At 46.2% G+C, this 57226-nt stretch carries 59 protein-coding genes, 1 other RNA gene, 1 pseudogene and 1 other annotated feature (1 of these 62 cut by a window edge); of the genes and pseudogenes, 26 read left to right on the top strand and 35 right to left on the bottom strand.

Annotated features, from left to right (window positions below):
• The 6 genes from ugpC to rbsK all read right to left on the bottom strand — a co-directional run.
• Window positions 1-723: the 5' portion of a sn-glycerol-3-phosphate ABC transporter ATP-binding protein UgpC gene (gene ugpC / locus IMQ56_RS05025; RefSeq protein ID WP_045349524.1), read on the bottom strand. It extends 333 nt beyond the left edge of the window; only the first 723 of its 1056 coding nucleotides appear in the window; it begins with the start codon at window positions 721-723; its stop codon lies off the left edge, out of view.
• 1 nt (window position 724) lies between these two features.
• On the bottom strand, window positions 725-1936 hold the full coding sequence (locus IMQ56_RS05020; protein WP_196063574.1) for an ADP-ribosylglycohydrolase family protein: 1212 nt from the start codon (window positions 1934-1936) through the stop codon (window positions 725-727).
• Window positions 1933-3333, bottom strand: coding sequence for an extracellular solute-binding protein (locus tag IMQ56_RS05015; protein ID WP_196063573.1), 1401 nt, complete (start codon window positions 3331-3333; stop codon window positions 1933-1935). The genes IMQ56_RS05020 and IMQ56_RS05015 overlap by 4 nt, the downstream gene beginning before the upstream one ends.
• Before the next feature lie 14 nt (window positions 3334-3347).
• The gene (locus IMQ56_RS05010) at window positions 3348-4247 is read right to left on the bottom strand and encodes a carbohydrate ABC transporter permease (RefSeq protein ID WP_196063572.1); all 900 of its coding nucleotides are present in this window, start codon (window positions 4245-4247) and stop codon (window positions 3348-3350) included.
• The gene (locus tag IMQ56_RS05005) at window positions 4247-5170 is read right to left on the bottom strand and encodes an ABC transporter permease subunit (RefSeq protein WP_223230137.1); all 924 of its coding nucleotides are present in this window, start codon (window positions 5168-5170) and stop codon (window positions 4247-4249) included. The genes IMQ56_RS05010 and IMQ56_RS05005 overlap by 1 nt, the downstream gene beginning before the upstream one ends.
• A gap of 121 nt (window positions 5171-5291) precedes the next feature.
• On the bottom strand, window positions 5292-6530 hold the full coding sequence (gene rbsK / locus IMQ56_RS05000) for a ribokinase (protein ID WP_017692844.1): 1239 nt from the start codon (window positions 6528-6530) through the stop codon (window positions 5292-5294).
• A gap of 722 nt (window positions 6531-7252) precedes the next feature.
• Here rbsK and IMQ56_RS04995 point away from each other — a divergent pair.
• The 8 genes from IMQ56_RS04995 to IMQ56_RS04965 all read left to right on the top strand — a co-directional run bounded on the left by IMQ56_RS04995 (window position 7253) and on the right by IMQ56_RS04965 (window position 14494).
• On the top strand, window positions 7253-8098 hold the full coding sequence (locus IMQ56_RS04995) for a DUF6387 family protein (RefSeq protein ID WP_001067212.1): 846 nt from the start codon (window positions 7253-7255) through the stop codon (window positions 8096-8098).
• Window positions 8099-8378: 280 nt separating this feature from the next.
• The gene (locus IMQ56_RS04990; RefSeq protein WP_000795663.1) at window positions 8379-8585 is read left to right on the top strand and encodes an AlpA family transcriptional regulator; all 207 of its coding nucleotides are present in this window, start codon (window positions 8379-8381) and stop codon (window positions 8583-8585) included.
• 20 nt (window positions 8586-8605) lie between these two features.
• Window positions 8606-8905 (top strand): hypothetical protein, encoded by a 300-nt coding sequence (locus IMQ56_RS22985; protein WP_001019190.1) that lies wholly within the window; start codon window positions 8606-8608, stop codon window positions 8903-8905.
• 295 nt (window positions 8906-9200) lie between these two features.
• Window positions 9201-10403 carry a site-specific integrase gene (locus tag IMQ56_RS04985; protein WP_008322898.1) on the top strand — a complete coding sequence of 401 codons (1203 nt, stop codon included), beginning with the start codon at window positions 9201-9203 and terminating at the stop codon, window positions 10401-10403.
• Window positions 10396-11700 carry a tyrosine-type recombinase/integrase gene (locus IMQ56_RS04980; protein WP_008322896.1) on the top strand — a complete coding sequence of 435 codons (1305 nt, stop codon included), beginning with the start codon at window positions 10396-10398 and terminating at the stop codon, window positions 11698-11700. The genes IMQ56_RS04985 and IMQ56_RS04980 overlap by 8 nt, the downstream gene beginning before the upstream one ends.
• On the top strand, window positions 11697-13571 hold the full coding sequence (locus IMQ56_RS04975; RefSeq protein WP_130715456.1) for a DNA-binding protein: 1875 nt from the start codon (window positions 11697-11699) through the stop codon (window positions 13569-13571). The genes IMQ56_RS04980 and IMQ56_RS04975 overlap by 4 nt, the downstream gene beginning before the upstream one ends.
• 14 nt (window positions 13572-13585) lie before the next feature.
• Complete coding sequence (locus IMQ56_RS04970) at window positions 13586-13972, top strand: hypothetical protein (RefSeq protein WP_001062150.1); 387 nt, start codon at window positions 13586-13588, stop codon at window positions 13970-13972.
• A gap of 96 nt (window positions 13973-14068) precedes the next feature.
• A complete protein-coding gene (locus IMQ56_RS04965; RefSeq protein WP_000360018.1) occupies window positions 14069-14494 on the top strand; it encodes a hypothetical protein in 426 nt (141 codons plus the stop codon).
• A gap of 50 nt (window positions 14495-14544) precedes the next feature.
• Here the strand turns inward: IMQ56_RS04965 and IMQ56_RS22980 are convergent, their stop codons facing one another.
• The 9 genes from IMQ56_RS22980 to IMQ56_RS04930 form a co-directional block, all read right to left on the bottom strand.
• Window positions 14545-14859, bottom strand: coding sequence for a cell wall-binding protein (locus IMQ56_RS22980; protein WP_088168981.1), 315 nt, complete (start codon window positions 14857-14859; stop codon window positions 14545-14547).
• A gap of 19 nt (window positions 14860-14878) precedes the next feature.
• Window positions 14879-15265, bottom strand: a complete 387-nt coding sequence (locus IMQ56_RS04960) for a hypothetical protein (protein WP_080176811.1) — start codon at window positions 15263-15265, stop codon at window positions 14879-14881.
• Window positions 15266-15306: 41 nt separating this feature from the next.
• Window positions 15307-15579 (bottom strand): hypothetical protein, encoded by a 273-nt coding sequence (locus IMQ56_RS22975; RefSeq protein ID WP_000787429.1) that lies wholly within the window; start codon window positions 15577-15579, stop codon window positions 15307-15309.
• 223 nt (window positions 15580-15802) lie between these two features.
• A complete protein-coding gene (locus IMQ56_RS04955) occupies window positions 15803-17005 on the bottom strand; it encodes a relaxase/mobilization nuclease domain-containing protein (protein WP_196063571.1) in 1203 nt (400 codons plus the stop codon).
• Complete coding sequence (locus IMQ56_RS04950) at window positions 16974-17402, bottom strand: hypothetical protein (RefSeq protein ID WP_045783712.1); 429 nt, start codon at window positions 17400-17402, stop codon at window positions 16974-16976. The genes IMQ56_RS04955 and IMQ56_RS04950 overlap by 32 nt, the downstream gene beginning before the upstream one ends.
• Before the next feature lie 261 nt (window positions 17403-17663).
• The gene (locus IMQ56_RS04945; protein ID WP_153908493.1) at window positions 17664-18410 is read right to left on the bottom strand and encodes a DUF2157 domain-containing protein; all 747 of its coding nucleotides are present in this window, start codon (window positions 18408-18410) and stop codon (window positions 17664-17666) included.
• 501 nt (window positions 18411-18911) lie between these two features.
• Window positions 18912-19295, bottom strand: coding sequence for a hypothetical protein (locus IMQ56_RS04940; protein WP_087449616.1), 384 nt, complete (start codon window positions 19293-19295; stop codon window positions 18912-18914).
• Window positions 19296-19348: 53 nt separating this feature from the next.
• On the bottom strand, window positions 19349-19555 hold the full coding sequence (locus tag IMQ56_RS04935; protein WP_047685188.1) for a hypothetical protein: 207 nt from the start codon (window positions 19553-19555) through the stop codon (window positions 19349-19351).
• Window positions 19556-19558: 3 nt separating this feature from the next.
• On the bottom strand, window positions 19559-20461 hold the full coding sequence (locus IMQ56_RS04930; protein WP_130715458.1) for a hypothetical protein: 903 nt from the start codon (window positions 20459-20461) through the stop codon (window positions 19559-19561).
• Between the two features lie 306 nt (window positions 20462-20767).
• Here IMQ56_RS04930 and IMQ56_RS04925 point away from each other — a divergent pair, with 306 nt between their 5' ends.
• Together IMQ56_RS04925 and IMQ56_RS04920 are read left to right on the top strand one after the other, a co-directional pair.
• Window positions 20768-22918: an AAA family ATPase gene (locus tag IMQ56_RS04925; protein ID WP_226852669.1), complete on the top strand. Its 2151-nt coding sequence runs from the start codon at window positions 20768-20770 to the stop codon at window positions 22916-22918.
• Between the two features lie 3 nt (window positions 22919-22921).
• Window positions 22922-24673: an ATP-dependent helicase gene (locus tag IMQ56_RS04920; protein WP_230326201.1), complete on the top strand. Its 1752-nt coding sequence runs from the start codon at window positions 22922-22924 to the stop codon at window positions 24671-24673.
• Between the two features lie 156 nt (window positions 24674-24829).
• Here the strand turns inward: IMQ56_RS04920 and IMQ56_RS04915 are convergent.
• The 7 genes and pseudogenes from IMQ56_RS04915 to smpB all read right to left on the bottom strand — a co-directional run.
• Window positions 24830-25078, bottom strand: a pseudogene (locus IMQ56_RS04915) (integrase); the annotation flags it as partial.
• Between the two features lie 97 nt (window positions 25079-25175).
• Window positions 25176-26072 (bottom strand): plasmid partitioning protein RepB C-terminal domain-containing protein, encoded by an 897-nt coding sequence (locus tag IMQ56_RS04910; RefSeq protein WP_032303606.1) that lies wholly within the window; start codon window positions 26070-26072, stop codon window positions 25176-25178.
• Window positions 26069-26965: a ParB/RepB/Spo0J family partition protein gene (locus tag IMQ56_RS04905; RefSeq protein WP_000936491.1), complete on the bottom strand. Its 897-nt coding sequence runs from the start codon at window positions 26963-26965 to the stop codon at window positions 26069-26071. The genes IMQ56_RS04910 and IMQ56_RS04905 overlap by 4 nt, the downstream gene beginning before the upstream one ends.
• Window positions 26955-28511, bottom strand: coding sequence for a recombinase family protein (locus tag IMQ56_RS04900; RefSeq protein WP_087450301.1), 1557 nt, complete (start codon window positions 28509-28511; stop codon window positions 26955-26957). The genes IMQ56_RS04905 and IMQ56_RS04900 overlap by 11 nt, the downstream gene beginning before the upstream one ends.
• A gap of 282 nt (window positions 28512-28793) precedes the next feature.
• Window positions 28794-30023, bottom strand: a complete 1230-nt coding sequence (locus IMQ56_RS04895) for an integrase domain-containing protein (protein ID WP_087450302.1) — start codon at window positions 30021-30023, stop codon at window positions 28794-28796.
• Window positions 30024-30189: 166 nt separating this feature from the next.
• Window positions 30190-30553: a transfer-messenger RNA gene (ssrA, locus tag IMQ56_RS04890) on the bottom strand.
• 89 nt (window positions 30554-30642) lie between these two features.
• A complete protein-coding gene (gene smpB / locus IMQ56_RS04885; protein WP_003863115.1) occupies window positions 30643-31125 on the bottom strand; it encodes an SsrA-binding protein SmpB in 483 nt (160 codons plus the stop codon).
• 156 nt (window positions 31126-31281) lie between these two features.
• On the opposite strand from smpB, the gene IMQ56_RS04880 reads away from it, so the two are divergent.
• Both IMQ56_RS04880 and IMQ56_RS04875 read left to right on the top strand, forming a co-directional pair.
• On the top strand, window positions 31282-31719 hold the full coding sequence (locus tag IMQ56_RS04880) for a type II toxin-antitoxin system RatA family toxin (protein WP_003863117.1): 438 nt from the start codon (window positions 31282-31284) through the stop codon (window positions 31717-31719).
• The gene (locus IMQ56_RS04875; RefSeq protein ID WP_017383006.1) at window positions 31709-31996 is read left to right on the top strand and encodes an RnfH family protein; all 288 of its coding nucleotides are present in this window, start codon (window positions 31709-31711) and stop codon (window positions 31994-31996) included. Before IMQ56_RS04880 ends, IMQ56_RS04875 begins: the two co-directional genes overlap by 11 nt.
• Before the next feature lie 108 nt (window positions 31997-32104).
• On the opposite strand, the gene bamE is transcribed toward IMQ56_RS04875, so the two are convergent.
• The 3 genes from bamE to nadK form a co-directional block, all read right to left on the bottom strand.
• The gene (gene bamE / locus IMQ56_RS04870) at window positions 32105-32443 is read right to left on the bottom strand and encodes an outer membrane protein assembly factor BamE (protein WP_003863121.1); all 339 of its coding nucleotides are present in this window, start codon (window positions 32441-32443) and stop codon (window positions 32105-32107) included.
• Window positions 32444-32581: 138 nt separating this feature from the next.
• A complete protein-coding gene (gene recN / locus IMQ56_RS04865; protein ID WP_015571579.1) occupies window positions 32582-34243 on the bottom strand; it encodes a DNA repair protein RecN in 1662 nt (553 codons plus the stop codon).
• Window positions 34244-34328: 85 nt separating this feature from the next.
• Window positions 34329-35207, bottom strand: a complete 879-nt coding sequence (gene nadK, locus IMQ56_RS04860; protein WP_045340480.1) for an NAD(+) kinase — start codon at window positions 35205-35207, stop codon at window positions 34329-34331.
• Between the two features lie 122 nt (window positions 35208-35329).
• Here nadK and grpE point away from each other — a divergent pair, with 122 nt between their 5' ends.
• A complete protein-coding gene (gene grpE, locus IMQ56_RS04855; RefSeq protein ID WP_003863126.1) occupies window positions 35330-35923 on the top strand; it encodes a nucleotide exchange factor GrpE in 594 nt (197 codons plus the stop codon).
• A gap of 51 nt (window positions 35924-35974) precedes the next feature.
• Here grpE and IMQ56_RS04850 read toward each other — a convergent pair whose 3' ends face one another.
• Both IMQ56_RS04850 and IMQ56_RS04845 read right to left on the bottom strand, forming a co-directional pair.
• Window positions 35975-37261 (bottom strand): HlyC/CorC family transporter, encoded by a 1287-nt coding sequence (locus IMQ56_RS04850; RefSeq protein ID WP_026094274.1) that lies wholly within the window; start codon window positions 37259-37261, stop codon window positions 35975-35977.
• A gap of 19 nt (window positions 37262-37280) precedes the next feature.
• Window positions 37281-38072 (bottom strand): inner membrane protein YpjD, encoded by a 792-nt coding sequence (locus tag IMQ56_RS04845; protein WP_014832951.1) that lies wholly within the window; start codon window positions 38070-38072, stop codon window positions 37281-37283.
• A 166-nt stretch (window positions 38073-38238) separates the two neighbouring features.
• Between IMQ56_RS04845 and ffh the strand changes: the two genes are divergently transcribed.
• The 7 genes from ffh (at window position 38239) to IMQ56_RS04810 (ending at window position 43656) form a co-directional block, all read left to right on the top strand.
• Window positions 38239-39600 carry a signal recognition particle protein gene (ffh, locus tag IMQ56_RS04840; protein WP_003863132.1) on the top strand — a complete coding sequence of 454 codons (1362 nt, stop codon included), beginning with the start codon at window positions 38239-38241 and terminating at the stop codon, window positions 39598-39600.
• A 116-nt stretch (window positions 39601-39716) separates the two neighbouring features.
• Window positions 39717-39965, top strand: coding sequence for a 30S ribosomal protein S16 (gene rpsP / locus IMQ56_RS04835; protein WP_003863133.1), 249 nt, complete (start codon window positions 39717-39719; stop codon window positions 39963-39965).
• A 15-nt stretch (window positions 39966-39980) separates the two neighbouring features.
• Window positions 39981-40520, top strand: a complete 540-nt coding sequence (gene rimM, locus IMQ56_RS04830; protein WP_015571575.1) for a ribosome maturation factor RimM — start codon at window positions 39981-39983, stop codon at window positions 40518-40520.
• Between the two features lie 31 nt (window positions 40521-40551).
• On the top strand, window positions 40552-41319 hold the full coding sequence (gene trmD / locus IMQ56_RS04825; RefSeq protein ID WP_196063570.1) for a tRNA (guanosine(37)-N1)-methyltransferase TrmD: 768 nt from the start codon (window positions 40552-40554) through the stop codon (window positions 41317-41319).
• Between the two features lie 43 nt (window positions 41320-41362).
• The gene (gene rplS, locus IMQ56_RS04820) at window positions 41363-41710 is read left to right on the top strand and encodes a 50S ribosomal protein L19 (protein ID WP_002914145.1); all 348 of its coding nucleotides are present in this window, start codon (window positions 41363-41365) and stop codon (window positions 41708-41710) included.
• A gap of 132 nt (window positions 41711-41842) precedes the next feature.
• Complete coding sequence (locus IMQ56_RS04815) at window positions 41843-42247, top strand: DUF2946 domain-containing protein (RefSeq protein ID WP_023304265.1); 405 nt, start codon at window positions 41843-41845, stop codon at window positions 42245-42247.
• A gap of 38 nt (window positions 42248-42285) precedes the next feature.
• Window positions 42286-43656, top strand: a complete 1371-nt coding sequence (locus IMQ56_RS04810) for a PepSY-associated TM helix domain-containing protein (RefSeq protein ID WP_023304264.1) — start codon at window positions 42286-42288, stop codon at window positions 43654-43656.
• Between the two features lie 2 nt (window positions 43657-43658).
• Here IMQ56_RS04810 and IMQ56_RS04805 read toward each other — a convergent pair whose 3' ends face one another.
• From IMQ56_RS04805 to IMQ56_RS04790, 4 genes are all read right to left on the bottom strand, one after another.
• The gene (locus IMQ56_RS04805; protein WP_017382956.1) at window positions 43659-44144 is read right to left on the bottom strand and encodes an OmpA family protein; all 486 of its coding nucleotides are present in this window, start codon (window positions 44142-44144) and stop codon (window positions 43659-43661) included.
• 12 nt (window positions 44145-44156) lie between these two features.
• Window positions 44157-45377: a diguanylate cyclase DgcN gene (gene dgcN, locus IMQ56_RS04800; protein WP_017692859.1), complete on the bottom strand. Its 1221-nt coding sequence runs from the start codon at window positions 45375-45377 to the stop codon at window positions 44157-44159.
• Window positions 45370-45906, bottom strand: coding sequence for a YfiR family protein (locus IMQ56_RS04795; protein ID WP_032619208.1), 537 nt, complete (start codon window positions 45904-45906; stop codon window positions 45370-45372). The genes dgcN and IMQ56_RS04795 overlap by 8 nt, the downstream gene beginning before the upstream one ends.
• A 153-nt stretch (window positions 45907-46059) precedes the next feature.
• Window positions 46060-46434, bottom strand: coding sequence for a DUF2799 domain-containing protein (locus IMQ56_RS04790; RefSeq protein WP_032649145.1), 375 nt, complete (start codon window positions 46432-46434; stop codon window positions 46060-46062).
• A 212-nt stretch (window positions 46435-46646) separates the two neighbouring features.
• Here IMQ56_RS04790 and aroF point away from each other — a divergent pair, with 212 nt between their 5' ends.
• From aroF to IMQ56_RS04775, 3 genes are read left to right on the top strand one after another with little or no spacing between them, the layout of a single operon-like run.
• The gene (aroF, locus tag IMQ56_RS04785; protein WP_006811632.1) at window positions 46647-47717 is read left to right on the top strand and encodes a 3-deoxy-7-phosphoheptulonate synthase AroF; all 1071 of its coding nucleotides are present in this window, start codon (window positions 46647-46649) and stop codon (window positions 47715-47717) included.
• A gap of 10 nt (window positions 47718-47727) precedes the next feature.
• A complete protein-coding gene (gene tyrA / locus IMQ56_RS04780; RefSeq protein ID WP_023295266.1) occupies window positions 47728-48849 on the top strand; it encodes a bifunctional chorismate mutase/prephenate dehydrogenase in 1122 nt (373 codons plus the stop codon).
• 60 nt (window positions 48850-48909) lie between these two features.
• Window positions 48910-49782: an SMP-30/gluconolactonase/LRE family protein gene (locus IMQ56_RS04775; protein WP_196063569.1), complete on the top strand. Its 873-nt coding sequence runs from the start codon at window positions 48910-48912 to the stop codon at window positions 49780-49782.
• On the opposite strand, the gene pheA is transcribed toward IMQ56_RS04775, so the two are convergent.
• From pheA to bamD, 4 genes are all read right to left on the bottom strand, one after another.
• Window positions 49779-50939 (bottom strand): bifunctional chorismate mutase/prephenate dehydratase, encoded by a 1161-nt coding sequence (gene pheA, locus IMQ56_RS04770; RefSeq protein ID WP_015571567.1) that lies wholly within the window; start codon window positions 50937-50939, stop codon window positions 49779-49781. The genes IMQ56_RS04775 and pheA overlap by 4 nt on opposite strands.
• A 30-nt stretch (window positions 50940-50969) precedes the next feature.
• Window positions 50970-51095, bottom strand: a sequence feature (Phe leader region).
• Window positions 51047-51094: a pheA operon leader peptide PheL gene (pheL, locus tag IMQ56_RS04765; protein ID WP_100229775.1), complete on the bottom strand. Its 48-nt coding sequence runs from the start codon at window positions 51092-51094 to the stop codon at window positions 51047-51049. (Overlaps the previous feature by 48 nt.)
• Before the next feature lie 103 nt (window positions 51096-51198).
• A complete protein-coding gene (gene raiA / locus IMQ56_RS04760; RefSeq protein ID WP_003863162.1) occupies window positions 51199-51540 on the bottom strand; it encodes a ribosome-associated translation inhibitor RaiA in 342 nt (113 codons plus the stop codon).
• A gap of 267 nt (window positions 51541-51807) precedes the next feature.
• On the bottom strand, window positions 51808-52545 hold the full coding sequence (bamD, locus tag IMQ56_RS04755; protein WP_003863164.1) for an outer membrane protein assembly factor BamD: 738 nt from the start codon (window positions 52543-52545) through the stop codon (window positions 51808-51810).
• A 131-nt stretch (window positions 52546-52676) separates the two neighbouring features.
• Here bamD and rluD point away from each other — a divergent pair, with 131 nt between their 5' ends.
• From rluD to clpB, 3 genes are all read left to right on the top strand, one after another.
• A complete protein-coding gene (gene rluD / locus IMQ56_RS04750) occupies window positions 52677-53657 on the top strand; it encodes a 23S rRNA pseudouridine(1911/1915/1917) synthase RluD (RefSeq protein WP_017383977.1) in 981 nt (326 codons plus the stop codon).
• Window positions 53654-54385, top strand: coding sequence for a purine nucleoside phosphorylase YfiH (gene yfiH / locus IMQ56_RS04745; protein WP_023304261.1), 732 nt, complete (start codon window positions 53654-53656; stop codon window positions 54383-54385). Before rluD ends, yfiH begins: the two co-directional genes overlap by 4 nt.
• A gap of 129 nt (window positions 54386-54514) precedes the next feature.
• Window positions 54515-57088 (top strand): ATP-dependent chaperone ClpB, encoded by a 2574-nt coding sequence (gene clpB / locus IMQ56_RS04740; RefSeq protein WP_045337481.1) that lies wholly within the window; start codon window positions 54515-54517, stop codon window positions 57086-57088.
• Window positions 57089-57226: the final 138 nt, after the last annotated feature.

Raw genomic sequence — 57226 nt, 5'->3', positions numbered from 1 at the left:
GGTGTTAATTTCCGGCGTGCCGATAAAGCCCGCGACAAACAGGTTATCCGGGTTACGGTACAGCTCTTCCGGGGTGCCGACCTGCTCAATATGTCCGGCATTCAGCACCACAATCCTGTCCGCCATGGTCATCGCTTCCGTCTGATCGTGCGTCACGTAGATGGTGGTGCGACCCATCCGCTGGTGGATCTTACGAATTTCTCCGCGCATTTTATGGCGCAGTTTGGCGTCCAGGTTGGAGAGCGGTTCATCAAACAAAAAGGCCTTCGGGTCACGCACCAGCGCGCGTCCCATCGCCACGCGCTGACGCTGGCCGCCGGAAAGATCCCGCGGGAGGCGATCGAGCAGATGCGTCAGGCCGAGGATTTCCGCTGCCTCTTCCACGCGCGCCATCCGTTCCGCTTTTGAGACGCTGGCAAGCTTCAGGGCAAAACTCATGTTGTCCCGCACCTTCATGTGTGGATAGAGCGCATAGCTCTGGAACACCATGGCGATATCGCGTTTTTTGGCGGGCAGAGTGTTGACCACCTCGCCGTGCATCAGCAGTTCACCGGAGGTGATGTCTTCCAGACCCGCAATCATGCGCAGCAGGGTGGATTTCCCACACCCGGACGGGCCGACCAGCACAATAAATTCGCCTTCGTGAATGCTCAGCGAGATCCCTTTAATGATGCTGACGTTGCCGTAGGATTTACCGAGATTATTTAAAACGATTTGGCTCATGTTACTCTCCTCGGCCGGCGGTGTGGCCTGGCTGCAATAATGGCATGACGTGCTGGCGGTAAAGCGCCGCCGCAGCGAGATCCTGCTGGATAATGCTTTGTGCTGATTCGCTGAAGCGCAGCGCGGCCGTACGCAGATCCAGGCGGTTGGCGCTATCAATACCCGCCAGCACCTCAGGTTCGACAATGGCTTCCCCGTGCAGCGCGCCTAAAATTGCGCCGCTCATCACCCCGATAGAGTCGGTATCACGGCCTGAATTGATAGCGTCTTCCACCGCCCCGCGAAACTCGCCTTCGCGCAGCAGGCAGAAGGCCAGCGCCATCGGCAGTTCCTCAATCGACATCAGACGCGAGGGCTGGTAGGCCATGGTCGGAACGCCCGCTTTTTCCGGGCCGTGCATCAGGTCATCTCCCATCGGTGAGAAGGGCAAAAGCGCATCGTGCAGGGCGTCAACGACCTGTTGATAATCCCATGCGGTTCCACGGTAGCGACGCGCGACGTCAAGCGTTGCCGCGATGGCCTGGCGGGTGCCGTCTTTAGCCAGTTTCAATGCGATGTTGGTGATAGCCTCAATGGTGATGCCAGGAATAAATGCCGCTGCAACGCAGGCGGCGAAGACCCCGGCGGCCTCCAGCCCATAGCTCTGCTGATGCCCCTGGGTGAAATTAATGGCTTCCTGGTAAGCTGCCGCAGGGTTGCAGGCATTAATAGCTCCGATGGGGGCGGCATACATGGCTGCGCCGCAGTTCACCATATTGCCCACGCCGCCCTGGCGCGGATCGCAGGCGGCCAGTTGCAGACGATGGAAGATCCATTTTTCCGGATAAAACAGGCGCTCAATAACCAGCGCTTCCCGATCCAGTTCCGGCACCCAGCGCGGTTCCCAGGCAATCTTCCGCACAAAAGACTCCCCCATATCCCACGCATCAACGTGACGGCCCAGCTCGCTGTAAACCTCCATCAGGCAGAGTGTCATCAGCGTATCGTCGGTAATGATACCGTTGCCGCGTACGCGGTTGTTGCGCCGTGCGGACGGCTCGTTCATCCGGTGCCAGCGCTGGTGGATGGAGGTGACGCGGCCATATTTCTCCGCGATTTGCCGGGCGGAGAGTTTCTCAACCGGTCCGCCTAAGGCATCACCGAACGCCACGCCATACAGCATGCCCAGAATGCGGGACGTGAACGATAAATCAGCGGCTTGAGTAACGGTCATTTTAATTTTTCCTCTGCATATTCGGTCATGGCGTTTCCACCTGCGGCTTTCCAGGCGCTGACATACTGATCCCACTGATCAAATGACGCTTTGCCAGAGACAAACTGGTACGCCCACTGGTTATAAATACTGCTGGTTGAGTCGATGGCGGCGGCAAACGACGCCGGGAAGATAAAGGCGTTATCCGCCGTAAAATAACGTTGTGAATTGTCGATATAGCGCAGCATCGCGGGCGTCCGCCACTCCACCGGCGGCTTCCAGTTGGCGGCCTGGATAAACCGCGGATACCAGGCATTAATTTTTGGCGTCACGTTTATCGTGTTGCCCTTACGAACGTAGTGCGTGTTCTCGAAGCCCATCTGCTCCATCATTTGCCCTTCCGGGCTTGCCAGAAAATCGAGCAGGATCATCACTTCCTTTTTATGTTTCGAGAGCGAGGACATGGCAAAGCCGCGCGTTTCCATGGAAACATCTGTCGCCGCCAGCCCTTTACCTGCCGGGCCTTCGGGTGGGTCGAGCAGGGTGAGGGTGGCGTCAGGATGGATCTGGCGCATCTTTTCCTGGTACACGCCGACGTTGCCCGGCGATGAGACGGATACCACGCCAACCTTGCCGGTATAAAACTCATCCTCTTTTAGCTCCCAGTTGGTGGTGATGTACTGGGAGGAGAGCAGTCCTTTCTGATACAGCGAATGGTAGAACTCCAGCTTGCTCCGCTCCTGCGGGCTTATCTGGGCGTTGATCAGCTTGCCCTGATCGTCCTTGAGCCAGGTGGCGTGAATGCCAAACGCCGGGTTCATAAAACCGTCGAGATCGTGCAGGTCTTTCTCGGAGGTGATCCCCCAGCTATCCGTCTTACCGTCGCCGTTGTAGTCACCGGCGTGGATCGCATTGAACAGCGTGACGTACTCCGCCAGCGTTTTGGGTGATGCGCTGAATCCGCTCTTCTGTAACCAGTCCTCACGGATCACCGGCTGGCGCGCGCGCAGGGGAAAGACATACAGCAGGGTCGGATGGTTTTGCAGGCGAAGCTGGTTGTGCGGCCACAGCGCCTCTTTCAGATAGCGGGTTTGCGCAATCCACGGACGCCAGTCTTCAAGAATGCCCTGTTCGACCATCTTCTGGTCGCTGCCGTTGAAATAGATCAGATCAGGGATGGTGCCGGAGAGCAGCATCACGTTCAGCACGTCGGAGTAGCCGGAAGACGACAGGTTGACGATCTCAATGTGGATATCGTGTCCCTGGCGTGCCAGCGCCTGCTCGATTCGCTGAATATGCGCGACATCTTCGCGGTTGGTGGTCAGCAGATCTTTTTCCACAATCCGGATAGTGACCGGCTCGGCCCAGGCGGCCTGGCATAACAGCAGGCCGCAGGCGATTGCTGTGAATAATTTCATCGTCATCGCTCCTGTTAACCCTTCACCGCGCCGGACATGGTCCCTTTGGTGAAGAAGCGCAAAATAATCGGGTAGATGGCAATCAGCGGGGCGATGGTTAAGGTGATCATCCCGGCTTTCAGCGCCTTGATGCTGATCTGGCTGGCATCGGTGTAGTTCGACATGCTTTCGACGCCTACCATCGCCAGCTTATCGCCCTCGACGACAAACTGACGCAGCACCACCTGCAACGGCCATTTGTCCGGGTCGTTGAGGTACACCATGGCGCGGAAAAACTCGTTCCAGTGCAGCACCATGTAAAATAACGTGATCATGGCAATGGACGATTTGGCGACCGGCATAATGACGTACCACAGCGTCTGGAACGGGTTCGCGCCATCGAGTTCCGCGGCTTCCAGCAGCTCCTCCGGGATCTCTTCGAACAGGCGAACCAGAATAATCAGGTACCAGGCGAAGACGGCGCGATACAGGATGACGGACCAGTAGCTGTTCAGTAGCCCCAGCTTTTTCATCACCAGAAAATCGGGGATGATGCCCGGCTCAAAGACGATGGTGAACAGGACAAACATAAACAGCCAGCGGCGTCCCGGCAGGCGTTTTTGCGCCAGCGCCCAGGCCAGCAGCACGGTGAAAACTACGTTGATGATGGTGCCCACCACGGTAATCAGCATCGCATTGCCAAACCCGCGCAGCACGGCTTCGTTGGTCAGCAGCAGCTTCCAGACGTCCAGCGAAAAGCCCTGCGGAATAATTTCCAGGCCGCTCATGCCGGGCACGTTTGCCGGGCTGGAGAAGGATATCGCCACCAGGTTGAGGATCGGTTGTAGCGTCACGACAACCAGCAGCATCAGTACCGAGAGAATGAGCATGTATTCGATGCGCTCAAAAGGGGTGCTTCGTGATGAGATGCGCATTACCAGACTCCTTTACCCGTCAGGCGTTTTGAAACGTTATGTGCCAGCACGATAAGGACCATGCCGATCACGCCTTTGAATAACCCTGCGGCGGTCGCCAGCGAGAACTCCCCGGTGCGCAGGCCCATGCGGTAGACGTAGGTGTCGATGATGTCTATCTGACCGTTCACCACGTCGTTGGTCATGTTGAAGACCTGATCAAAACCCTGGCTCAGGAACAGCCCGACGTTGAGGATAAACAGCGTGGCGATGGTCGGGGTGATAGCGGGCAGGGTGATGTGCCAGATTTTGCGCCAGCGCCCGGCACCATCCATTTCCGCCGCTTCATACAGCTGTGGATCGATGGCGAGGATCGCCGCGATGTAAAGTAATGAATCCCAGCCCGCGCTGCGCCACATTTCAGTGAACACCAGTACCCAGCGGATAGAGCCGCTGTCGGTCATAAAGGGGATCGGATCGTAGCCCATCGATTTAATGATGTCGTTAACCGCGCCATCAACCGGCGAGAGCGTGGCAATCGCGATACTGGCGATCACCACCCAGGAAAGATAATGCGGCAGATAAATCACCGACTGGACAAATTTACGGTAACCGGATGAGCGCACTTCATTGAGCAAGAGCGCCACGATAATGGGAACCGGAAAAATAAAAATCAGCTTCATTGCGCCGATAATCACGGTGTTCTGTATCACCTGCCAGAAAACAGGGGATGACATCAGCGTGGCAAAATACTGCATCCCGACCCAGATATTCGGCGGGATAATACGGTACTGCTCAAACGCAATTTTTGTTTCCCAAATGGGTAAATAGTGCCAGATAAAAAAATAGATAACCCCAGGCAGGGCCATCACGTAGAACGGCCACCACCGGCGTAACGTCTGGCGGCAACGTGCCATGCGGGATAGTGTTTGCTGGTGAGGCATGTTATTTACCTGCGGTATCGCGCCGCCGGGTTTAGATTCTGTCAGGGCTTTCATCGGACATACTCCCATTACTGAAATGGTTGTCGTGAATATAATCTGTGTTTGCAGAAATATGCGTGCGTTAAATTTTCTCGGTGAGAATTTTTTTATCGTTATATTGCGCGAGGCGGGTCAGGACATCTTTATATTCAGGCATATTTGATGCGCCTTCTTTTTCGACGGCCAAAGAGGCGAAAGCACAGGCAAATTTTGCTGCCTGAATAATGGATTCCCCTTTCGCCATCGCGGCGGCGAATGCGCCGTTGAAGGCATCGCCAGCACCGGTGGTATCCACACATACGGCTTTCAGCGCCGGGATATGAATGAATTGCTCACCGTCATAAATAAGCGCGCCTTTCGCTCCCATGGTGATGATGACGTGACCTACCCCTTTCGCTTTAGTGGCTCTGGCGGCTTCCTTCGCGCTGGCAAGATCCACAATATGAATGCCGGACAGCAATGAGGCCTCAGTCTCGTTTGGGGTCAGAAAGTCCACGTTCTTCAGGCAGCTAACCACATCAGATGACCAGGGGGCAGGGTTCAAAACCACCTTAATCCCGTTACGGCGGGCAATTTCAATGGCCCGAAAGGTAGCGGGTAGATTATTTTCCAGCTGGGTTAAAAAAATATCTGCGTTTTTCACTTCAGGGGTAATCGCTTCAACTTCATCGGCTGTAATGGACCGATTGGCCCCAGGGCTGATGGCAATCATATTTTCACCATCACTTTGACAAACATAAATAAGCGCGGTGCCGGTTTTCTGATCTTTATCCTGATAAAGCGTGAAGCTGTCGATAGCAGAAGATGAAAGATGTTCAAAGGCCAACTGACTAAACTGATCGTTACCCACCTTACCGACAAAATGGGTTTTAACATTGCATTTGCTTACGGCCAGCGCCTGATTGGCGCCTTTGCCGCCGGGTCCAATAATGGTATTTTCGGAAAAAATAGATTCTCCGCTTTGCGGGAAACGATCGACATTAGCAATAATATCAACGTTGAATGAACCCAGAATACAGACTTTACCTTTCATCTTTCGCCCTTTATGTCGGGATTTGATCGTTTTTCTTGACTGCGCGGAGTCAAAAAAATGAATGATATTGCTATCTAAATTATTGACTGATTGGGTATGAAAAATACGGCGTTTGATAATTGCCCCACCGTGGCATCGCTCAATGCCGCCTTCCTGCGCTAATAAGTTCAGGTCGCTGCGAATCGTTTCCCTGGTGACGTTAAATACTTTCGCAAGCTGATTCACCGTCGCCCGTTCGTACCTGTTAAGCCAGGTCAAAATTGCATAATGCCGTTCTTTATTGAGCATAAGGTCACCTCTGTAGTTATATTATTGTTTCCTTGTTGTTAATGTTTTGGTGTTGTTCACAGATCGTTCGACAAAACAAAAGGAAACGGAAATAAATGAGGTGATAAATATTTAATATCAATGGTTTATGTTGATTGCGGGAAAGGGGGTGGGCTTTGATATGCAGTGCGGGGATTTCAACGATGGCACGGGCCATGACGCAACGTTAGATTTTTCTCGGGCGCTTTAGCACGCAGAACATTGGTGTAGGTCTGGGGGGCTGTGGCTGATCCGGCATGAACCGGAATACCTGAACGTATAGCGATAATTGCCGGACTAAGTCGAATGGCTCGGAGAACGACAGACACAAAAAAGCCCGCAGGGCTTGCGCCGTGCGGGCTTTCAGGACTTCATCGGATGACTCTGGTAATCACCGATGGAGAATTTTGGTGGGCTGGCGTCCCTGTAATTAGCCATTCATTCCATTGATTTTTAATGTTATTTATACTTTGAATTTTATGTGTGGTTCTAAAAAGGAACCATAAATCGTAATGGTATGGGTTATCACGATTAGCGGATTGGAGAATTGTATCAAAAGGAAACAAATTCTTCAGTTCAACTCCCTGCTAGTAGCTGAACTGCGCAAGCAGGATCTGCTTTTCACCGATTAGTGAATGCGGTAGTTTTTCAGCGAAACTGAATTCTATCCGTAGGGCAGTACCAGCATAGGTGGAGAATGGATTTTGAACAACTGGTCACCAGAGCACACAAAAGACATCAAGAGTTGGTTTAAGATTGATACATATCGCAAATTTGAAGACCTCTCATTGCTCCAGTTTTACCATGAGATATGGGCTCGTAACTTGTTCTTTAAGGAGTATCGGGAAGAGTTTGAGAGCAGAACTCTTATGGGTTACTTCTCAAAAATTTTCAGTGGCAATCCTTTTTTAATTGAAGAAGGGCAACTGGGATACATGACTCCTGCCAATAAACTTTTTCAGCCTCCCCATTTTTTTCTAACAACTCTTGATCGCCTTGCTGAAACGAGCATCATTGCTATGCAACGCGGAGGTTTTGTTTGGGATGGTGATGACAATTATTCAATAAACAGAGATCTTCGGGAAGAATCACTTTCAGATATTATGCCAGATCAGTTTTCACGAACAGTCATGTTCGAGATTGATTTGGCAAGTGGCACAGACGAAGAGATTGCAGAGTCGCTTAAAGCTGCATTACCGCAGTGGCGTAAAATCAAAGGTATCGAACCAGATCCTTTAGAATCAGTTCGCTTTGGGTATGGAACTATCAAGAAACTCATCAGTTATCGTGTGATACCTATGCTGGATATCCTGGTGTGGGCAGCCGTTAAAAAAATCCGTGTCTCTGACGACAGGTTATCCAGACTGCTATATACAGACGATGACGAAGAAAGCGAAATGAGGCAGTCTAGCCAAATCAAAGATACCGACAGGCCTTTGGCTCTTAAATCCTGCACAACTGACTTTATCCGACAATTCCATTACTTCATGAACAAAAATAGCCATTTGAAGCAAATGAAAGTCTCTGATGTAATGAAACTATCTGATTAGAATTACATTTATAACTATTTGTTTTAATTGTTAAAATTAACTAAAGGCATCATTGTGAATGGTGCTTTTTTTTGCGATTTTTACTTTAAACCGGGCATTTTGACACTTGCTATAAAACGGGGGAATTTCAGCTACTCTCAAGTTCCCCTTTTCTGTACGGCACCAACTTCGAGAAAACCATCCTGCATAGCTACGAAGAACCTCCGCTTCAGGAGCTTCGCTCTTTTCTTTTCCCAACTGTTCGTATAGTGACTTCACCGCAACGACAAGGGATAACGAAATGAAAAATCAAGCAACCCGCCTAATACGATTACCAGAAGTTCTCGAACGAACTGGCTACGGAAAAGCCTGGATATATCGTCTGATCAACGATGGTAAGTTTCCTGCTCCTGTCAAAATTGGAAGTCGTGCAGTAGCTTTCGTTGAAAGTGAGATTGATACCTGGATTCAGTCTGTTATCGAAACAAGTCGAAATAATGTTGCTTAATTGAACTTAGGAGTGATTTTATGAATATCGAAGAATTTGTAAGCGAAGAAAACCATATGTGCAATTTATGCGGAGATCTTTTTTACAAGATCTTTGACCAAGAAGTGATTTATGACTTACCTAATAACGAGTTTAATAAAGAAATCATTTACTGGCTCAGTCAGTACCTTGTAGGAAATCTGAGAGAACCTTTAGACTCGATCTCTGAGCTTAATGCTTGCAAACAGATATATGTTTACGAGACCTGGTTATCTCTAATTAAATGTCCTGATGAATTGAAACTCCTAGCGAAGCGGATAATTTTATATCTAATGGATTAAGAGCTTTTTATGAAAATGTAAAGTTTGGCTGCATAATTTATCTTAAAACTTTACAGAATAACTTACATTATTTTGGTTGCCGTTTATTAGCAAGGCAGTGAGATAGTTTTCGAAGTATTAGGTGTACATAATATTAACTAGATCTACCAGATGATAATTTGACAAGAATAATCGTCTATCTCACTGTTTTAATTTAAATAAATATCTTAATCGATCCAAATAAATTTGTAAATCTACGAAATGCTTATTATTAATATATTGGAATTATACTTTTTGTAAAGTTTAGGAGGAAAATATGTGCAGTATTTGTGTGGATTCTTTTATGTTCGAAAATGGTGAGAGATATTGTCATGTTGTAAATAAAGATACTGGTGAGCCATTGTATTATCCAAACTTGTATATAACAACACAAGTCAGGAATCGGTCAGAGTCTATATCAACAATGAAGGTTATCGCTGGGAGCATTTCATTGTTATATCGATTCTTTATGAGAAAAAATATCAATATTGATGAAAGAATTCAGAAAAGGATATTTCTGGCTCCTCATGAAATTGAAGATTTGATCGAATTCACTTCATTCAATTTTCGAGATGGCGAGAATGATAATTTTAGAAGTTCAAATGTCAAAAAACCAACTAAGTACTTTCGGATAACAACCATAGCTAACTATCTGGAATGGCTGTGCAAAATACATCTTTCTCATACAGGACAGAAGGATACTCTCAAATATATTTTAGATTTCATAAACAACATAAAACGAAAGAAACCGAGAAATAATGATAAATATAATATGGATATAGAAAAAAGTTTAAATAATGAACAATTGGATTCTTTGTTTAGCATTCTTGCACCGGGTAGCAAATTAAATCCTTTTTCAGAAAAAGTGCAAAAAAGAAACAATCTAATATTCCTGCTATTACACTGCTTTGGCCTGAGAGCAGGTGAACTTTTGAATCTGCGAATTGGTGATATAGATTTTGCAGAATCGACAATTGCAATAAGAAGAAGAGCAAATGATAAAACAGATCCGCGAGTGTATCAGCCTTTAGTTAAAACTTGTGAGAGGAAATTAATTGCTGATAAAAAGCTCATGTTTGAAATTTCAGATTATATTCTGAATGATCGAAGAAACATAAAAAATTCTAACAAACATGATTTCCTGTTTATTACTTATAAGGAAGGAAAAACTCAAGGGCAACCTATTTCATTTTCTTCATATCACAAAGTGGTGAGTGTTGTTCGTCAATCCTCCTCACTTCTAGGGGGATTGACAGGTCACAAACTCAGACATACATGGAATTATGAGTTTTCGAAAGCAATAGACAAGAATCAGGACATATCCGATGAAAAAGAGCAACAAATCCGTTCTTATCTCATGGGATGGCGACCGGGTTCAGAAACTTCAATGATTTATAATCGCAGGCATATTTATGAGCTATCGAAAAAAACTGCACTTGAACAACAAGAGCAACTATTCAAAGGAGAATTTGATGAATAATTTAATTAAAAATAAATCTGATAAAATGTCTTTGCATGAACATAAAATCGTCAGTTCGATTGAAAATAACGGAATCAATCTTACAAACTTAATATATGCTATGAACGAAAATTTGGTTTGTGGGTTTGTATATACAGTACAATATTATTTTAATAGCAACAGCTATTTGTATGTGAAAAATATTGTTAGAAATATGGAGAGTCTTATCCGTAAACTATCTCCTACTCATATTGATGATAAGGTTCTAATTGAATATCAAAATAAGAAATTATCAAAAGCCTCAGCATCATTTCGCGTTTTACGACCATTTTTGATTAAATGGTTTGAGTTAGGATATCCGGGAATAGATGAAAGTGCGGTAGAACTGTTAAAGCATTTGGACCTAAAAATAAAAAAATCTGGTCAGTCTGTGCTTCAAGATGATCCAACAGAGGGACCATTAAATAAAGAAGAACATACTTCTTTGATTAAGGCTATGAATCATGCATATAGAAAAGGTGAACTGTCACTGCCACATTATGCAATATCACTATTGATCAGTCTTACAGGTAGAAGACCTCAGCAGTTAGTTATGTTGAAATATAAAGACCTTCTTCAAAAGAACTTAGATAATGGCAAAGTAGAATATGTAATTTCAGTGCCACGAGTAAAACAACGGGGTAAAGAACTACGATATCGAGAACTTGCAATAATATCAGAGGTTGCATCAATTGTTCAATTGCAAGCTAATCAATCAGTGAAACTTGTTGAGCAAGCTCTTGGAAAAACTCTTGATGATTATTCTAAACGAGAAGTTCCTATTTTCTTAAATGAGGAAAAACTCTCAGATTTATCCATAACAGGTTCAATTCTTCTGGAATATAATAAATTATATGCGAAGCCTACAATTGCTAATGTAGCATTGAAAAGTATTGTTAATAATGGGAATGTAATATCCAACCGTACCGGTTCGATACTAAATATTACTCCTCGTAGGCTTCGTTATACAATAGCAACTATGCTGGCTAAGAATGGGCATAATGTTAATACTATAGCTGAATTATTGGATCATTCATCTACTTCAAGTGCGGGGATTTATATTAAAAATCATGCTGACAGTGTTGAAAGGATTGATTCCGCTGTTTCAGAACAATTGTCATTTGTCGCTGATATTTTTATGAACGGAATCAAATCGAAAAAGAGTAGTCATTTCAAATTTTTTTCTTCAAGTAGATGCCAGAGTCAGAATTCAGGATTTCCTTGCAATCAATGTATGTTTTTTATTCCGATTGATCGCAGTGAGGTGAATCAACTATGAATAATATTATTTTGTTCAAATCAAAAAAACATATTCTTGTAGAAGAAAATTATAATGAGTTCATAAAATTTTGTCGCTATCAACTGCCCGGACTAACCCAAACTCAGGATTGGGAGCAGTATGCCTGGAAAGGATATGTCACATTTAGAAAAATAGGGATTGGAAATAAAATCTTTGATTCCATTGATGCAATGCACGAAGATTATATCAATTTTGCGAAAGCATATATCAGATATCAACACACATTGAAACCATTAAAAAATTATGGGGTTATTATGATGGCCTTGCGATGTCTCGAACAGGCCCTTTTGCAGGTTCAGAAAACTGGTCTCATTTATAATGTTACAGCCGTTGTTTTCGATGAGGCAATGCAGATCGGGAGTAAATATTTTGAAGGTAACGTTTTGGCTAAATGTGGAATACAGCTTGAAAAAATATCAAAGTTTCTGTGTGAACATAATCTTGTGAAGTCAGGATATATCTCATGGAAAAACCATGTAAAACAGAAAGTCAAAAACAATTATCTTCCTGAGATTGAGGATTATCACCGAAGCGATAAGTTACCAGATGAAGAAGCATTGCTCGCTATTGCTGATATTTTTTCTCAAAATGATGAGTTACTGAGTCCAAGGGATATGTTCACCAGTTCAGTATTTGCACTTCTACTTTGTTGTCCGAGCAGAATTTCTGAAATTTTAGCCTTACCTGCTGATTGTGAGATTACACAAATAGATGGCAAGGGTATCGAAAGATATGGTTTGAGATTTTATTCGGTAAAAGGGTATGGCCCTAATATCAAATGGATTCCACGGGTTATGATACCAGTTGCAAAGAAAGCGATTAGAAGATTACTTTCCTTATCACAAAATGCAAGAGCACTTGCTCACTGGTGCGAAAAGTACCCGGATAAATTTTACCGACATGAGCTTTGCCCAACAGTTGATGAAAAAGCTAAATTGACCGTTGTACAAGTTTGCCATGCACTGGGGTATAATTTATTTGATCATAAATCATGTGTTTTAAAAATTAAAAGAACGAGTTTGGATGGTGGGAAAAGTTTCTTAAACCACAATGATTACAACTATTCATTGAGTAATTTGTGGGAAATTATTAGTTCTAATTTTAGCAGAGATTTTCCATGGTATGATAAAGAAAAATCCATAAAATTTAGTAATGCTTTATGCTTGCTCAATACTGATCAATTTTCTTTATCAAGAATGACTTCAATTTTCACATTTTACAAACCTACTAAAAGTTTCTTTTTCAGTGACATACAAAGAAAAAAAAGCTATGAGATGAATTATAAAAATATATTTTCCCGATATGGATATTATGATGATGAAGGTAAACCACTACTTATTCGCTCACACCAGCCACGGCACCTTTTAAACACAATAGCCCATTATGGTGAAATGTCTGAACTGGATATAGCTAAATGGTCTGGTCGTATCAATGCGAATCAGAACAGAGTTTATAACCATGTGTCGGAAGAAGATATGTTAGATAAAATCAAAGCTATTAAATTGAATAGGAGTAATTACTGTCAAAGGGAGTCAATACCCACAAATGAATTGACAATTGATTTTGATAACCTTAATCAAGGTGCAATACACTTAACTGAATTTGGTTACTGTGTACATAACTATTTAATCAAGCCTTGTGCAAAAATTAATCATCTTATTGAATGTGATAATGAAACACCGGACATTAACTCAGTAGATAGAATTAGACTGCAATCTGTCCGAGAGAAAGTAATGCAATTAAAGAGAATAACTCAGATCGCTTATGAAAATGGTGATTATGGTGCAGACAAATGGTTGCAACACCACAAAAAAAATTTGGAAAGAATTAATAAACTATTGAATAATTGAAACAGGAGATGCATATGGCAAAACATTTAAACAGGAGTGAAATAAAGGCAATTAAACACATTATACTGACTTGGGACGGTAAAATCACATGGAGCGATTTATGTGAATCAGTTTATAAGAATCTAAACAGAACTATCACAAGGCAATCTCTAAGTGCTCATGATGAAGTTGTTGAAGCATATAGAACAAAGAAAAATTTGTCTAATTTGAAAAAATCTGGCCTTAAAAAGCCAGCTAACTTAACGATTGCGGCACAACAAATAATAAATCTTAAAGCCGAAAATGAAATGTTAAAAAAACAGAACAATAGATACAAAGAGCAGTTTAGCTATTGGCAGTATAATGCTTATAGACATGGTCTCACTATGGAACAATTGAATAGACCATTTAATAAAAAATAATAGTTGATAGGTTACACCTATTGACAAGTTAAATAAATACGATAAATATAAATATATGGTCAGGATGACTATTTCAATTATGCAAGGATGCATTTTATGGACAAAAACATCATCAATTCAGAGTTTACTCTGGAAGAGCAACTTATCATTATAATTGATAAATATATCTCAAAACGGTACCAGCCCGGAGATAAAAGTTTCTCATATCAACTTTACTTAATTTTTGTGGGATACCATTTAAAATATTTTTACCCTAAAAGGATTTATTCCAAATCCAATCGTAATATTGATAACATAATGACTATGTTTAGCTCGGTATACAAAAGTCTGACAAGCAATCTTCTACAACGATTAAATAACAAAGAAGGAGTTATTAGGGAACTAAACTCGCTTGTTAATTACATAGATAACAATCAAGAAAAAGCAGAGGAAATCTATGCTACTGTCAGAGCACAATATGAAATGAAAGTAATTGAGAAAGAGTTAACCCATGAAGTTCGCGTAAGAACCGTCAGGTTATAGGCAATAAAAAGCCCCTAAGCAGGGGCTAAAAGACTTCTTGATATAGGCTACTACTGAACTTCTTTCCAGACACCATCAGATTTGATTAGTTTTACTGGTTTTGTTTGTTTCATATTACTAATAGAGACATCGACAATGCAGTTATAAACATTGTTTGCTTCTTCTGTGCAACTAACTTTCTTCACGTAATCGATTCTTAAAAGATCTTTTTCTGTAACTCTTGAATCAAGAGCTTTCATACTTGTATTTGTTCTATCTACAACACTTTTGAAAACATTGTATATATCGTCTTGCGATGGTTCATTGTTACATGCGGTTAGAAGGAAGGTGGTAATGATAACTGTGATAATTGAGTATATTTTCATTTTCTTATCCAAAAAACAATTAATTAAGAATGCCAGTTTTGGTGTTGTTATTGTCAGTGGAGAACGTCCATTTGCTGACAATTTCGCCTTTAAAATCTATTTCAAGAGTTTTAGACTGAGTCTGCGAACCGCCAGTAAACAGCCCTACAACTGGAATGAAAGTTGTTGCATTGAACTGATTGTTATACATAAAGTATCTCCACTGCTCATTTCCGTCATCGAGTGTGGTTCTTGTATCAGGCTCACCTAATTTAGTGAGTAATTCCGTCTTGGTTGTTTTGTTTTTAATGATCTTTGATTGGAGGCTTTGAGGTGTTTCGTTTTTAAGGTTCTGGTTCCCTGATGTTGAACAGCCAGAAAGCAGGAAGACAATAATAAAAAAAGATGACTTTATAAATCGGTTCATTTACTTTCTCATTTTAGGTTTGCGGTTGTGTGAAATTAATTTCACCGTATAAAAACAACTCTGTCTGCATACGTTTTTTTAATTTTATAGATAAGAATAATGATGCTTACGAAAAACGTAATGACTGATACAAGAGTGCTGCCAGTCCACGAAAATGCTAACCACGCGAGACCAAATGCAACGAATTGAAACAGGAATGCCACACTGAGCGGGCTTTCACCGTAAGCGATCTTTGCATGGCAGCCTTTACAAATCCGCACACCGTGAGGACTTTGTGTAAAGCAGAACGGGCACTTTATTGTTTCGTTTTTCATAGCAACCCCAGGGTGGAAGATTTACTGCGTGTTTGTAGGGATTCTCGATGGCTGGCTGGTTAAAGTAAAATCACTTGTACCGATCGATGTTTGAATCGTGATAAGTAAAAACTATCATAACTAGTTTATCGATCTGTAATAACGATCAATTTATTGTTGACTTATCCTAAATTAACCACTGCCCAAACGATATTGCTGTCAGGGATAAGCGGTAAGCTGTTGTCTATAAATGAATTTTCCTTTCTTTATGTAGAAGTCGGGTTGCAGAGAGTTTTGAGAATCCAGGGAGGGGCTTGTGAAGAATGCTCTTACCATAGCTTCGGAGAAGCTCTGCAAGCCTTCTAAGAAATGGAAGCCAGCCGATAAGCCTGAGATGCTTTTGCTGTTGTACTGCGTTTTTTTGAAGAATCTTTTCTACTATTTCTTTTCTTCTGTCTTCTCTGAGTCGCAGTTCGAGTTCAGCAATTTTTTCACTTATGCTTTTCCTTGGAATATCCGTTGTTGCAACATCCTTTGCAGGAGCAGGAGCAGGAGCAGGAGCAGGAGCAGGAGCAGGAGCAGGAGCAGGAGCAGGAGCAGGAGCAGGAGCAGGAGCAGGAGCAGGGATAACTTCCTTTGTCGCTCGCAGAGCTTCTATGTGGTCGGGGGTGTAGTTAAGCCGATTACTGAGATTTGCCCAAGAGTAGCTTTTACCCAATTGCGAAGCTTTGAAAGCGATTCCTGCATATTCGAATGAAAAGCCGTTCATCTTACCTGTAGAGGCAACATTGGCCTTCCAGGATACTTCTGCTTCTTCCAATCGTTTTGTGAAAGTTAGAAGGTCAGGCTTACCGACTAAACTTTTATCAATAATTTGCTGTAAAGCTTCTTTTGGTGAATGCTCCCCAGTTCGTTCAGATAGCATTTTCTCATTACGGGACACTCTCTTCCGCTTCGGTTGTGCTTGCGAGGGGGGAGATGCAGTTTTTGTCACTGTCAGGCCATGAGCGATTTCGAGTTCACTAATGATCCGTGTGCTTATAAGGTTTTCGTTCCTCCCCAAGTAGAGCTTCCCACCGGCTATGTCGATCCTGCTGGCAATGATGTGTATATGCTGGCCAACGTCGTCATGAAGCACATAGCAACGGAGATGAGTATCACTGAACCCCATCCTCTTCATGTAGTCGTCAGCTATGGTTACCCATTGGTCATTCGATACTGATTCAGTATCAGGTAAGCGAAGCGAGTTGTGCCATACCGGTTTCTGAACATCGGGCCGAAGCTGTTTAGTGCCATCAAATTCAGTGATCAGTTTAGAGGCTGAATCACCTAACATGTTCCCGCCAATGACGATTGGATTACTTTTATGATGTGAACCTGGCTTCAATGCATATTGCACGACACCAGCGAAGCTTTTACCCCTTTTGATCTTCTGCATACCCTTCATAGGGTTTGCTCCATATGTCAGCATTTAGCAGGTGCTGGCGAAGCTCTTCCAGTTGTCGTTTCACTGCGAAAAGCTCTGTATGAGTAAGCTTGCTGTCTTTGCTCTTACCATCGATATGGATCGCAATTCGATTTAGCTTTTGCGATATGTCAGTTAAAGCTATCCAGGCTTTGGTATTAATAGCTGGTATAACTGGAGGCAATTTTTGAAGGGAAGCCATACGAAGCCACTCTCCTTTCGAATAATGCTCCCTCAATGTATTAAGCTTGGCCAATTCAGCATTGTTAAGACGAACACTAACACAATGAATTCGTAATTCCTGTGGTAGTAAGTTACACTTTGAGGTTGAATGTTTTGCATCCTTAGTGTTCAAAAACTGCGATTTTTTATTTGCCATATAAACTCCTTTTATATGTCATGCTTTAAAAGTAATTAACTAACTTTATCTCTTGTTATAGTAAATAATTATTAGTTGTCAATGTTAAGCGCGATTTAATATGTTTGCTTCTCTATTGGATAAGAATAGGCGACTAATTAAAAAAGAGGTTAATTAGTAAATATGATAAATCTAAATAATAAAAATTAAGATGAATATATCAATAAGCTGTATATATTAGTTTATTCATTAAAAAACAAGGGCCAAAAGGCCCATGTAAAATTAGTTCCATTCAAAGTGGAATACATACCCATTTAATGTTAAAAAAGTTAGTGCCAAGATTAAAGTTATGACCCCACCACTACCAAGAGCTTGAATACGGAATAAATTAGTTATTTTAAGACTTATAAACCAAAATCCAGACATGTTTTTGTTAGCTAAGGAGTATGATAATTCTCTGAATGCAGCGAAGATTATCAATATTATTGATGCACCAATCAAGATACTCGAAGATATCAACGACAAAGAAAGGTTTTTGCCATATTCGTTTAATCCGTTCCAAAAACCTGAAACCGATGTGGCTCGTTTTGATAAGTCGATGATTTCTAATGGAACATTTATATTCAAATCTTCATTTAATAAAAAAACAGAACCTCCAGCTAAGACTAAGAAAAAAAATCTGACAAAATCTGTCGTTTCAACCTCTTTTCTAAGAACTAAAGCTATAATTCCAATTATCGAGAAGACAGGAGAGAATAAAGCACCAGTTTTTAAAATGGAATAAATTTCTTGATAGTGTGTGAAAAATGACCAGATGACAAATCCTATTCCTATAGTTAAAATGACCGCTCCCGCCATAAAAGCACCTGCATCGCCATCACCATTAGAATTTTGCTTTGTATAATGATTGTTGATGGTTCGATTATTTATGACCTGGGTATTTTGAACATTATAACCACCACTGTTGCTCTGACTGACATTAGTATTTTCGGTATTGTTTTTGATATTAAAATCCGCAAATTTTCCCATTTTTTATTCCATGTCAAACGAAGGAGTAACAATTTTACATCGATTAAATAGTAGATCATAGAAATTTCGTATCGGCATACAAAAGTTCTCTTTTCATGTGGCAATTAATTACATCCTAATTAAATTAGGAGTTCGAAAGTTAAGGTTCCAGGTTTAAATCATTCTTTTTCAATCAAAGAGCAGAAAAAGCAAGGCAACTTAGAGAAGCGGAGCATCTCTGAGTTAGCTCTTGCTTAATTTAATGGGGTGTTGACAATAGATTAAAATAAGCTATTTATATATAAAACACGAGAGGGTTTATGATGAAAGAAAAAATTATAGCTTTATCAGCTTCATTAATATGTATTGTCTTTTTTTTATTTTTATCATTAATGATAAAAGAACCATGGGTTAAGGACGGGTTGTATTTCCTAACTCCGATCATGGTTCTAATGATTCCTATAATTTGCGTGCTAATTCTTAAAAATTATATGAAGCTAAAAAAACGTGAAATCAATAATTTTATTCGTTAGTAAAAATCTCAAAAAGAGCTATGGATGCCTTCAACGTCGCAGCTGTGGCTAAAATCATTAGCAGTAATGTACTATTTTTTAAAGCATCTATAATTTGATTCAATACTAAGCTATCATGATTCAGTTTAGAAGCAACTAACTTAATAGCACCAAGTCCAGCAGAAGAAAAAAGCAAAAAATCATTTGCACTTTTAAGCTTCTTTAAGCTTTTTTTGAAAAACATGCATAGGGATATTGAAATGATGAAAGGAAGAAAGAAAATCAAATAATTTAAGGGGCCAATCATTTCAGAAATAACATAGCAAAACAATATAGCATATATAAAGAAAAATATACCAATTATCACTTTCAAAAAGATGTCTACTTGATTCATATTCTTTCCTTTGTAGTAACCAGTGAGTTAATATTTCCTCACTGGTTATATTATTAAGCTGCTAATCCTTCATTGGGGCGATCTGAATCTTCTCTGCTATCTTTTTCAGCAGCATAAGTAGATTCACGAGATTTCGTTGACATACCTGAACCATAGATTCGTTGAGCTTCACTATTCTCAGGTTTCCATGCCCAGTTTGAAACATCAACTTTTTGTTCCGATTCCATTTTTTCAAGAAAATTTAAACCAAATACATTCATAGTTCACCTGCTATTTGAAGTTAACCAATTTGCAATGGACCCGGAAATATCCATGCCGGATAAATCTTCGATCCACAACCATTGACCAGCAGAATTCACCTCTAAGAACCACCAGTCATTATTTTCATCAACGATGAAATCTAAAGCCCCATATCGAAGGTTTAACTTGGACATTAAAGAATTTATTTTATCCTTCACCGAAGTGGGTGCGTCAATTTTCCAGTGCGGTGTATTAGGTATATCGTATCTACGCCAGTCTACTTTTGCCTTGTTTGAATGCTGAGAGTCTATAGCACAAGCAAAATGTTCATCTTCAATTACTGTGTATCTAACTTCGAATTTTTTATTAACATATTTTTGAAGAGTAATTGGGTTTTCTGAATCGTTTGCGAAACTATCTAATTGTTCTAAAGTGATTTTGTTTACATATAGACCTAATATCTCACCTGATTCAGAGACATACATATCTTGCGACATGAATTTAACAACCGAATCAGGATAAGTAGTTAAGAAATTATTGAGGTCTTCTTTGGAGTTTGAAGTTATAAATGCTGGATTATTGAACCCAACTTCATTAGCTATTTTATGTTGAAAATACTTGTTATCAGCGAGAGTTGCATCTCTTACATGATTAAACCAGCAACTTTCAGATAATGCATTATATAGGCCAAAAAGGCTTTTATTCCATTCAGATCGCCATAATCTCAAACCATTACTTTGATCTTGCTGTTGTTCAGAATTGACTTGAACAGATACCCGCCTTGGCCAAACACATTTTACGGATGAATTTTTGATTGTTTTTCCGTTCTGGGAGATAGTCCATTCAGAGCCATCAAAGCTAATTTTGGTATCTTTAAGGGCTTCTATATCTAAATTCAAACGGAAATAGTTATCACCGAGTTTCATCGAAACTACATCTGCATGAACATCGTTACTGTCAGTAAGTATCAAGATCATTGTTAGGATGTGTCTGAAATTTTTTGTTCATTTAATATCCGATAGTTATGTTGCATCGTCAATATTAATTTTTATCCAGTGTAATCTATTGATTTAAAAGTGTTTTAACCGTTATATTGGTTTTTATAATATAATTTCAATGTGGTATTATATCTTTTCTTTTAGTCATTTTTGTAAACTACATTGCTTTTACTTGACTTAACTAGACTTTTGAACTCGATGGCTTTGTGCTTCTGGTGGCTATGGAGTAATCTAATGTGTAGTAAAACTATGCTAAGGGCCCAATCGATTACTATGTATATCAATAAATTAGCTATTAGAAACTATAAAAACTTTCGAAGCTCAAATTTCTACTTTGTTAAAGGCTCAGTGAATACAATTATCGGTGAAAATGCTTCGGGAAAAACAAATTTATTTAATGCGATGAGATTAATTCTAGATGATTCTCTCCCAATGAATTCTAGGATTCTATCTAATGAGGACTTCTACCGTGGATTATCCGAACCCTTTGGTCATTGGATCATAATTACGCTATATTTTGATGATTTAAGTGAGTCGGAGGAAGAACAGGTCCTTGCCAACTATACAGTAAATGATGGTAATGATAAGTCTATAAAGGAAGGTAATTATACTTTTATATATCGACCTAAATTTCATATTCGACAAAAGCTGTATGAGTTAACATTAGAAGATGACAATGTGGAAGCAAGATCCGCTTCTTTTACTGAATTTGTATCTAACCATATTATTTCTAAAGAAACATATGAAGCAGTAGCTTTTGTTAGAACAAAGGTTGATTTGAATAATGACGAAATTTATAAACAAGTAGTTGGGGATTTTGATAGTTACTCCTTTTCAAACCCTAATGATGATGATGCTACTGTATTAGGTGTGAAGAAGCCACCTTACTTTGCCTTAGGCAGCGAAGTCGCTTGCACTTATGTCAAAGCACTCAGGAATGTAGTTGCAGATCTTAAATATTATAAAACGAATCCATTGTATAAATTACTTACTTTAAAAAGTAAACAAATTGATGATAGAAAAGATATTGTAGAAGATGTTAAAGAGATCAATGGTAAAATCTCTGCCATACCTGAAATTGAGCGATTGAGTAATAAGATATCTGCTTCATTACTTAATACAGTAGGTTCGACTTATTCTCCTAAAATATTAGTATCCTCACAGCTTCCAGAGGATTTCACAGAATTAATTCAATCACTTGGTTTAGTGGTTGAAGATTCTCTGGATTATAATGGCTCAGGAAAGATTGATGATCTGAGTCTTGGTGGAGCAAACTTAATCTATCTTGCTTTAAAGTTATATGAATACGAAGAAATAAGGGATAGTGAAGAGCATATTACTCACTTCTTGTTAATTGAAGAGCCCGAAGCACATATTCATAACCATATCCAAAAAACCCTTTTCGATAACTTCAATTTTAAAAATACGCAAGTGTTTGTTTCTACACATTCAACACAAATTAGCTCTGTATCAAAAATATCATCAATGAATATATTATCTCGCCAAAATGGATTCACTGATGTATATCATCCATCGTTTGGTTTGACGCCGAAAGAAATTTCTTCCGTAGAGCGATATCTTGATGCAATTCGTAGTGACCTTTTGTTTGCTAAAAGTGTCATTTTGGTAGAAGGCGATGCAGAACTTATTTTAATACCAGCAATGGTAAAAGAAACTTTAGGAATTAGTTTAGATGAGTTGGGCATAAGTCTTATAAAAGTAGATGGCACTGTTTTTAAACATATTTCTAACCTTTTCCATGAAAAACGGCTGAAAAGAAAATGTGCAATTCTCACGGATCTTGATTCGGCCTATGTAAAAGTAGCTGATGATATTTTTAATGCGGATTTTGTCGAATCTCTGGTAGATGCCGAAGATGATGGGTTACGAAGAAAAGAAGAGTTAGATAAATATATTGAAGGTAATGAGTTTATTACGGTTTATTACGCAGAAAATACTTTCGAAACTGAGCTTGTTCGCTACGATGAAAACAATAACTTGTTTTTAGAGGTTATGAAAACAGAGTATAAAAAAGAAGCGTATTTTAAAAAGGCTGAATCAGATGTAAAATCATCTGATCTCAGAGTTCGATATAAAAGAGTATTAAAGTTTGCAAAGAAAATAGGGAAGGGATGGTTGGCTACTGAAATGGTAGAACATCTTAGTGTTAATAATCGTGTTCCTGATTATATTTTACAGGCCATTCAATTTGTTCTTCGGGATAGAAATGTCGAGCATATATATCAAAAAATGCTTGACTACAATATGTCTTTAATGGGGGTTAAAGCATTTGACTGTATAAATGCCGAAAAAGATTTTTCTAGTAAAATGATAGAATATAAGAAACACTTCAATGACAGTTTTGTAAGATTGTTGGAGTTATAGTTTATGCCATATAGAAATTTAACTTCTGAGCAAATGGATGCCGTTAAATTCAACGGGAATTTATTATTAACGGCATGTCCAGGGTCGGGTAAAACAAAAACATTGGTTTCTAAACTTTGTTTCATTTTAGAAAATAAAGAACTATTTTGTATAGGAAAAAAGAAGATAATTGCTCTTACATATACAAATATAGCAGCCGATACGATTCTTGAACGGATTATGTCATTCGGCATAAGTAGTGAATCGTTATGGATTGGAACAATACACAGTTTTTGTTTGAATTGGATTATAAAACCTAATGTAGATAAGATACCAAGACTTTGCCGAGGATTTAGTGTAATTGATGAACATGAAAAGGAATTTCTCATAAATGAATTAAAAGAAAAACATGGCCTATCTGCAAATGATAAAATTTTTACTAATTTAGATTTTAACCTTGGTCAATTTTATTCCCGTGGGACCAAAGAATATTTGATTGTAAAAGAATATCATAATCATTTGTATGAGAAAAAATTAATCGATTTTGATTTGATATTAAATCTGACTTGTCGAGTGTTGACAAAATACAATGCACTTTGTGAAAGATTGTCTTTACTTTTAAGGTGTATTTTAGTCGATGAGTATCAAGATACATCTCTTATACAATATGAGATACTCAGACAAATTGTATTAAAGAAAAATACAATGATTACTTTTATTGGGGATAAAGAGCAAGCTATATACACTGGTTTGGGGGCTGTCGTAAAGAATAGAGATGAATTAATTGATTGTTTCCAACTTGATAATCTAACCGAGATGAAATTAACGGGGTGTTTCCGTAGTAGCCAATCTATTGTTGATTTTTATAGTAAATACAAAGACGAAGATTATGAGATTAATTCACTTTCAGATAATAAGGATTTCAACTCAGTAATTTTTAAAGAAAGCGAGGTAGATGTTACTCAACTGCCGATTTATGTATCAGGTATTATTAGAACTCATTTGGCTCAGGGAATGCTTCCAAATGAAATTGCTATTCTGTGTCCTGGTTGGTTTGATGTGATAAAACTTTCAAATGATATTGTTACTCTTAATCCGGATATAGAAATTGATGGAGTCATGATCTCTCCTATACCTAAAAACAATGAGAATCTTTGGCTTGCTTTAGTTAAACTATTTTTAATTAGGAGAGTCCCCTCTAATTTTAATACTAGACAGAAGCTATTGCGGGATTTCCTTCAAGAGTTAAATGTTGCTGCACCCTATACTGAATCGTTGTCTCCTAAAAAAATATTGAAGATTATTAATAAAATATCATTATCTGTGGATTATAATTGTGAAATTGATGTTTGGTTGAGAGAGGTTATAACGAGATTTTGCCATTCTATTAATTTGAGCATAAGTAATGATAGCTACTATTATCAAGAAATGGAACTTTTGATTAATGCCACATTGAAAAGAATGTTAAAGTATAATATGGCTTATAAAGCAAATGAATTACATTTGTTTTTCAATTTTAGAAGCGGTGTTAAAATCACAACTTGTCATTCGACAAAAGGTGATGAGTATGAAGTGGTCATTTGCACTGGATTACTAAATGGAAAAATACCTAATTGGAATGATATTATAGATTGTAGCTCAGAGCATCAAAATTATGTTGCCCGTAGACTTTTATATGTTGTTTCTTCGCGTGCAAAGAAACATTTATATATGATATCAGAGAGAGGTTACAAGACAAAAAGGGGATATCCATATCAGACAACCCCACAGCTTTGATCTCGCATTTCTTGTATTGTTTGCCAGTTCATACAGAAAATCGCTTTTGTTCGTTACTGCCTATGTATCTTGGTTCAGAAGCAAGTGAAATAAAAATAGAAAGTTATGTCTTGGGAGGGAATAAGGGGCTGGAAAATTTAACCCCTTATAGAGTTGTTATGCCGCAATAGCTTTAAATTTTTGAGCAATGACATAATCACTCCACCACTGCATGAGAACCATTCGTTCTGCGAGATATTCGGCACGATTGTAGGCTGCAATTATTTCATCTTTCTTCTAGTGGGCAAGGGCCGCTTCTAAGACATCTGTCCTGAACTTACAAGATTCCTCTGTGGCCGTTCACGCAATAGATCTCATTTTGTTAACCATAAGTTCACCTCCTTAACCCGTTCGAATGATTACGGCTTATACTGCCTACTTATGCTAATATCTAAGAGAAACCTTTGTGATTGTGTAAGTATACTTCGGCTATATAAAACCATAACCATAACCATAACCATAACTATGACTGGCTGTTTTCAGCAAGAGTCTTATCATCTAAAGAATTTATTTTCGAAATTCTTTTTAACTCATTAAGATAATCAACCTCGTTTTCCAAGAACCAATGAAGAACTTTAGAGTTACCAAGTAATTTAATAATATATGACTGGATTATAACGAATTTCAACATATCTGAACCATACTCGGTTTGAAGCTTTTTTGTTTCTTCCGAAGTTGTTGCCATTTCCTGTTCCAAACGAAGTATGGTTTTTTTTATGTCCTTTTTATAGGGAGTGTTTTTCCCTTTATTTATTATCATCGATGCCGGTGTTGCATCCAAGATGCTCATTGCAAATTTTTTACTATAATTATCAAAATTAATCATTGTACCGACTGCTTCAATTTGACGAATTGGTTTCATTTTCCTCAAAACATCAAATGTAGCCTTAGGTATAGGTTTATCAGAAAGTTTCGCAATCACACTTGGATCTATACCGTTCATCACATTAGCTTTATCTTTTATAGCATCAATAGATATGCCCAAAGCAGCACTAAGTTTTTCAATTGAAACTTTTGCCAAGGACTTGATTATCATTCTATGTTCTTCAACTACATTTATATGATTGACTTGTTTGTTAGGAGTGAACGCATCATCTATGCTCGAAAGTATACATGGAGCTTTTTCTATGCCTAAATCTTTTAAAGCCTCAACCCTCAAATGGCCATCGAGTATCTTAATGGCATCTTTATCTTTGTCATAGAACACTATTATGGGTTCAATAATACCTAAGCTTTCAATTGAGGTAACTATTTGATGATATTTATGACTTAGCTTTACATTTTCTAACAATTCCTTAGAGGGAATTAACTTGTTAGTTTCTAAATAAATAAAATTGTCGCCAAAACGTATCTGAATCATTTTGATGCCTCTTTGTTTATTGGATTGAGGATCTGAGATGGCAGTTCTGATAGATTCTCTTGTTCAAGTATATTTTGAAAGCTTTTATTCATCATTATGATGTTAAAAATCTCATTTACTATCAGCAAATTAGTTTTAATAAATTTAGAGTTGTTATAAACAGATTTATGTTCAGCGATACTATTTTCATAAAGCTCAATTAACTCCTCAGCAGTCATTCTTTTTGATGGTTTGTGATAATAAAACCCGGCTGCTTTTGCACCTTTATTCCCAATTGTTCGCTGATTTAGAATGTGTTTTATCTTTATAATGTCTCGGCTTTTTATTAATTTTTTATCATATGCTTCGGTAAGAATATCTTGTGCTTCTTCAGTTTCACATCTTGCAAATTGCACTGCGAGATACAGAGGCAAATTCCCCCGTTCGACTGCAGAGAGAAGTTTATGCTCTCCCTTATCAAGAAGCATATTTATACTGCTCACCCAGTTCGATGAATACCCAGTAATCTCACTTATTTCGGAGTCTGAAAGTCCTCTGTTTTTCATATCTTTTATTATCTGTAATAACTCATTGGAACGTGGTCTCCTCCTTGCAATGTTTTCAACCAAACTCATAACATAAGCATCTTCTTCTGATACATCTCTTATAATTGCAGGAATAATGGTCTCACCTAATGCAACGAGAGCCTCTATTCTCCCTTGGCCACAAATTAAAGCATATTTGAAGTCGTCTTCATCAATCGCTCTTACGCTTATAGGCTTGCTTAATCCTCTTTTTTTTATACTTTCCTTAATTTCTTCATGCACTACCTTATTTCTAGTTCGCGGGTTAAGAAATTTTATTTTGGCAATTTCAATTTGGATTATTGGGAATTCATTTGATTCAGGCAGCATATAGTTCCCTCACTTTCATGCGAGTAATAATTTGTAGAAGTTTATCCAGATTATCAAATCTATACAGATCTAATCGAATGTTGTTTGTTTCCGTCATACACATTTTACTATATTCGTTTTCAATCTTTGGTATGATATAAAAATCAAGTGGTGAAATATTTTGTGAATCCATTCGTATAACAATTGTTATGTCTGCTTTCTGTGAGTTATCAAACCGGACTTTCCATCTAAGTTTACCCGATTTCATATGTGTGCATTTAGTAATAAGGACGGAAATTAAAAGCTCATCATTGATGTAAAGCATTGGTGCATATTTATATTCGTCTATATGGCAGTTGCTTTTTAAAATTTCTCCCTTAAAATCCTCAATTATGCCTGAGTAAAATGATCTTAGTGCTTCATTTATTTGGATATAGCTGTAATCATGTTCTGGCTTATAACCAATCAACGTATATGCTCTTAAAAGACCACCAAATCGGGTTCTGTAAACAGAAGATGAAGGGCCTGTATCATCTTCATCAATGATAAAGCCAGATAGTTTTCCATTAGATTCTAATTTTTGTTTTAGCTTTTCTAAAAGCTCTTCATTAGTCAAATGTACGGATCGGAGCTGAATTATTTCTTGAGCTTTATTATATTTTTTCTTTGAAATAATGGGTTTATATGCCTTGTCGCATCTAACCCATTCATTTTTGGGGTTTTTTACAAGCCTACTTTTTAGTTTAGATGAGGTTTTGTTATATATGTTATTTCCAATATATTTTTCATTTGTCAAGATTTGATGTATTTTTGCACGAGTCCATAATGTTCCATTTTCTGCAGGTATATTCTGTTCATTTAGTCTCTCAGCAATAATGAATTCTGGCATGTTATCATCTATAAAGAGATCATAGATGCTATTTACAATTTTTATCTCATTTTTTGGTCCCGGAATTAATATCACCCTATCTGTTTGAATACTCTTTCTTTTGCGAAAGCCCAATATTTCTTTAGCTATGCCATTTTCATCTACTAAAAGACGTCTCAGCCCATAACCAGCCATTCCGCCTTGATGATAACCAAGCTTTATTAAATTTACTTGGCCTATAAATACCTTTTCTGATAAATTCCTGCTGTGATATGCGGCACTAGATCTTTTTATATTCAGTATAACAGAAGACTCTAAAGGGAAATCTTTAGTGGGAATAGGTTCAGAACAGTATATAAGATCTACACCGTTTCTCTCAAATAGAAAGGAATAATATGCAGCTTCATCACTATTTTGAAAACGACCAAAACGGCTCACATCATAAAATAATACAGCCTGTATATCTATTTTCTTTTGTTCTACATCACTAAGTAACTGCTGCAAAGAATGCCGGCCTATGATACTGACTCCGCTCTTACCTGCATCATCGTAGGTATAAGCGATTTCCATATTGTTCTTTTCAGCATAATCTTTGATATATTCGGACTGATTATGTAAAGAATATTGCTGATGGTCGGTAGACATCCTCAAGTACTGTGCGACCCTAACTTTATGATTTTTATCATTTTCGCTAGCCATGCACGAAACCTCATGGATGATTCAATACAATGTAGAGGATAAAATTGATCAATTTTTAACCAAATTCAACTGTTTTATCATTGATTAGAGCGAATTTAGTAAATCTTCAAGGTGTATGATAATCGAGAAGAGATGTGAATTATTTAGCTGATATGACCGACAGCTTTCGTTATGTGGCCTCAAGGTATCGATTCGTAAATGGCTATGCTTAGTCCACATAGGTTAATAGTATGATTATTAATTCTTTAACTAAATCAAGATAGTTAACCCATCATGGAAGAGTTATGCGGCAATAATTTTGTATTTTTGAGACGAAACAAAGTCACTCCACCACTGCATGAGAACCACCCGTTCTGTGAGATACTCTGCACGATTGTAGGCTGCAATTATTTCATCTTTCTTCGAGTGGGCAAGGGCGGCTTCTAAGACATCAGTCCTAAATTTGCCAGACTCCTCCGCAGCCGTTCTGGCGATTGATCGCATACCGTGAGCTACAAGCTCACCTCCGAAACCCATACGGATTATGGCCGCATTAGCTGTTTGTTCATGCATGTGATTGAGTGGAGCTTTGATACTGGGGAAAACCCACTCTCTATGCCCACTGATGGCTTTCATTAAATCCAAAACTCGCAAAGCTTCTTTGCTCAGTGGAACTTTGTGAGGCTTCTTCATTTTCATAAACTCCGCCGGGATGTTCCACATGCCAGTATCAATATCAATATCTGACCATCTTGTGCGAACAGCTTCACCTGGGCGAACCCATGTGAGAAGTTGCCACTCAATCAGTAGCCTTGTTTCCAAACGGATAGAAGCATTGTTTAGAGCAACCAGGAAGCGAGGGAGTTCGGAAGGGGGTAATGCTGGCATATTCTGTTTTTTTGGCTTGCTGAACCGTTGCCCCAGATTGTCTGCCGGGTTGAATTCTATGAGTTCTTCTGTTGCTGCATAGCGGAAAATTTCATTCAGGCGGGATATGATGCGGCGAAGTGTTTCAAGGACACCTCGTTTTTCTATAGGTTCTAAATGCTGTTTAAGCATTTTAGGGCGAATCTCCTTAATGGGGGTATCACCCAATGTGGGAAAGATATTTCTCTCTAGGCTTCGCCAGATGTCGTTAGCATGATCTTGGGAGATGCCTGACGTTTTGACTTTCTCATCAAGCCACTTCTTGGCTACTGCTTGAAATGTATGTTCCGTGGCATCTTTCAGTGCATTGGTTTTTTGGGTGTTATGAACTTGGGGGTCTATACCATTTGCAAGCAACGACAAGTATTCATCACGTAAAGCTCGTGCCTTCGCAAGTGTAAGGTGAGGATAGGTTCCTAAGCTCACCTTAGTTCGCTTTTTGGTCACAGGCACTGCATATCTGAAATACCAATTTTTCTTCCCTCCCTTCGCCAAGGGAGCGATTCGCAACAGCAAACCATCGCCGTCAAAAAGGTTAACCTCTTTCTCGGCAGGTTTGGTGCTTTTGATTTCAGTGTCAGTGAGTTTCTTAGCGATTTTGGCCATGTTTGGGACCCTCAATTTTAGGACCCTTTTTCGTGGGTCCCATTCAGGGTGCCATAACTCGAAGTTCTCAGCAATTCTCACTAGACTACAATAGACGTAAAAAAGCCCGCAGAGCTTGTGCTGTGCGGGCTTAGTAGACTTTACTGAACTTCAGTACATCAATATTTGGTGGAGCTGGCGGGAGTTGAACCCGCGTCCGAAATTTCTACATCCTCGGTACTACATGCTTAGTTTGTCTTTACATTCGCACGCCAGCTGCGGACAAACACGCCACTGACGAACTAGCCTGATTAGTTTTAACGCTTCAACCCCAGGCAGGGTTTCCACGCGATCTCTTTTGGGTTTGACCTCTCTTTGATCCCCGTCTTAAGAGCGGAAGCTAGGGAGAGAGGGCTCTTAGCAGGTTATTAAGCTGCTAAAGCGTAGTTTTCGTCGTTTGCGACTATTTTTTTGCGGCTTTTAACGAGGCAAACCGCCCCTCGGCATGCACCTTGGGTTTCGCAAATCCCGTCGAATCCAGAATCAGCCCCAATAGTGTTGAACTCAGTATACCAGATTTTACTTCCTCGACACCAGCCCGAAACGCTAACTTATTGAATAGTACAATAAGTGCGCAGAATCAACGTCCTGCGTTTTTCATGATACGTGCTTTGTCGAGCTGCCACTCGCGTGCTTTCAGGTCAGTACGTTTGTCGTGCTGTTTCTTACCTTTCGCCACGCCGATTTTCACTTTGCACCAGGCATTTTTCCAGTACAAAGAGAGCGCCACCACGGTGAAGCCTTCGCGGTTGATGCGTCCGTAGAGGGATTCCAGTTCGCGCTTGTTCAGCAGCAGCTTACGGGTGCGGGTAGGATCGCAGACGTAATGTGAAGAGGCGACGGTCAGCGGCGTAAAGTTCGCGCCGAACAGGAAGGCCTCACCGTCTTTCAGGATCACGTAGCTGTCGCCGATATTGGCTTTCCCGGCACGCAGCGATTTTACTTCCCAGCCCTGCAACGCAAGGCCGGCCTCGAATTCTTCTTCGATGAAATACTCGTGGCGAGCACGCTTGTTAAGCGCAATGGTCGCCGAACCAGGTTTATGTGCTTTTTTCTTCGTCATAAGTGTCGTAAAGCCGTCGGTAATCTGATTTTAAAAAGTCACCTCATTGCGTCCTGTGAGGTCTAACGCGCTATCTTAGCACGAGATAAGGCTTAGCGTTTTTTTAACAGGTGATAAATGTTATTATTTGTCTGTTGTGTGACTATGGAAAATGCTATGCCTCAGATTAGCCGTACCGCGCTTGTTCCCTACAGCGCGGAACAAATGTATCAGTTAGTGAACGACGTTCAGTCGTATCCGGAATTTATTCCGGGATGCACCGGTAGCCGGGTGCTGGAATCCGGCCCGACGCAGATGACTGCGGCCGTGGATGTCTCCAAAGCGGGGATCAGCAAAACGTTCACCACGCGCAATACCCTGACGAGCAATCAGAGTATTTTGATGCATCTGGTGGATGGTCCGTTTAAAAAACTGATGGGGGGGTGGAAGTTTACGCCGCTGAGCGCTGACGCCTGCCGCATTGAGTTTCATCTGGATTTTGAATTTACCAATAAGCTGATCGAACTGGCGTTTGGCCGTATCTTTAAAGAGCTGGCCTCGAATATGGTTCAGGCGTTCACCACGCGCGCCAAAGAGGTTTACAGTGTCGCATAAGATTGCTGTTGAGGTAGTGTATGCGCTGCCAGAGAAGCAGTATTTGCAGCGCGTAATGCTTGAAGAGGGCGCCACCGTTGAGGCGGCTATCCGGGCCTCCGGCATCCTTGAACTTCGCCGTGATATTGACCTGGCGAAGAATAAAGTCGGCATTTATAGCCGTCCGGTTAAGCTTGCTGATGCGCTGAAGGATGGCGATCGGGTTGAGATTTATCGCCCGCTGATTGCTGATCCGAAAGAGCTGCGCCGTCAGCGAGCGGAGAAATCGGGTAAGTAGCGCTTTCTCCCCCGGTGGCGCTTCGCTTACCGGGGCTACGATTCTGCGTAAGAATTCAGATACAAAAAAGGTGCTCATTGAGCACCTTTTTGCGTTGCTGACGCCTGATTATTTGGTCAGGGCAGGCTTGTTGTCGATGTTGGTCAGCACGCCGGCACTGCTGAAGGTCAGCGTCAGGGTTTGCTGGGTCACATCTTCATGACCAGGCTGCTGGCGGAATACATAGAACCAGGTGTTTGTGCCGAACGGATCGGACATCATCGGGGTTCCCAGGGCATAAGCGACCTGCTGTTGTGTCATACCCACGCGGATTTTGGACACATCGTTAGGGGTAAGGTAGTTCCCCTGGTTGATGTCAGGACGGTAAACCACTTTCTCCAGAGTGGAACAGCCTGCGGTCAACATCAGAAGAACCGCTGCGGCAGCGGTCAGCGTTTTACAGCGCATAGTGATTTGATTCCTTTTCGGGCCCGAGCAGTACGCGGCTCATATGTAATATGCCGATGATAATAGACCTTGCCCCACTTTGAAACCGGTCTGGCGGCGTTTTTGTTGTTCTGTATGACCCTGAGATCCCGAAAAAGTTTATGCCGCCAGCAGTTCTTTCGCATTCGCAAGCGTATTGCGGGTGACTTCACTGCCGCCGAGCAGGCGTGCCAGCTCCTGCAAGCGTGAGCGTTTATCCAGCGGCTTCATGTGCGTTTCCGTCATTTCGCCATCGGTTTCCTTGCTGACGATAAAGTGGTGATGACCACAACCGGCGACCTGCGGCAGGTGAGTCACACACATGACCTGCGTCGATTCACCTAACTGACGCAGCAGTTTGCCGACAACGGCCGCGGTCGGGCCGCTGATACCCACATCCACTTCATCGAAAATCAACGCCGGGGTTTCCATTTTACGGGCGGTAATCACCTGAATGGCCAGGGCGATACGCGACAGTTCACCGCCGGAAGCCACTTTCGAAATCGCCTGCAAAGGCTGGCCCGGGTTGGTGGTGACGCGGAATTCTACGCGGTCTGCGCCTTCCGCCGTCAGGTGATTCTCTTCAAAGCGAACATCTATGGTGAACACCCCATGCGGCATCGCCAGCGTATGCATGCTGTCGGTAATGTGCTGGCTAAGCTCCAGCGCATAGTGTTGCCGCACGTCATGCAGCCGTTTCGCCGTTTCCAGCGCCTGCTGATGATGCAGATTGACCGCCAGAGACAAGGTTTCAAGGGAATCGGCCTGATCGTCCAGCTGCTGCTGTTCCTCCAGCAGAGACTGATAGTAATTCGGCAGCTCTTCCGGGGTTACGTGATGCTTACGCGCCAGTGAAATCTGACGGGAGATGCGTTGCTCAAGTTCGAACAGACGGTTCGGGTCGAGATCCAGACGTTCACAATAGTGGCGCAGCTCATCCCCGGCTTCTGAAATCTGAATCGCGGCCTCTTCCAGCATTTCCAGTACGCCAGAAAGCTTATTGTCCATGCCGGTCAGTTCGGTCACAAGCTGACGCACGTTATACAGCTGGCTCTGCAAATTCACGTCTTCGCCATCCGCCAGCATGTTAAGGGCAGTCTGGCTGGTGGAAAGCAGCTGACCGCTGTTGGCCAGACGCTTGTACTCTTCGTCGATTTGCTCAAATTCACCCGCCTGCGGGTTAAATTCGTTCAGCTCTTTCAGCTGATATTCCAGCAGCTCGGCGCGCGCGGTACGCTCCTGGCTTTGCTGCTGATGCTGCGCAAGTTCGCGGCAGCTTTGATGCCACTGACGATAGTGCTCCGCCATGAGTTGAGTAAGCGCGTACTCACCTGCGTAGCCATCAAGCAGGGCTTTCTGCTGTTCGGGTTTGATTAACTGCTGGTGCGCATGCTGACCATGGATCTGGATGAGCAGCTGGCCCAGCTCGCGAAGCTGGGAAAGGGGAACCGCTGTACCATTGATAAAACCGCGGGAGCGGCCATCGCTGCTGATGACGCGGCGAAGTAAACACTCACGTCCGTCTTCGAGCTGGTTCGCTTCCAGCCAGCGCAGGGCGGCAGGTGTGTCTTTCAACGAGAAGCGGGCGCAGAGATCGGCACGGGCGGCGCCTGTGCGCACCATATCCCCCTCAGCACGACCGCCGAGGCACAAGCCGAGGGCATCAATGGCAATGGATTTACCTGCACCGGTTTCTCCGGTAATCGCCGTCATTCCGCTATGGAAGTCGATCTCAAGCTCACGAACAATGGCAAAGTTGCTGATGGTCAGTTGTGCCAGCATAATTGTTTTCCTGTATGAAAAACCATAACTGTGTTTGTATACAGTATAAACTGGTTTTATATACAGTAAAGTGCTGGATGCAAAATCAGAACAATTTTTTTGACCAGCCGAGCTTGGAGCTTAATGTGTTGAAATAGCTGTAATCTTTCGGGTGAATCAGGTTCAGATGGTAATCGCAGCGGCGAATGAGGACATCTTCACCTTCCTGAATGGGGAGCGCAATCTGACTGTCGCAGCTGATCTCCAGGTCGTTACGGCGATGGGAAAAACGCAGGCGGATGGTGCTGTCGCCGTTGATCACCAGCGGACGCGCCGAGAGCGTATGCGGGAACATCGGCACCAGGGTAATGGCATCCAGCGATGGCGTCAGGATTGGGCCTCCGGCTGAAAGCGAGTAGGCAGTTGACCCCGTCGGGGTTGAAATAATCAGCCCGTCAGAACGCTGCGAGAAAGCGAAGATTTCGTCGATATAGACTTCGAACTCGATCATGTGCGCCACTTTACCGGGATGGAGAACCACCTCGTTAATGGCGGTGCTGATGCGCTTCTGGCAGTCCTGCTGACACACCTGGGCTTCCAGTAAAAACCGTTTTTCACTGATATAGTGGCCGTCCAGCACGTCCGCCAGCTGCTGCTGCGCATTGTCCGGGTCGAGGTCGGTCAGGAAACCGAGATTGCCACGGTTAATACCAATAACCTTAATATCATAGCGAGCCAGCGTTCGCGCCGCGCCCAGCATATTGCCGTCGCCACCGACCACCACGGCGAGATCCGCCTGCTGGCCAATTTCCGCCAGCGTGCCGGTTCTGACGCTTTTAAGCTGCAACTCCTGGGCGATCTGCTGCTCGACCATCACTTCATAGCCTTTACCACACAGCCAGCGATACAACATTTCATGTGTCGTCAATGCGGTAGGGTGACGCGGATGGCCGACGATCCCAATACACCTGAAATGATTATTCATTTTCTGGAGGTCCTTGTGCCTGATGAATGATGACAATCTGCCTTGTTCCCTTGAATCCAGGAAACTGATCCCCATAATAAGCGAAGTTAGCGAGATGAATGCAGAAAAACGCGGAGAAATTCATGAGTAGTAAAGAACAGAAAACGCCTGAGGGGCAAGCCCCTGAAGAAATTATCACGGAACAGCACGATGAAGTTGAGGCAGTAGAGCCAGACACGTCTGCTGAGCAGGTGGACCCGCGCGATGAAAAAATTGCCAACCTGGAAGCTCAGTTGGTAGAAGCGCAGAATCGCGAACGCGATGGCGTACTGCGTATCAAAGCGGAAATGGAAAACCTGCGCCGTCGTACCGAGCTGGACGTTGAAAAGGCGCACAAATTTGCGCTGGAGAAATTCGTCAACGAACTGCTTCCGGTGATCGACAGCCTGGATCGCGCGCTAGAAGTGGCGGATAAAGCTAACCCGGATAACGCGGCGATGATTGAAGGCATTGAGCTGACGCTGAAATCCATGCTGGATGTGGTGCGTAAGTTCGGTGTTGAAGTGATTGCCGATACGGATGTACCGCTGGATCCAAACGTTCACCAGGCCATTGCGATGGTGGAATCCGAAGACGTTGCCGCGGGTAACGTGCTGGGCGTGATGCAGAAAGGGTATACCCTGAACGGTCGTACTATTCGCGCTGCGATGGTGACCGTGGCGAAAGCGAAAGCATAACGTGCTGCCTGTAGTGCCGGGTGGCGGCGTTCGCCTTACCCGGCCTACATTTTATTCGGCGATACTTTCGCGTAAAGGTTTAACGGGCAGGACCTTCACCTGCTTAATCATGTTGTCCTGAACGTCCAGAATATCAATATCATACTGTTCAATGCGCACGCGCGTGCCTGCCGCCGGGATCTCTTCCAGCGCTTCCAGGATCATACCGTTCATCGTCCGCGCTTCGTCTTCCGGCAAATGCCAGTTGAACGCTTTATTGATTTCACGAATGTTGGCGCTGCCGTCGATAAGCACTGACCCGTCGTTTTGCGGGGTGACTTCTTCCGCAAGGGAAGGCGACATTGACGTGGTAAAGTCCCCGACAATCTCTTCCAGAATATCTTCGACCGTCACCAGCCCCTGTATATCGCCGTATTCATCCACCACCAGGCCGACTTTCTTCTTGTTTCGCTGGAACTTCACCAGTTGCGTGCTGAGTGGGGTGCCTTCCGGCACGTAGTAAATTTCGTCGGCGGCGCGCAGCATCACCTCTTTGGTGAACTCGTTTTTCTCAGTCATCAGACGATAGGCCTCGCGCACGCGCAGCATGCTGATGGCATCGTCGAGGGAATCGCGATAGAGGACGATACGCCCGTGCGGGGAGTGTGTCAGCTGGCGGACAATGGCCTTCCAGTCGTCGTTGATATCAATCCCGACGATTTCATTGCGCGGCACCATGATGTCGTCAACGCTGACCTTTTCCAGATCCAGCACCGACAGGAGCATGTCCTGATTGCGGCGGGAGATCTGCGAGCGGGATTCATTCACGATGGTACGCAGTTCGTCTTTGCTGAGCGCGCTACTAATGGTGACGTCTGCCTTTATACCGACCATGCGCATCAGCACCCGTGTCACCATATTCAGCAGCCAGACCAGCGGCATCATCAGAATAAGCAGCGGTGCTAACAGGAAGCTGCTCGGGTAGGCGACTTTTTCCGGGTAAAGCGCGGCGATGGTTTTGGGCAGCACTTCCGCAAACACCAGCACCACAAACGTGAGCACACCTGTGGCAATCGCCACGCCTGCGTTGCCGTATAGACGCATCCCGACGATGGTGCCCAGTGCAGAGGCGAGAATATTGACCAGGTTGTTACCGATAAGCACCAGGCTAATCAGCCGGTCCGGCTTACGCAGAAGCTTTTCGACACGACGCGCGGCACGGTTACCCTGCTTGGCGCGATGGCGTAACCGGTAGCGGTTCAGCGTCATCATGCCGGTTTCAGAGCCAGAGAAATAAGCGGAGATGACCACCATGATGACCAGAATGACGATCAGCGTGGTGGTAGAGATGTGTTCCAGGGGGAACTCCTTTTGTTACTTAGCCAGCAAATTGCTGTATGAAGCGGCTACCAAAATAGGCAAGCGTGAGAATGCCCGCACCCGCTACGTTGAACCAGACCACGCGACGACCGCGCCAGCCTTCATGATAATGGCCCCATAACAGGACAATATAGACAAACCACGCGATGATGGAGAGGACCGCTTTATCGATATTCTCCACGCTGAACAGGTTCTTCATATAAAACAAGCCCGTGCACAGCGTCAGCGTCAGCAGAACCACACCGACCTGGGTGATGTGGAACATCTTACGCTCAATCACCATCAGCGGCGGCATTTCGTGGTTAAACGCCAGCTTTTTATTTTTCAGCTGGTAGTCAATCCAGGCGAGTTGCATGGCGTAAAGGGCGGCGATGATCAGCGTCGCGTAGGAGAACAGCGACAGGCCAATATGCACCAGCATCCCCGGCGTGGCTTCCAGGTGAGTAATAAACTCATTGGGCATGAACGTGGCTAACGCCAGGTTGATCAGCGCAAAGGCGTAGACTATCGGCAGCAGCAGCCAGCCACGGTTTTTAGACGCGACAATGGTCATGACCGTACAGATCATCAGGCTGACCAGCGAGCCGACGTTCAGTACGCTCAGATTCTGCACGCTGCCGTCGCCGGGAATGATGCGTGATTCCAGCGCAAACGCATGGCTAATCAGTGCGATCACTGCCGAAAGAATAGCCATGCGCCGCCAGCCGCTGTTTTTTTGCAGCAGGCCAGGAATGATCAGCGCGAGGCTGACAGAGTAGGCAACAAGGGCGATCAGTGCGAAAACAGGCATATAGGCGTCGACAGTTGTCTTAATAAGAAAGAGAAGCAGTATAACGTTACGTGACGCCTGCTCCAACCGTTGCATAACAACAAAGGCGCCTTCATGTTATACTCCGGCAAAATTCTGTGTATGTGTCGCCCAGGCGACCTAACGTTTCTACCCCAGGCGAGAGACAATGTTTGATAATTTAACCGATCGTTTGTCGCGCACGCTGCGCAACATCAGCGGCCGTGGACGCCTCACCGAAGAGAACATCAAGGAAACGCTGCGCGAAGTGCGCATGGCGCTGCTGGAAGCAGACGTCGCGTTGCCGGTCGTGCGTGATTTTATCAACCGCGTGAAAGAGAAAGCGGTTGGCCATGAAGTGAACAAGAGCCTGACTCCGGGTCAGGAGTTCGTCAAAATCGTCCGTAACGAACTGGTTTCGGCGATGGGTGAAGAGAACCAGGTGCTTAACCTGGCGGCTCAGCCGCCGGCCGTCGTACTGATGGCGGGTCTGCAAGGTGCGGGTAAAACCACCAGCGTTGGTAAGCTGGGGAAATTCCTGCGCGAAAAGCACAAGAAAAAGGTGCTGGTGGTGTCGGCGGACGTGTATCGCCCAGCGGCGATCAAACAGCTGGAAACGCTGGCCGAGCAGGTTGGCGTAGACTTCTTCCCGTCCGACGTGGCGCAGAAGCCTGTCGATATCGTTAACGCGGCGCTGAAAGAGGCGAAGCTGAAATTCTACGACGTGCTGCTGGTGGATACCGCCGGTCGTCTGCACGTTGACGAAGCGATGATGGACGAAATCAAGCAGGTGCATGCCTCTATCAATCCGGTAGAGACCCTGTTTGTTGTTGACGCCATGACCGGTCAGGATGCGGCAAACACCGCGAAAGCGTTTAACGAAGCCCTGCCGTTAACCGGCGTGGTGCTGACCAAAGTCGACGGCGATGCCCGCGGCGGTGCGGCGCTCTCTATTCGTCATATCACCGGTAAGCCAATCAAGTTCCTCGGCGTGGGCGAGAAAACCGAAGCGCTGGAGCCGTTCCATCCGGATCGTATTGCCTCCCGTATCCTCGGCATGGGCGACGTGCTGTCGCTGATCGAAGATATTGAAAGCAAGGTTGACCGCGCGCAGGCGGAAAAACTCGCCAGCAAGCTGAAAAAGGGCGACGGTTTCGATCTGACCGACTTCCTTGAGCAGCTGCGTCAGATGAAAAACATGGGCGGCATGGCAAGCCTGATGGGCAAACTGCCAGGCATGGGCCAGATCCCGGACAACGTCAAATCCCAGATGGATGACAAAGTGCTGGTGCGTATGGAGGCCATCATCAACTCGATGACGCTGAAAGAGCGCGCGAAGCCAGAAATCATCAAAGGTTCCCGTAAACGCCGTATCGCAGCCGGTTGCGGCATGCAGGTGCAGGACGTTAACCGCCTTCTGAAACAGTTCGACGACATGCAGCGCATGATGAAGAAAATGAAGAAAGGCGGCATGGCGAAGATGATGCGCGGCATGAAAGGCATGATGCCTCCCGGTTTTCCTGGGCGTTAATCGCTTTTGAGATTGCTTTTTGCCCGAAAATGAGTAAAATTTTCGGGCTTTTAATATGACACCCGGGCTCCGTTCCTCGATGGGGCCCGGTTGTTTTATTCACACAAGAGGATGTTATGGTAACTATTCGTTTAGCTCGTCACGGCGCTAAAAAGCGTCCGTTCTACCAGGTTGTTGTGACTGACAGCCGTAATGCACGCAACGGTCGCTTCATCGAGCGCGTTGGTTTCTTCAACCCACTGGCCGCTGGCGCAGAAGAAGAAACCCGTCTGGATCTGGATCGTATCGCTCACTGGGTTGGCCAGGGCGCTACTGTTTCCGATCGCGTTGCTACGCTGATCAAAGCAGCAAACAAAGCAGCTTAATCTGTCACGGTGGTCATGATGAGCAATAAAGCACCTGTTGAACCGATCGTATTGGGAAAAATGGGTTCTTGCTACGGTATCCGTGGTTGGCTCAGAGTGTTTTCCTCCACTGAAGACGCTGATAGCATTTTTAATTACCAGCCCTGGTTTATCCAGAAAGCCGGTAAGTGGGAAGAGGTCGAGCTGGAAAGCTGGCGTCACCACAATCAGGACATCATCATCAAGCTGAAAGGCATTGACGATCGTGATGCCGCGAATGCGCTGACTAATTGTGAAATTGTTGTGGATTCGTCGCAGTTGCCACAGCTGGAAGAGGGTGACTACTACTGGAAAGACCTTATGGGTTGCCAGGTAGTGACCACTGAAGGCTACAGCCTGGGGAAAGTCATCGACATGATGGAAACCGGGTCAAATGACGTTCTCGTCATTAAGGCAAACCTGAAAGATGCATTTGGCATCAAGGAGCGGTTGGTTCCGTTCCTCGATGGACAGGTTATCAAGAAAGTCGATCTCACTACTCAAACCATTGAAGTAGATTGGGATCCTGGTTTTTAAATTCTCCGGATAAACGGTAAAAGACGGCGCTATGTGGATTGGCATAATTAGCCTGTTTCCTGAAATGTTCCGCGCGATTACCGATTACGGGGTAACTGGCCGGGCAGTAAAGAATGGCCTGCTGAGCATCCAGAGTTGGAGTCCTCGTGACTTCACGCACGACCGGCACCGTACCGTGGACGATCGTCCTTACGGCGGCGGACCGGGGATGTTGATGATGGTGCAACCCTTACGGGACGCCATTCACACAGCAAAAGCCGCGGCAGGTGAAGGCGCGAAGGTGATTTATCTGTCACCTCAGGGACGCAAGCTTGATCAAGCGGGCGTGAGCGAACTGGCGACGAATCAAAAGCTGATTCTGGTCTGTGGTCGCTACGAAGGGATAGATGAGCGCGTAATTCAAACCGAGATTGACGAAGAATGGTCTATCGGCGATTACGTCCTCAGCGGTGGTGAGTTACCAGCAATGACGCTGATTGACTCCGTTGCCCGGTTCATTCCGGGTGTACTGGGCCATGAAGCTTCGGCGACAGAAGATTCGTTTGCCGATGGATTGCTGGACTGTCCACACTATACTCGTCCTGAAGTGTTAGAAGGGATGGAAGTCCCGGCAGTATTACTGTCTGGAAACCATGTCGAGATACGTCGCTGGCGTTTGAAGCAGTCGCTGGGCCGAACCTGGCTTAGAAGACCTGAACTTCTGGAAAACCTGGCTCTGACTGAAGAGCAAGCAAAGTTGCTGGCCGAGTTCAAAACTGAACACGCGCACCAGCAGCATGAACATGATGGGAATGCGTAATACGCTCCCGAATATCAGTTTACCCAGGATAAGAGATTAAATTATGAGCAACATTATTAAGCAACTTGAACAAGAGCAGATGAAGCAGGACGTACCTTCCTTCCGTCCAGGTGACACCGTGGAAGTGAAAGTATGGGTTGTTGAAGGTTCCAAAAAACGTCTGCAGGCATTCGAGGGCGTGGTTATCGCTATTCGTAACCGCGGTCTGCACTCTGCATTCACTGTTCGTAAAATTTCCAACGGCGAAGGCGTTGAGCGTGTCTTCCAGACTCACTCTCCGGTAGTTGACAGCATTGCTGTTAAACGTCGTGGTGCTGTACGTAAAGCTAAACTGTACTACCTGCGTGAGCGTACTGGTAAGTCTGCTCGTATTAAAGAGCGTCTGAACTAAGATTCGCTTAAGCGACATCCTGTTAGAAAGGGCTGGCCGAAAGGCTGGCCCTTTTTTTATCCCATCGCACCTCTCGCGTTAACCCTTCCGTCATAAATCATTTACAATGTTCGCCTCTTGGGTGGAGGGTAAGTGGATAACGTACTGCATCAGCGTAACTGGAAACGCGCAGCGGCATTGACCGCGCTGTTTGCGATCCTGCTGATCGTCGTGGCGCCGCTGATCTCCGTCTCGCTGCAAAAAGATCCCATGAGCGCCATGCCGGGTATGCACCATGACATGAGCATGATGTCGATGGACGAGCATCATGGTGATATGCCGCATTCTATGCCAGTTGACCATGCGGAAGCATGCGGCTACTGCGTGCTGTTAGCGCATGTGCCGGGCGTGATGCTGGCGCTTATCGTTCTGCTCAGCGTGGTGTTGCAGCGGCTGCGCGTGAAACCGCCTCGTCAGGCGGTCAGCCACTGGCACTTTTTCCCCTGGCTTTACCCCGATACCCGCGCGCCGCCGCGTCGGTCTGCTTTCTCCCTTTAAAACAAAATCACTCACTTTTTGCCTTAAAAAGGAAAAGTATGACTACCTGCACTCCGCGCGCGGCATGGGGAAACCTGCTGCGTCGCCTCCATTTCTATATCGGGCTGTTTGTCGGTCCGTTTATCTTCTTCGCAGCGCTGACCGGAACGCTGTATGTCGCCACGCCGCAGCTTGAAAAGGCGCTGTACCATCATGCACTCCACACGGATGCCGTGGGTGAGGCGCAGCCTCTTGCTGAACAAATTGCCGTGGCGGAAAAGGCCGTGGGTTCAGCGCTGCGTTTACATGCTGTACGTCCGGGGCTGGAAGGGGGCGAAACGACCCGCGTGATGTTTGCCGACCCGGCGCTGGGTACCTCCGAGCATCGGGCTATTTTTATTGATCCCACCAGCCTTGAGATTCGAGGGGATATGACCGTGTACGGCACCAGCGGGATTTTACCGCTGCGTCAGACTATCGATTATCTGCATACCTCGCTGATGCTGGGCAACATCGGGCGGCTCTATAGCGAGTTAGCCGCCTCGTGGATGTGGGTTGCTGCCCTGGGCGGGATCGCGCTGTGGTTCTACACCCGACCGAAGCGCCGTATTAACAATCGTTTCCAGAATCGTCGTCGCCTGCATGTGATCTTAGGCTGGACGTTACTGGCGGGAATGCTGTTGTTCTCAGTCACCGGGTTAACCTGGTCACAATGGGCCGGTGGCAACGTCGATAAGCTGCGTGCAGAGATGAACTGGCTGACGCCGCAGGTAAACACCACCCTTTCCGGTGCGCCGGAAATGAGGGATGAACACGCCGAACATCGTGGTCATCACGGGGGAATGACGATGCCTGAAATGCCAGTCAAACTGTCGCTTTTTGACAACGTATTGCAGGTCGCCCGCCAGTCAGGGATTGATGCGAACAACGTTGAGATCCGTCCGGCAAGCAGGGTCGACCAGGCCTGGACGGTGACGGAAATCGATCGCCGCTGGCCTACGCAGGTTGATGCCGTTGCCGTGGATCCCCACTCACTGAAGGTGCTGGACAGCACTCGCTTCGGGGATTTCCCGCTGATGGCTAAACTCACCCGCTGGGGCGTGGATTTCCATATGGGGATCCTGTTTGGTCTGGCAAATCAGCTGCTGCTCATCGCGTTTGGCGTTGCGCTGTGTGTGTTGATTATCTGGGGATACCGGATGTGGTGGATGCGTCGCCCTGCAACGTCAGCCGCGAACCCGGTACAGACGCTCTGCCAAAGCTGGCTGGCATTGCCGCTGTGGGGAAGGGGAGTGTCGTTCCTGATAAGCCTCCTGCTGGGGCTGGCGTTGCCGGTAATGGGCGTCAGTCTGGCGGTCTTTATTGTGATTGACTGGCTGCGCTGGCGAGCGGTTTCAGGCGTGTCGCTCGCCGGAACATCCGTTAAATAGCCTTAAGGCGTGCTGATGACTACCGCAACCCGGCGGTTTTCAGCGCGCCCCTGCGCAGTGCGGTTGCTGCTGACAGGGTATTTTTTGCCTAAGCCCCGCGTAGTGAGATTGCTGCGCGGGATGTTCGCGCCCTTCGCCCAGGCATCCGCCACAACATTGGCACGTTTTAACGAAAGCGCTTCGTTGTAGCTCTCTTCGCCATAATTATCCGTATGGCCATCCATCCTGGCGTGGTTCAGACCGGTTGCCGCCAGGCGTGAGGCCATAGTCTGGATCTGCGTTTCACTTTCCGGGCGCAGCCTGGCGTCATTTTTATCAAACAGGATCTTATCCGACAGGCCCAGAGACCAGTCGCCATTCAGTTCGTTAAAGCCGTAGGATTTCATGGCCGCAATTTGCTCTGGCGTGAATTTCCCTTCAGGGGATGACTGGCATCCGGACATTACCAGTGATGCCAGTATTAACGGCGCAAAGTATCGCTTTAACATATCGTCTTCCTTTCAGGATATTGTTTTCGAACGCTGGTTTTTGACCAGATACATATTGCGATCGGCTTGCTCCAGTAATGCTTCAACGGAGGCATTTTCCCACGCCAGAGCAAAGCCAATGCTGAGGGACATTGATGCTGTGTGCCCGTTATGCAGATCAAACGGACGGATAAATTGCTGCGACAGCGCAGCGCAAATAAATTCGACCTCACGTGCGGTGTGGACGCCGTAAAGGATCATGGCAAATTCATCGCCGCCAAGACGGTAAGACTGATGACGTTTTTCGCCAAACTCGACCATCCTTTTGGCGGCTTCGATCAGTACGCAGTCACCTGCGGCATGACCCCAGGTGTCATTGATAACCTTGAAGTTATCACCGTCCAGGAAGAGCAGGGCAGAATTGGTTTTTGCTGAAGCGTCGTTCATTAATGCCGCAATGTTGTTGCGAAACGCGGCGCGGTTTGCAAGCCCCGTGAGCGGATCGTGCATGGCGGTACGCAACAGTTGAGCGTTTTTCGCCTGTAGCTTGAGCTGCCACTCTTCCATTTCATCCAGCAGGCTGTTGAAGTCTTCACCAAACTGGTGGAACTCTTCAATGCGGCCTTCCGTTACCCGGCGAGAGAAGTTGCGGTTAGTGCGAACGTCATGCACAACGTCAGTGATGTTTTGCATTTCAACAACCATGCCATGATGTAGCGAGCGGGTGATGGTCAATGCGACGGCAGAGGCAAAAAGAATGCAGCCGGTGAGGACCGCAAATGAGAGCCAGATAAAGTGGCTAATCAGGCTGTCTCGCGCGGTCAGACGAATTTCGCCAATCACATTGCCATTATGTATGATGGGCTGTGCGACAGGAACAGGGAACAACCACCGGTTGACCAGCGCGCCCAGCGTGTCGGTATTATCCGCCGGGTTCCATGACCACCAGGCAAACCGTTTATGATGTGCGTTAAGCACTTCCGCCACGGCGAACTGCCCCTGCTTGCCGAGGGTCGCCAGCGTTTCATTTGCCGCCACGGCATCGTTGAACACCAGAGAGGCTTCAAGGCTGTGGCTCATGGTGGCGCCGGTAAGTTCGAGGTTTTTTTGCGCGTATTGCTTTAATGTCACCACGGAAGCGAAACACAGCAGCAACCATATAAACGTCATCGTTATAATGACGCTTATCATGCTGATTCGTCGCAACGTTCTTTTAAACGTCGGACGCGGTGTTGGTGCGACTTCCTTATTCATGCTTCTTATTCCGTGCGAGCATTAATACATCCGGATTGACTCTTACGCCACTGCGCGCCAGCGCATCCAGATTTACGGAAAACCTGACGAGGTTGTGCTCTATTATCAGACAAAATGCGCTGCCAATAACGCATTCAGGATTTTGTTCTGACATTAATAGCAACGCCTGGCCCTGATATTGATTTATTATTTCCTGTTGTTTTGCCGGCGACTCGCTCCCGAAATAGAGGGCATCACACCTTGCTGCGAGTGCTTCCCGATCGCTATGCACAATGACAGGACTATAGGGCAACGGGTTGTGTTCATCTTCACTGCTGAGCGCCTGTCTGTAATGGGAAGAGGCATAAATACAGAGCTTAGGCTGGCCGGACAGTGCTGGCCATCGGGTGTAGCTCACAATGCCAGAAACAATCGAACGTACTGATTTATCCGTTTCCGTGAACGAGCCTGCCGTTGCAGGGGCTACTAAAATGAACAGTATTAGCGCCAGGGGGAGTCGGAGCAAAGCGATCAAGATTGCATTTCTCATCAGAATCCGCCAAACCGCCCCGGAAATAGATGTCCTTAAGAATTGTCGGCAGAATACCATTGTTTATCAAAGCCGTCATTATGTCAGAAATATCCCTGTTTTGACCTAAGCTAAATCTTACAGTGAGCTATATTCAGAGGAATTAAGGCAGGCTCAATTAAGCCTGCTGGAACGCATACTTTCATCCAATCCTTGTTGCCAGGATTCATGCAGTTTTACTGCATTTTCAGTTGCATCGCAGCTGGCAGGAAATGATTTGCCCGCTAATCCCCAGGCGTGAATAAAGCCCTCTTCGCATATTTTTTTCTGTCCGTCAGCGTAGCCACGAAGATATTCCGCTCGATCAACCTGAGGGTCATTAAAACTATCGGCCAGAGCCTGGTTATCTTTAACCGGAACACCATTCATAGCGTCTTCTTTACCGGCCGTGAACCAGTCCGGTCTGGTCCAGTCAGGCTGAAAAGTATAAGGATTGATCTGGCAACCCGACAAAATCAGCGACAACAACATAAAAGCAATTGAACGCATGGCTGGTCTCCTTTTTGTGAGCATAGCCTGGCTTACAGGCGTGCGTGTGTAATTTTAACTTTACGATTTTAGGCCATTATTTTTGCAATTAAAGGGTTGGTGTAAAGTAATGTGTACGTATTTTGGATTGAAATCTTTACTTAATGTGATATCGTTGTGTCACCTCTTCGAGGAAAACCACTATCGCAAACGAGTTTGACAGGATCGCAATCATGCAAAAAGACGCGCTGAACAACGTACATATCACTGACGAACAGGTGTTAATCACCCCGGATCAACTGAAGGCGGAATTCCCGCTGAGCGTCGCGCAGGAAGCTCAGATTGAGCACTCGCGCCAGACCATTTCTGACATTATCGCTGGCCGCGATCCGCGCCTGCTGGTGGTATGTGGTCCTTGCTCTATTCACGATCCTGAAACCGCCATTGAGTACGCTCGTCGATTTAAAGCATTAGCGGAGGAGGTCAGCGATAGCCTCTATCTGGTGATGCGCGTCTATTTTGAGAAGCCACGTACGACCGTTGGCTGGAAAGGGTTGATCAACGATCCGCACATGGATGGCTCGTTTGATGTGGAAGCAGGACTGAAAATTGCGCGTCGCCTGCTGGTGGAACTGGTGAGCATGGGGCTGCCGCTGGCTACCGAAGCGCTGGATCCGAACAGCCCGCAGTACCTGGGCGATCTCTTCAGCTGGTCTGCGATTGGGGCGCGCACCACCGAGTCACAAACCCACCGCGAGATGGCGTCTGGCCTGTCTATGCCGGTTGGTTTTAAAAACGGTACCGACGGCAGCCTGGCGACGGCAATTAACGCCATGCGCGCCGCCGCCATGCCCCATCGTTTTGTCGGGATCAACCAGGCGGGCCAGGTATGCCTGCTGCAAACGCAGGGCAACCCGGACGGGCATGTGATCCTTCGCGGTGGTAAAGCGCCAAACTACAGCCCGGCGGATGTCGCGCAGTGTGAAAAAGAGATGGAACAGGCGGGACTGCGTCCGGCGCTGATGGTAGATTGCAGTCATGGTAATTCGAATAAAGATTACCGTCGCCAGCCTGCGGTTGCAGAATCTGTGATTGCTCAGATTAAAGATGGCAACCGTTCAATTATCGGCCTGATGATTGAAAGTAATATTCATGAAGGCAATCAGTCATCGGAACAGCCGCGTAGCGCGATGAAGCCCGGCGTCTCGGTCACCGATGCCTGCATTAGCTGGGAAACCACCGATGCGCTGCTGCGTGAGATCCACAAAGATTTGAACGGCCAGCTGGCGACGCGTCTGGCATAAGAGGGTAGTTATGGTTGCTGAATTGACCGCATTACGCGATCAAATTGATGAAGTGGATAAGGCGTTGCTGGATCTTCTGGCGCGCCGCATGGCACTGGTTGCTGAGGTCGGCGAGGTTAAAAGTAAATACGGCCTGCCGATTTACGTTCCGGAGCGTGAGGCCTCTATGCTCGCCTCCCGCCGTAAAGAGGCGCAGGCCTTGGGCGTTTCACCTGATTTGATTGAGGACGTCCTGCGTCGCGTGATGCGCGAGTCCTATTCCAGCGAAAACGACAAGGGCTTCAAAAGCCTCTGTCCGTCGCTGCGCCCGGTGGTTATCGTCGGTGGTGGCGGGCAGATGGGGCGTCTGTTTGAGAAAATGCTGACGCTTTCTGGCTATCAGGTGCGTATTCTGGAGAAAGAGGACTGGTCGCACGCGCCGGAGCTGATGAAAGACGCCGGAATGGTTATCGTCAGCGTGCCGATCCATGTGACGGAGCAAATAATCGCGAAACTTCCTCCGCTGCCGGAAGATTGCATACTGGTGGACCTGGCCTCCGTTAAAAATGGTCCGCTACAGGCAATGCTGGCGGCGCACACTGGCCCCGTGCTTGGGTTACACCCGATGTTTGGCCCGGACAGCGGAAGCCTGGCGAAGCAGGTAGTGGTTTACTGTGACGGACGGCAGCCGGAAGCCTACCAGTGGTTCCTGGAACAGATCCAGGTCTGGGGAGCACGTTTGCACCGCATTAGCGCGGTAGAGCATGACCAGAACATGGCGTTTATTCAGGCGCTGCGCCACTTTGCAACCTTCGCCTATGGGCTGCACCTGGCGGAAGAGAACGTTCAGCTTGAACAATTGCTGGCGCTTTCCTCGCCAATCTATCGTCTGGAGCTGGCGATGGTCGGGCGACTGTTTGCCCAGGATCCGCAGCTTTACGCCGACATCATCATGTCGTCTGAAAATAATCTGGCGCTGATCAAGCGCTATTATCAGCGTTTTGGCGAAGCGATCACCTTGCTGGAACACGGCGATAAACAAGCCTTTATCGACAGTTTCCGTAAAGTGGAGCACTGGTTCGGTGATTACGCCACGCGATTCCAGAGTGAAAGCCGCACGCTGTTGCGCCAGGCAAATGACAGTCGCCAGTAATGCGATGATGTATATACTGAAAGCCAGCATTGCTGGCTTTTTTCATTTTGGGGAACTGTCATGGCTGAACCGCAGCTGCTGTTGAACTATACCGGGCATCTGCCCGAATGCCCGACATGGAGTGCAGACGAGAAGGCGCTCTACTGGGCGGATATCCTGGAAGGGGAGATCCATCGGTACCATCTGCCCACCGCGGAACACTCGGTGCTCTCATTCCATGAAGAAGTTGGGTGTTTTGCCCTGCGTGAACGCGGCGGATTTATCGTCGCGATGCGAAACGCCATCTGGCTGACCGATAAACACGGCCTGCTCCAGCGTAAGGTTTGCGATAACCCGTCCAACCCGCAGCTTGCACGCTTTAACGATGGCGGTACCGATCATCAGGGACGGTTTTATGCGGGCACGTTCTGGGGGCCGGAAGATTATAACGGCGCCATGCTGATGCGTATCGACAACGACCTGACGCCGCAAGTGATCCAGTGCGATATTCACGGGCATAACGGTTTAGCGTTTAGTCCTGATAAACGGTGGATGTTTACTTCTGATACGCCGAACGGCGTGATCTACCGTACGCCGCTTGATGAGCAGGGAGAACCCGGTAAGCGCGAAGAGTTTCGCCGGTTTAGCGAGGGAGAAGGTATACCCGACGGTGCGGCAATGGATGAGGAAGGCTGCTACTGGAGCGCACTGTTTGACGGCTGGCGTATCGCACGGTTTTCACCGCAAGGCGAACAGCTGGAAGAGTATCGGCTGCCGGTACGCTGCCCGACAATGGTCTGCTTTGGCGGCGACGATATGAAAACGCTGTTTATCACCACCACGCGGGAAAATATGGAGGCGGAGGAGCTGGCGAAATATCCGCTTTCCGGTGCCATCTTCACCCTGCCTGTAAATGTGGCAGGGATGAAGAAAAGCCGCTTTATCGAACGTTAAGCCGGATCGACCGGGACCACGTTTTCGCTCGGATAGCAGCCCAGCACTTTCATGGAGCGTGTGATCTCGCCCAGTTCGCGCAGGGCTTTCTGCATGGACGCAGACTCCAGGTTGGCCTGAACGTCGAGATAAAACATTTCTTCCCACGGGTTGCCATGTATTGGGCGGGATTCCAGCTTCGTCATGATCAGGTTGTGATTACGCAGCACCAGCAGCGCTTCAACCAGCGCACCCGCCTGCTGGCCGGTCGCCATCAGCAGGGTGGTTTTCGCCGGGACCTGGTCCGACACGTTGATGGCCTTGCGGGCCAGAACCACGAAACGGGTGATATTCTGCGTCTGGTTGGCCAGATTGCGTTCCAGCACCTGTAAGCCATACAGCGCGCCGCCCGCTTCGCTACCGAGAGCCGCGACGGCAGAAGAGTTTGCCTGCGCCACTTTTTCCATCGCCGCCGAGGTGCTTTCGGTGTATTCAATTTTCCAGTGCGGATAACGGTTCAGGAACTGGCTGCACTGCTGGAACGGCTGCGGGTGGCTGTACACCGTTTCGATCTGACTCAGATCGGTTGAGCCAGAGACCAGCACGCAGTGATCGATAGGGATAGTCAACTCGCCGACTAACGACAGGCTGGTGTGCTGGAGCAGATCGTAAACATCGTTGATGGCGCCGGAACTGGTGTTCTCAATAGGCACTACGGCGTAATCTGCCTGGCCGGTTTCGACCTGGTTGAAAATGTCTGCAAATTTCGCGCAGCCGCTCTCAATAAACTCTTCGAAATGGCGGGCTGCGTACTGGCGAGCTGCCAGGTGAGAATAGGACCCTTTCGGGCCGAGGAAAGCGATACGAGCAGAGTGCGGGTTGGTTTTGTTCAGATGCTGCTGGAGCAGGGCTTGTTGCGTCAGAACGGAGTCTTCGATGATGAGCTGGAACAGGCGGGTGATGTAGTGCGCATCCAGATGATGCGCTTTGCCGAGTTGAATCAACCGTTCCAGTAAATCACGTTCGCGATCGATATCGCGCACCGGCCGATGGGACTCGAGCTTGGCTTTGCCCACTTCAACGGCGAGCGCGCGGCGTTCTGCCAGCAGGGCCAGTAATTTTTCGTCGAGTGCACTGATTTTTACGCGTAAATCCAGGAGCGGGTTTTCCGGTGTCATAGTGTTGTCTGTCTCATTTTATCGTTATCAATAAAAAAGGCCTCCCGGTGTGGGAGGCCTTGTTGTTCGTCTTCGCATTCTTTATCACACGACGAAACGCCTCCCGGTCAGGGGAAGGTAAAAAAGAATGCGAAGAAAAACGGCGTCTGTTTCATAAGGTCATCCTGAAATTGATAGGTTAAAGTACCTGCACTGTTTTGATCCTGTCAATAAAAAACGCGCCCGAAGGCGCGTTGTCGGTACACTCAATTTTAGAGGATTACTCTTCTTCAACTTCTTCCGCGAAGCTGGCGTCTTTCACCGAGGTTGCGGCGCGACGTGCTTCACCTTTGTGTTGCACTTTATTGAGCTGCCGTTCCAGCTTGTTGATCAAATCGTTAATTGCGGTGTACATATCCTCGTGTTTTGCGCTGGCGACCAGATGGCCGTTTGGAGTATTGATAGTTGCATCAGCGATGAAACCCTGCGGCTCCTTGGACAGGATGATATGTGGATTAATCAAATGTGTTTGCCATTTATCCAGTTTGGCGAGACGGTCTGCGACGTGCTGGCGGATTGCCGGAGTAATTTCCATTTGTTTACTGGTAATGTTCATTGTCATAAATTTTACCTCTTGTCTTTCCGTCTTGGTGATTCCAGCATACCCGACCTAATGTCAAAATGTGTGATTTAGATCACGTTATTTTGTCGGTTTTTGTCAGGGAATCTTTTTTGTGAGGCAGGGCAGGAAGAGGTGAGATTTACCTTGTCGAAGCCAACAATTGCGGTCATAGTTGAATGGATGTGTTGAAGCTAAACCGCTTCAGCGTAAGTGTGAAAGAATAAAAAAACGGCAGCCCGCGGGCTGCCGTTATGCGTTGTAGCGGTATCAGGTGTTGCTGCTGTTCGCGGCGATGATTTTCGCCACTTTGTCAGCCTGAGCCGTCATCTGCATCTGGCGATACGCATTTTCCATCAGCTTCAGGCCATCACGCGTGGCCTGGGTATCCGGATAATCACGCAGCATGCCTTCTACACGGTTAACCACGGCAACCCATGCGCCACGGCGGGTGTAGTATTCCGCAACGGAGTACTCATATTTCGCCAGACGATCTTTCAGGAATACCAGACGCTTAGTGGCATCGGTAATGTACTGGCTGTTCGGGTAGCTACGCACCAGTTTGGAGAAGTCATTGAAAGCATCACGCGCATGTTGCGGGTCACGGTCGGAACGATCCACCCCGAAGAAGCCCTGCAATGCACTATCATCCAGCGCCATGTTAGTCAGGCCGCGCATGTACATCACGTAATCGATGTTAGGATGGGTAGGGTTCAGACGCATGAAACGATCGATGGTTGCCTGAGCCAGCGGCAGATCGGCATTTTTGTAGTAGGCGTAGATAAGATCTAACTGTACCTGCTGCGAATACGGGCCAAACGGATAGCGATTATCCAACGCTTCCAGTTGCGTTATCGCCTGTTTCCAGTTACCGTCCTGCAACTTTTGTTGTGCAGTCGCATAGATTTCATTCGGCGGATTGTCAGGGACCTGTTCATTCGAACCGGAGCAGCCCACCAAAGCCAGGCTCAACGTGGCCGCTGCCACCAGATATTTCATGCGCGTCATGACGTTTTGACTTTCCTCAAATGTTTGTCCGGGAGAAACTCAGTTCCTGCTCCCGATTAAGACCAGCTACAATAGCACACTATATTAAACGGCAAAGCCGTAAAACCCAACGTTAAACGAAGAAGCAGTTTATGGCACAACGAGTAGAACTCACCGCAACAGTCTCCGAAAATCAGCTCGGTCAACGCTTAGATCAGGCTTTGGCCGAATTGTTCCCTGATTATTCGCGTTCACGCATAAAAGAATGGATCCTTGACCAGCGCGTGCTGGTAAACGGCAAGATCTGGGACAAACCAAAAGAGAAAGTGTTTGGTGGGGAAGCTGTCGCCATCAATGCTGAAATCGAAGAGGAAGTCCGCTTCGAGCCGCAGGATATCCCGCTGGATATCGTCTACGAAGATGACGACATTCTGGTCATCAACAAGCCGCGCGACTTTGTTGTTCACCCGGGCGCGGGCAATCCTGACGGTACGGTACTTAACGCTCTCCTTCATTATTATCCGCCGATTGCCGATGTACCGCGTGCCGGTATCGTTCACCGTCTGGATAAAGACACCACGGGTCTGATGGTGGTGGCGAAGACGGTTCCCGCCCAGACTCGCCTGGTGGAATCGTTGCAACTGCGCGAAATCACCCGTGAGTATGAAGCGGTGGCGATTGGTCATATGACCTCTGGCGGCACGGTGGAAGAGCCTATCAGCCGTCACCCAACCAAGCGTACGCATATGTCCGTACACCCGATGGGCAAACCGGCGGTAACCCACTACCGCATCATGGAACATTTCCGTATTCATACGCGCCTGCGTCTGCGTCTGGAAACCGGGCGTACTCACCAGATCCGCGTGCACATGGCGCATATTACCCATCCGCTGGTGGGGGACCCTGTTTACGGCGGTCGTCCGCGTCCACCAAAGGGCGCATCGGATGAATTCATCTCCGTGCTGCGTAAATTCGATCGCCAGGCGCTGCATGCGACGATGCTACGTCTTTACCACCCAATCACCGGAATTCAGATGGAATGGCATGCGCCGATCCCACAGGATATGGTGGAACTTATCGACGCGATGCGCGCAGATTTCGAAGAACATAAGGATCACGTGGACTGGTTATGACCAAACTGATTGTCCCGGAATGGCCACTGCCTGAAGGCGTGGCCGCCTGTAGTTCAACCCGTATCGGTGGCGTGAGCCAGGGCGCGTGGGAGTCACTGAACCTCGGTGCGCACTGTGGAGATAACCTGGAGCACGTTGAAGAGAACCGTAAACGCCTCTTTGCTGCGGGAAACCTTCCTTCAAAACCGGTCTGGCTTGAGCAGGTGCATGGTAAAGCGGTGCTGAAGCTGACGGGGGAGCCCTATGCGTCTAAGCGCGCCGATGCTTCGTACAGCAATACGCCGGGAACGGTTTGCGCGGTGATGACTGCTGATTGCCTGCCGGTGTTGTTCTGCAATCAGGCAGGGACTGAAGTGGCTGCTGCCCACGCCGGATGGCGAGGCCTGTGCGAAGGCGTGCTGGAAGAGACCGTTGCCTGCTTCCATGACGATTCTGCAAATCTCATCGCCTGGCTTGGCCCGGCGATTGGCCCGCAGGCGTTTGAGGTCGGGCCCGAAGTGCGGGATGCCTTTATGGAAAAAGATCCGCAAGCGGTCGAAGCGTTTGTGGCTTCCGGAGATAAATATCTGGCCGATATTTATCAGCTTGCCCGCCAGCGCCTGAATAACGTCGGCGTGACCCAAATCTTCGGCGGAGATCGCTGTACCTTCACCGAAAAGGGTGATTTTTTCTCCTATCGCCGCGACAAGACGACAGGTCGTATGGCAAGTTTCATTTGGCTGATATAACCTAAAGAATCAAGACGATCCGGTACGCGCCGTTTTCTTTTCACATAATTCAGGTTATTAACCTTGAATAATTGAGGGATGACCTCATTTAATCTCCAGTAGCAAATTTGACCTGTTATGGGAGGAGTTATGCGTCTGGATCGTCTTACTAATAAATTCCAGCTTGCTCTCGCCGATGCCCAGTCCCTTGCACTGGGGCACGACAACCAATTTATCGAACCTCTTCATTTAATGAGCGCCTTGCTGAATCAGGAAGGGGGATCGGTACGTCCTTTATTAACGTCCGCTGGCATTAATGCCGGCCAGTTACGCACCGCCATCGATCAGGCGCTGAGCCGTTTACCGCAGGTAGAAGGTACCGGCGGCGACGTGCAGCCGTCGCAGGATCTGGTGCGCGTGCTGAACCTTTGCGACAAGCTGGCGCAAAAACGTGGGGACAACTTTATTTCGTCAGAGCTGTTTGTTCTGGCGGCGCTTGAATCACGCGGTACCTTAACCGACCTGCTGAAATCCGCCGGTGCAACCACCGCTAATGTGACCCAGGCGATTGAGAAAATGCGCGGAGGTGAAAGCGTGAACGACCAGGGAGCCGAAGACCAACGTCAGGCTTTGAAGAAATTTACGGTCGACCTGACCGAACGTGCCGAGCAGGGCAAACTTGACCCGGTGATCGGCCGTGACGAAGAAATTCGTCGGACTATCCAGGTACTGCAACGTCGTACCAAAAACAACCCGGTGCTGATTGGTGAGCCTGGCGTCGGTAAAACCGCCATCGTTGAAGGGCTGGCGCAGCGTATCGTTAATGGCGAAGTGCCCGAAGGGCTGAAAGGCCGTCGCGTACTGGCGCTGGATATGGGCGCGCTGGTGGCCGGGGCGAAATACCGCGGTGAATTTGAAGAGCGTCTGAAAGGCGTGCTGAACGATCTGGCGAAACAGGAAGGTAACGTCATCCTGTTTATCGACGAACTGCACACCATGGTGGGGGCGGGTAAAGCTGACGGCGCAATGGATGCCGGGAACATGCTGAAACCTGCGCTGGCGCGTGGTGAACTTCACTGCGTCGGCGCCACTACGCTGGACGAGTATCGTCAGTACATTGAAAAAGATGCCGCGCTGGAGCGTCGCTTCCAGAAGGTGTTTGTCGCTGAACCAAGCGTTGAAGATACCATCGCTATTTTGCGTGGTCTGAAAGAGCGTTATGAGCTGCACCATCACGTGCAGATCACTGACCCGGCCATCGTTGCGGCGGCGACGCTTTCGCATCGTTACATTGCCGACCGTCAGTTGCCGGATAAAGCCATCGACCTTATCGATGAAGCGGCGTCCAGCATCCGTATGCAGATTGACTCGAAACCGGAAGAGCTGGACCGACTCGATCGCCGCATTATCCAGCTCAAGCTGGAACAGCAGGCGCTGAACAAAGAGTCTGACGAAGCGAGTAAGAAACGCCTCGATATGCTTAACGAAGAACTGGACGAGAAAGAGCGTCAGTATTCTGAGCTGGAAGAAGAGTGGAAAGCTGAGAAAGCCTCCCTCTCTGGCACCCAGACAATCAAGGCGGAGCTGGAGCAGGCGAAAATTGCCATTGAGCAGGCCCGTCGCGTAGGAGATCTGGCGCGGATGTCCGAGCTACAGTACGGCAAGATCCCTGAGCTGGAAAAACAGCTTGAGATCGCCACGCAGTCGGAAGGCAAAACCATGCGTCTGTTGCGTAATAAAGTGACGGATGCCGAGATTGCCGAAGTGCTGGCGCGCTGGACGGGTATTCCTGTGGCTCGCATGATGGAAAGCGAACGTGAGAAACTGCTGCGTATGGAGCAGGATCTGCATCAGCGCGTCATTGGACAGAACGAAGCGGTCGAAGCGGTATCTAACGCCATTCGTCGTAGCCGTGCGGGGCTGTCCGATCCGAATCGTCCAATCGGCTCGTTCCTTTTCCTGGGGCCAACCGGTGTCGGTAAAACCGAGCTGTGTAAAGCGCTGGCTAACTTTATGTTCGACAGCGATGACGCGATGGTGCGTATCGATATGTCCGAGTTTATGGAGAAACACGCCGTCTCGCGTCTGGTCGGTGCGCCTCCGGGATATGTCGGTTATGAAGAGGGCGGTTACCTGACGGAAGCGGTTCGTCGTCGTCCTTATTCCGTCATCCTGCTGGATGAAGTGGAAAAGGCTCATCCTGACGTGTTTAACATTCTGTTGCAGGTGCTGGATGATGGGCGTCTGACTGACGGGCAGGGAAGAACGGTCGACTTCCGTAACACGGTGGTGATCATGACCTCGAACCTGGGTTCCGATTTGATTCAGGAACGCTTCGGTGAGCTGGATTACAGCCATATGAAAGATCTGGTGCTGGGTGTGGTCAGCCAAAACTTCCGTCCGGAGTTCATCAACCGTATTGATGAAGTGGTCGTGTTCCATCCGCTGGGTGAGAAACACATCGCGTCGATTGCGCAGATCCAGTTGCAGCGTCTGTACAAACGTCTGGAAGAGCGTGGGTATGAAATCCACATTTCCGACGATGCGCTGAAACTGCTGAGCGAGAATGGTTACGATCCTGTTTATGGTGCGCGTCCGTTAAAACGCGCTATCCAGCAGCAGATCGAAAACCCGCTGGCACAGCAAATCCTCTCTGGGGAGCTGGTTCCGGGCAAAGTTATCCGTCTGGAAGCCAACGACGATCGCATTGTAGCAGTGCAGTAAGTCACAAAACGCAAAAACGAGCCGCTTGCGGCTCATTTTTGTTTAAAAACCAGGCGAGAATTGTGGTCTGGGATGTGATTTGCCTGGAAAATGAGCGGTCGGTAAATAATTTGCACTTTATTCTTGCAGGTTCGGAAT

The sequence above is a fragment of the Enterobacter sp. Res13-Sevr-PEC09-46 genome, from assembly GCF_015672585.1.
Taxonomy (GTDB): Bacteria; Pseudomonadota; Gammaproteobacteria; order Enterobacterales; family Enterobacteriaceae; genus Enterobacter; species Enterobacter hormaechei_C.
This window is presented reverse-complemented; position numbering and strand designations above follow the sequence as displayed.

Bases quoted from the DNA above. Each gene is read 5' to 3' on its own strand.
- IMQ56_RS05020 (WP_196063574.1), bottom strand. From the start codon at position 1,936: ATGACCGTTACTCAAGCCGCTGATTTATCGTTCACGTCCCGCATTCTG.
- IMQ56_RS05015 (WP_196063573.1), bottom strand. From the start codon at position 3,333: ATGAAATTATTCACAGCAATCGCCTGCGGCCTGCTGTTATGCCAGGCC.
- IMQ56_RS05010 (WP_196063572.1), bottom strand. From the start codon at position 4,247: ATGCGCATCTCATCACGAAGCACCCCTTTTGAGCGCATCGAATACATG.
- IMQ56_RS05005 (WP_223230137.1), bottom strand. From the start codon at position 5,170: ATGCCTCACCAGCAAACACTATCCCGCATGGCACGTTGCCGCCAGACG.
- rbsK (WP_017692844.1), bottom strand. From the start codon at position 6,530: ATGCTCAATAAAGAACGGCATTATGCAATTTTGACCTGGCTTAACAGG.
- IMQ56_RS04990 (WP_000795663.1), top strand. From the start codon at position 8,379: ATGAAAAATCAAGCAACCCGCCTAATACGATTACCAGAAGTTCTCGAA.
- IMQ56_RS22985 (WP_001019190.1), top strand. From the start codon at position 8,606: ATGAATATCGAAGAATTTGTAAGCGAAGAAAACCATATGTGCAATTTA.
- IMQ56_RS04985 (WP_008322898.1), top strand. From the start codon at position 9,201: ATGTGCAGTATTTGTGTGGATTCTTTTATGTTCGAAAATGGTGAGAGA.
- IMQ56_RS04980 (WP_008322896.1), top strand. From the start codon at position 10,396: ATGAATAATTTAATTAAAAATAAATCTGATAAAATGTCTTTGCATGAA.
- IMQ56_RS04975 (WP_130715456.1), top strand. From the start codon at position 11,697: ATGAATAATATTATTTTGTTCAAATCAAAAAAACATATTCTTGTAGAA.
- IMQ56_RS04970 (WP_001062150.1), top strand. From the start codon at position 13,586: ATGGCAAAACATTTAAACAGGAGTGAAATAAAGGCAATTAAACACATT.
- IMQ56_RS04965 (WP_000360018.1), top strand. From the start codon at position 14,069: ATGGACAAAAACATCATCAATTCAGAGTTTACTCTGGAAGAGCAACTT.
- IMQ56_RS22980 (WP_088168981.1), bottom strand. From the start codon at position 14,859: ATGAAAATATACTCAATTATCACAGTTATCATTACCACCTTCCTTCTA.
- IMQ56_RS04960 (WP_080176811.1), bottom strand. From the start codon at position 15,265: ATGAACCGATTTATAAAGTCATCTTTTTTTATTATTGTCTTCCTGCTT.
- IMQ56_RS22975 (WP_000787429.1), bottom strand. From the start codon at position 15,579: ATGAAAAACGAAACAATAAAGTGCCCGTTCTGCTTTACACAAAGTCCT.
- IMQ56_RS04955 (WP_196063571.1), bottom strand. From the start codon at position 17,005: ATGAAGGGTATGCAGAAGATCAAAAGGGGTAAAAGCTTCGCTGGTGTC.
- IMQ56_RS04950 (WP_045783712.1), bottom strand. From the start codon at position 17,402: ATGGCAAATAAAAAATCGCAGTTTTTGAACACTAAGGATGCAAAACAT.
- IMQ56_RS04945 (WP_153908493.1), bottom strand. From the start codon at position 18,410: ATGGGAAAATTTGCGGATTTTAATATCAAAAACAATACCGAAAATACT.
- IMQ56_RS04940 (WP_087449616.1), bottom strand. From the start codon at position 19,295: ATGAATCAAGTAGACATCTTTTTGAAAGTGATAATTGGTATATTTTTC.
- IMQ56_RS04935 (WP_047685188.1), bottom strand. From the start codon at position 19,555: ATGAATGTATTTGGTTTAAATTTTCTTGAAAAAATGGAATCGGAACAA.
- IMQ56_RS04930 (WP_130715458.1), bottom strand. From the start codon at position 20,461: ATGAAACTCGGTGATAACTATTTCCGTTTGAATTTAGATATAGAAGCC.
- IMQ56_RS04925 (WP_226852669.1), top strand. From the start codon at position 20,768: ATGTGTAGTAAAACTATGCTAAGGGCCCAATCGATTACTATGTATATC.
- IMQ56_RS04920 (WP_230326201.1), top strand. From the start codon at position 22,922: ATGCCATATAGAAATTTAACTTCTGAGCAAATGGATGCCGTTAAATTC.
- IMQ56_RS04910 (WP_032303606.1), bottom strand. From the start codon at position 26,072: ATGATTCAGATACGTTTTGGCGACAATTTTATTTATTTAGAAACTAAC.
- IMQ56_RS04905 (WP_000936491.1), bottom strand. From the start codon at position 26,965: ATGCTGCCTGAATCAAATGAATTCCCAATAATCCAAATTGAAATTGCC.
- IMQ56_RS04900 (WP_087450301.1), bottom strand. From the start codon at position 28,511: ATGGCTAGCGAAAATGATAAAAATCATAAAGTTAGGGTCGCACAGTAC.
- IMQ56_RS04895 (WP_087450302.1), bottom strand. From the start codon at position 30,023: ATGGCCAAAATCGCTAAGAAACTCACTGACACTGAAATCAAAAGCACC.
- smpB (WP_003863115.1), bottom strand. From the start codon at position 31,125: ATGACGAAGAAAAAAGCACATAAACCTGGTTCGGCGACCATTGCGCTT.
- IMQ56_RS04880 (WP_003863117.1), top strand. From the start codon at position 31,282: ATGCCTCAGATTAGCCGTACCGCGCTTGTTCCCTACAGCGCGGAACAA.
- bamE (WP_003863121.1), bottom strand. From the start codon at position 32,443: ATGCGCTGTAAAACGCTGACCGCTGCCGCAGCGGTTCTTCTGATGTTG.
- recN (WP_015571579.1), bottom strand. From the start codon at position 34,243: ATGCTGGCACAACTGACCATCAGCAACTTTGCCATTGTTCGTGAGCTT.
- nadK (WP_045340480.1), bottom strand. From the start codon at position 35,207: ATGAATAATCATTTCAGGTGTATTGGGATCGTCGGCCATCCGCGTCAC.
- grpE (WP_003863126.1), top strand. From the start codon at position 35,330: ATGAGTAGTAAAGAACAGAAAACGCCTGAGGGGCAAGCCCCTGAAGAA.
- IMQ56_RS04845 (WP_014832951.1), bottom strand. From the start codon at position 38,072: ATGCCTGTTTTCGCACTGATCGCCCTTGTTGCCTACTCTGTCAGCCTC.
- ffh (WP_003863132.1), top strand. From the start codon at position 38,239: ATGTTTGATAATTTAACCGATCGTTTGTCGCGCACGCTGCGCAACATC.
- rpsP (WP_003863133.1), top strand. From the start codon at position 39,717: ATGGTAACTATTCGTTTAGCTCGTCACGGCGCTAAAAAGCGTCCGTTC.
- rimM (WP_015571575.1), top strand. From the start codon at position 39,981: ATGATGAGCAATAAAGCACCTGTTGAACCGATCGTATTGGGAAAAATG.
- trmD (WP_196063570.1), top strand. From the start codon at position 40,552: ATGTGGATTGGCATAATTAGCCTGTTTCCTGAAATGTTCCGCGCGATT.
- rplS (WP_002914145.1), top strand. From the start codon at position 41,363: ATGAGCAACATTATTAAGCAACTTGAACAAGAGCAGATGAAGCAGGAC.
- IMQ56_RS04810 (WP_023304264.1), top strand. From the start codon at position 42,286: ATGACTACCTGCACTCCGCGCGCGGCATGGGGAAACCTGCTGCGTCGC.
- IMQ56_RS04805 (WP_017382956.1), bottom strand. From the start codon at position 44,144: ATGTTAAAGCGATACTTTGCGCCGTTAATACTGGCATCACTGGTAATG.
- dgcN (WP_017692859.1), bottom strand. From the start codon at position 45,377: ATGAATAAGGAAGTCGCACCAACACCGCGTCCGACGTTTAAAAGAACG.
- IMQ56_RS04795 (WP_032619208.1), bottom strand. From the start codon at position 45,906: ATGAGAAATGCAATCTTGATCGCTTTGCTCCGACTCCCCCTGGCGCTA.
- IMQ56_RS04790 (WP_032649145.1), bottom strand. From the start codon at position 46,434: ATGCGTTCAATTGCTTTTATGTTGTTGTCGCTGATTTTGTCGGGTTGC.
- aroF (WP_006811632.1), top strand. From the start codon at position 46,647: ATGCAAAAAGACGCGCTGAACAACGTACATATCACTGACGAACAGGTG.
- tyrA (WP_023295266.1), top strand. From the start codon at position 47,728: ATGGTTGCTGAATTGACCGCATTACGCGATCAAATTGATGAAGTGGAT.
- IMQ56_RS04775 (WP_196063569.1), top strand. From the start codon at position 48,910: ATGGCTGAACCGCAGCTGCTGTTGAACTATACCGGGCATCTGCCCGAA.
- pheA (WP_015571567.1), bottom strand. From the start codon at position 50,939: ATGACACCGGAAAACCCGCTCCTGGATTTACGCGTAAAAATCAGTGCA.
- raiA (WP_003863162.1), bottom strand. From the start codon at position 51,540: ATGACAATGAACATTACCAGTAAACAAATGGAAATTACTCCGGCAATC.
- bamD (WP_003863164.1), bottom strand. From the start codon at position 52,545: ATGACGCGCATGAAATATCTGGTGGCAGCGGCCACGTTGAGCCTGGCT.
- rluD (WP_017383977.1), top strand. From the start codon at position 52,677: ATGGCACAACGAGTAGAACTCACCGCAACAGTCTCCGAAAATCAGCTC.
- yfiH (WP_023304261.1), top strand. From the start codon at position 53,654: ATGACCAAACTGATTGTCCCGGAATGGCCACTGCCTGAAGGCGTGGCC.
- clpB (WP_045337481.1), top strand. From the start codon at position 54,515: ATGCGTCTGGATCGTCTTACTAATAAATTCCAGCTTGCTCTCGCCGAT.